Origin of the sequence: Barnesiella sp. ET7 (genome assembly GCF_024733785.1) — a bacterium.
Taxonomy (GTDB): Bacteria; Bacteroidota; Bacteroidia; order Bacteroidales; family Barnesiellaceae; genus Barnesiella; species Barnesiella merdigallinarum.
On the sequence record NZ_JANRHM010000015.1, the window covers coordinates 1 to 57,671 of the forward strand.

The following is a 57,671-nucleotide window of genomic DNA, read 5'->3' on the forward strand; positions in this document are numbered from 1 at the left end:
GTTTTTTCTATTTAACACGTCCCCTTTTACCTATACAATCTCTGGTTTTTATAATATTACTGATACTCAGACAGAACTTTCAAATAACGAGTACCTTTTTCACAAGTTTTTTTTTATAGAGATTTAAGAATTATATTGTTTGCCTTATCTACAACAGAGGTATCTAACGAAGCCAAATAAATACGAGTCGTGCTCTCTGAGTCGTGCCCCATAGCCTCACTGATAACCGATATGGAAATATTTTTACTTCGTGCAATACTGGCCCATGCGTGGCGAGCCACATAGCTGGTCAAGGGTATGGACAAACCTATCTGCCGGCCCAACTGCTTCAATTTGTTATTCACCAGATGTGCGGCATTCCTATACTGTTTTCGCTCATCTATATATACACTGCGAATGATAGGCAATAAATAAGGGGAGTCCAATGTATCATATTTTTCTATAATCTCTTGCATAGGTTTCTCCCATTTGATAAAAAGCCGCTGGTTTGTTTTTTGCCGACGATACGACAATATTCCATTCTGTATATCCTTCTTTCTCAAAAAGGCCATATCTACAAACGACATTCCTCGGGTATAAAACGAAAACATAAATATGTCGCGAGCATAATCCAACGACGGATTCATCCGTAAATCCAAATCTCGTATCTGGCGAATTATCTTCAACGGCACTGCTCGTTTCACCGTTTTGTCAATGCCTGTATATACATGCCTAAACGGATACCTCTGCATTGTAAATCCCTGCTCTACGGCTCTGTTGTATATGGCTCGGAGATTACGCATATAAAAAGAGGTGGTATTCGGGCAAAGACCGGAAGCCTTCAAATAGATTTCATACGCGACCATTACGTTTGAGTCTATCTGGTCGATACCAATCTCCTGCCCGTCTCTAAATCGTACAAAACTATTCAGAGTTGTAGCGTACGTCTCGGCCGTACGTCTCTTCCCGATTTGGTTTAATTGCTCGATAAGCCTCCTTGTAAATTCCAAAAACTCCCTATTTTCTATCGGGGTAGAAAAAGCTTGGACAATCTGGTCTGCAGTATAAACCACCCCCGATTGATCAAAGGTGTCGACAATATCCTCCAGCCGGGCTAAATCGGCACTCACCTTTTCTTTCAACGAAATCAGATAATGTTGCCGATTATTATTCCTACTGTTAGAAAAATCAAATGCCATATCTTCTTCATTCCACTCATCGGGATGCAACTTGAATCTTGTACGAATCTGTCGCGTTACTCGATTATGAATGATCTGATAATACAACACGCCCTCTTTCGAAGGGATGGAAGAGGGGCGGAATTTTACTTTTATTGTTGCCATATTACTTATATAAGTTAAACTACTCTCTATTCTCTCTCAACAAAAACAACAAATCGTCCAACGACAAAACCCGTTTGTCAAAGGTGATAAAAAGTAATACATTCTCGATTCTGACCATAACCGGCGCCCTCTTTTTATTATATTTTCACCCTACTTATGGTCTTTTCAAAAGTTCGATTTCTTTGCCATGTAAATTCTCTATAATGCTTTCATAACGGCTCAAACAAGAATTTAGAATAATTTTAAACTGTATCTGCCGGCGAATTGTTATCTTTATCACCCAATTACAAACGACGACGATATGACAACGCACGACTATCATCACTTGGTCAATTTGCAAAAAGCATTCTTCAACGAACATATTACCCGCGAAATCCCCTACCGTTTGTGTGCCCTCGACCGCCTGGCCGAAGGAATTGCCGACCGGGAAAAACAACTGGCCGAGGCTTTGCGGGCCGACTTGGGCAAGTCGCCTTTCGAAAGTTATGTAACCGAAATCGGTATCCTGCTGCACGAGATACGCATCGTCAAAAACAACCTGCAGAGTTGGGCTCGCGACCGCCGGCGCCCCACGCCTCTCTTCCTCTTCGGCTCTCACAGCCGCATTCATTACGAGCCTTACGGGTGTGTGCTCATCGTTGCCCCGTGGAACTACCCGCTGCAACTGGCGCTGTCGCCTCTGGTGGGTGCCATCGCGGCCGGCAACTGTGCCATCATCAAGCCCTCGGGCGAAGCGCCCCACACGGCTCGGGCCCTGCAAGAACTCATTGGCGAATGTTTCGAAGAGGAGTACATCGCCGTAGCCGATGACCGGCGCGAGACGACCGAGGAGCTGCTGCAGGAGCGGTTCGACTACATCTTCTACACCGGCGGCGTGGAGTATGGCCGCCACATCATGCAGGCGGCTGCCCGATACCTCACGCCGGTCACGCTCGAGCTGGGTGGCAAGAGCCCCTGTATTGTCGACGACGATGCCCACCTGCCCACGGCTGCCCGCCGTATCGTGTGGGGCAAATTCCTGAACTGCGGACAGACTTGCGTAGCGCCCGATTATCTACTGGTACACAGCCGGGTAGAGTCGCATCTCATCGAGCTGATGCGCCGGGAAATCGTGCGGCAATTTGGCCAGGACCCGCAGCACAACCCCGACTATCCGCGCATTGTCAACGCGCGGCATTTCGAGCGACTGGCGGCTCTGCTCTCGCACGGTACTCCCCTCTGCGGCGGCACCTGCGACCCTACCGACCGCTACATAGCCCCTACGCTGCTTACCGACATCGACCCGCAATCGACCCTGCTCACCGACGAAATTTTCGGACCCATACTCCCCGTAATTCCGTTCGACGACATCGACGACTGTGTCGAGCACATCAACCTGCGCGAGAAACCGCTGGCCCTCTACTACTTTACCCGCAGCCGCAAACGGGCCCGCTACATGATACAGCACACCTCGTCGGGCGGCGCCTGCATCAACGACACCATCATGCAGATTGTCAACAGCCAGCTTCCCTTCGGTGGCATCGGCAACAGCGGCATGGGGGCCTATCATGGCCGCACCAGTTTCGAGACCTTCAGCCACCAGCGCGGCGTAGTCACCTCGAACCAGCGGCTCTACTCCGAATTCCGGTTCCCGCCCTACGGCAACAAACTGAAGTGGCTTAAACGGGTTTTGAAATAAAAAATGTTACTCTTGTTATCTAAGAATTTGGATACCACATTGCAGCGCGATATGATACGCCTCGTCACCCCGCAGTCCCATGCGGAGCCCAAGGGGCCTATTTTCTCTCTAATATCTCATCCCAACATTTCATAGACAAAAGACAATCATTTTGAACTGCACCCCAAAAGTTTCGTATCTAACTTTTGGGATGCAGTTCATTTTAAGACAGTCTTTCTTGTGTATGACAAGGATAAGTAAACACTTATCTCACAACGACTTTAAACGAAGACTCTTTTGTACAAATCACATAGACGCCAGAATCGGACAACCGTACAACCCGATCACTCCCCGTATAAACGATCTGCCCTATAAGATTATACACCCGATAAATATCTTCTCTATTCTCCACATGCAGAGTATGACCAACAACATAGATGCGATGTTTTTCATTAACAATCGCTTCAATGGCACTTTCATCAGCAGACTCTACAATATATTCAAAGTTCTTCCAATACTCGGAAACCCGATAAGCATCACTGCAGTTAATTGGCACATACAGTGTTTTATTATAGTCGCTAAATGTCTCAGCATCAATTATCGGGGGTATACTAGCTTGAACATGTACTTCCTTCAATTCATTACAATATGTTGTATTTACAACCGATTATTACTCAATATTTTATAGGTAATAAGTCAGAAATATGGTCGTTGTCTTTAATTGTACATTCTAAAGGGTGAAGATTTAACGCTTTTATTGATTATTAACTCAATTAGGATAACAATATAGGCGGTATCTTCTATTTTTCTATGCAATTCGTTTCCAATATTCCACTTCAGTTTTAGCTTATTGTTTAAGACGATAACAAAGGTAATGTATTTTGCTTAATTTATTCAATATTTCTTTACAGCACCATAAAGATTGAGTATTTCGCGCATTAAGTTGAGAAGAAAGATGGAATATCTGCTATTCTTTGAATAGTAAAATTTAAGAGGGAGAATCGTGTGGTCCTCCCTCTTAAATTTTATCATGTTAAAATATTATAGCTATTCCTAGGAATACAAAAGTTATCTTAGTTCTTATTTTGCTCAAACAAAAATGAATCAAAAGCATTTTCTGCTTGAATTCCTATTTTCAAAGTTCTATTGTCATCACTACTATTCGATAGAATCGAAACAGTCATGGTGTTTCCATCATTTATTTTTATAGAGTACCACTCTCTTTCTATTTTTTCATCTTCATTATCTATTGGAAGAGACTCACCGTTTTCAGACAACGCATTAATCCAAAAACTTTTATAATTCGTACATTTAATGACATAAACGCCACCCTCATTGGGTACTTCTATCTTGTTTTTATTGATATTTGATACATTGGTTTCCCATTTCATCGCTTCCCAATCTCCATCTTTTTCCTCGCTTTCACATGCGACAAATGTCGTTGCAAAGATTATTAATAAAAGAATTTTGAATAAATTTCCTGTTTTCATACCGTTAGTGGAATTAAATTGATAAAAGATTTATGTATAAAAAGTTATGTATACTTTTAATGGGCAAATATCATACACACAAACTATATGCAATATTCGCAAAATTTCTGAACATATGCAAGCAAGTAGCTGGAAATTTTGTCAATGAATCAGGGAATGTGCCTAGAAAAGGAGTAGTCCCTGGATTCTCAGACCTTGAAATAATGGCATTGAATATGACATCAGAAACTGTTGGTATTGACAGTAAGCCATTGTTGTTTGCAAAGCTACAGGAATATAAGATTGAAATTCCCAATCTTATATCACGCAGACAATACAATGACAGACGTAAAATCACTTCCTCCCTATGCAATACAATCCGGGAAAGAATGGCAGCGGAAATTGATGGAGGAGAAGATTGTTTCTGCATTGACTCTAAACCGATAGAAGTATGTCGTTTTTCCCGTTTCAGGCGTTGTTGTATGGGAAAGAAGAATTTTGAGAAAGCACCGTCAATCGGATACTGTGCATCACAAAGAGTGTATTATTACGGATATAAACTCCATGCAGTCTGTGGATTAAGTGGAGTCATCCATTCCTTTGACCTCACAAAGGCAAGTGTACATGACATTCATTACCTGAAGGATGTAAAAGTGGACTATAGTAATTGTACTGTCATAGGGGACAGAGGATATATAAGTGCTCAGGTACAATTGGATCTGTTTGAAACTGCCAATATCAGACTGGAAGTACCATACAGAACTAACCAGAAAGAATGGAAACCTACATTTCCAGCTTTTGCCAAAGCGAGAAAAAGAATCGAGACTCTATTCTCGCAATTGTGTGACCAGTTTATGATTATAAGGAATTATGCGAAAGATACAGACGGATTGTTTGCCCGGATTGTCGGGAAGATTAGCGCACTTACAATCCTGCAATATATTAACTATAAAAATGAGAGACCCATTGGTAGAGTTAAATATGCGCTAATTTAATTCCGCCAACGGGTGAAAGCAGAATAATATTTTGGAACGATAGTTCAGCTTGTAAAAAACTGGATACCGCATCGGAGTGCGGTATGACTTCTACCAGGCACAATCTTCATTTGAAAAGTATATTTCTATCCACCGCCATGCACATCTTTATAACTTGACAAAGAGACTGCGACGACCGCTCCGTAATGATTGCGATTCGCTCCCAAATTTGTATCTTTGCATTTGCATTTATAACAAGGGACAAGTGGAAGAAGATTTTTTGAACGAACTCAACGAGCAGCAACGCGAAGCCGTACTCTATACCGAGGGACCCGAACTGGTGATTGCCGGTGCCGGGTCGGGAAAGACTCGGGTGCTTACCTACAAAATAGCTCACCTCCTGCAGATGGGGTATCCCCCCTATCGTCTGCTGGCGCTCACCTTTACCAACAAGGCGGCCAACGAGATGAAAGAGCGCATCGCTTCGGTGGTGGGTATGGGCACGGCCTCGCGGTTGTGGGCCGGCACGTTCCACTCGATCTTCTCGCGCATCCTGCGGGCCAATGCCGACCGGCTGGGCTATCGCCACGACTTCACCGTATACGATGCCGCCGATTCGCTCTCGCTCATCAAGAGCATTATCCGCGAAATGCAGCTCGACGACAAGGTCTATAAACCGTCGACCGTGCAATCGATTATCTCGAATGCCAAAAATGCCCTTATCGAGCCGCAAGTCTATGCCAAGAACCGCGAACTCATCGAGATGGATACCCGCTCGAAGCGGCCGCTCATCTGCGAGATTTACCGTATCTACCGCCACCGCTGCTTTGTATCGGGGGCGATGGACTTCGACGACCTGCTGCTCAACACCAATATTCTGTTCCGCGACCATCCCGACGTGCTGCAGCACTACCGCGACCTCTTCGCCTATATTCTGGTCGACGAGTACCAGGATACCAACTTTGCCCAGCACCTCATCGTGAGTCAGTTGAGCAAAGGGCACAACCGCATCTGCGTGGTGGGCGACGATGCCCAGAGCATCTACTCCTTCCGGGGGGCCAACATCCACAACATTCTGGGGCTGAGCAAGGAGTACCCGGGCCTGAAGATATTCAAGCTCGAACGCAACTACCGCTCTACCCAGAACATCGTGAACACGGCCAACAGCCTCATTGCCAAGAACAAGGAGCAGATACCCAAGCAGGTATTCTCGCAAAAGGAGGTGGGCAACAAGGTGAAGGTAATCAGTGCCTACTCCGATTTCGAGGAGGGGTTCATCGTCTCGAACCGCATCGCCGAACTGCGCCTCACCACCCACTGCCACTACAACGACTTTGCCATACTCTACCGCACCAATGCCCAGTCGCGTACGCTGGAGGAGGCGCTGCGCAAGCGCAACATCCCCTACCGTATCTACGGGGGCACCTCGTTCTACCAGCGCAAGGAGATCAAGGATGCCATCGCCTACTTCCGCCTCACCATCAACCCCGACGACGAGGAGGCCCTCAAGCGGGTCATCAACTACCCCGCCCGAGGCATCGGCAACACTACGTTGGCCAAGCTCATAGACCGGGCACACGAGAGCGGCGACAGCCTGTGGAGCGTGATTTCCGACCCGCTGAACCACCACCTCGAGGTCAACAACGGAACGCTGAACAAACTGAAGGGCTTCAAAGATCTCATCGAGAGCTTCCGCCAGGCGGCCACCCGCCAGAACACGGCCGAGCTGGCCGAGACCATCGTCCAGCAATCGGGCATTCTGCGCGACATCACCGCCGAACGTACCCCCGAAAACATCAGCCGGCAGGAGAATATCGAAGAGCTGCTGAACGGTGTCATGGAATTCTGCACCCTGCGGCAGGAGGCGGGCGAAACGGAGACCACCCTCTCGGACTTCCTGGCCGAAATATCGCTGGCTTCCGACCAGGACAACGGCGACGAAGCCGAGCAGGACAAGGTGACGCTGATGACCGTACACGCCTCGAAGGGACTGGAGTTCAAGCAGGTATTCATCGTAGGGGTCGAAGAGAACCTCTTCCCCTCGTCCATGTGTCAGGGTAGCGAGCGCGAAATCGAGGAGGAGCGCCGGTTGCTCTACGTGGCCATCACCCGGGCCGAAGAGAACTGCACCCTCACCTACGCCCTCACCCGCTACCGCAACGGCCAGACGGTATCGTCGCCCCCCAGCCGATTCATCAAGGAGCTCGACCCCCGATATGTCGACCTGCCTGCCCAGGAGCGGCTCGAAGAGCCTCGCGAGGAGAAAGCCCCGTGGCGCAGCTCGTTCGATGGCGAATGGGGACGCAAACCCTTCCGCCGCGACGACAACGAAGACAACCGCACCCCGGCACCCCGCCCCTTCACGGCTCCGGCCCCGGCCAAGCGGCTCACCCGCATCGAGTCACGACCCTCGGGAACAACCCCGTCGGCATCGCAAGCCTCTACCACGACGGCAGCCGGCACCGTTGCTGTAGGCAGCCGCATCTGCCACGCCCGGTTCGGCAACGGCACCGTGTCGGCCATCGAAGGCACGGGCGACAACAGCAAGATTACCGTCGAGTTTGACAACGTAGGCCGCAAACAACTGCTGCTCAAATTTGCCAAATTCACCATTTTATAAAACCATAAACCACTCAAACCGATACCCGCCATGCACAACGACATGCTATCGCAAATACCATCGCCCTGCTACGTGCTCGAGGAGGCACGCCTGCGCCGCAACCTGCAACTCATCCGCTCGGTCAAGGAGGCCGCCGGGGTCAACATCATACTGGCATTCAAGGCCTACGCCCTGTGGAAGTCGTTCCCCATCATCCGGGAATACATCCCCTGCTCCACCGCCAGCTCCATACACGAGGCCCGGCTCGCCTTCGAAGAGATGGGCAGCCCCGCCCACACCTATTCGCCAGCCTACACCGAGCGCGATTTCCCCGCCATCCTGCGGTACAGCAGCCACATCACCTTCAACTCGCTGAGCCAATTCGAGCACTTCTACCCCCAGGTCGTGGCCGACGGCAACCGCGTGTCGTGCGGACTGCGCATCAACCCCGAATACTCCGAGGTCGAGACCGACCTCTACAACCCCTGTGCCCCCGGTTCGCGGCTGGGCATCACGGCCGACAAGCTGGCGCACCTGCCGCAAGGCGTCGAGGGGCTGCACTTCCACACGCTGTGCGAGTCGACCTCCTACGACCTCGAGAAGACCCTCGTGCGGGTCGAAGAGCGATTCGGCCACCTGCTGCCGCAAGTCAAATGGCTCAACATGGGCGGCGGCCACCTGATGACCCGCCAGGGCTACGACACCGACCACCTGGTACGACTCCTGCGCGACTTCAAGCAACGCCACCCCAACCTCGAGATCATACTCGAGCCCGGCAGCGCATTCGGCTGGCAGACGGGCCCGCTGGTATCGACCGTGGTCGACATCGTCGAGAACCACGGCATACGCACCGCCATACTCGACGTATCCTTTGCCTGCCACATGCCCGACTGTCTCGAGATGCCCTACCAACCCGCCATCCGCGGCGCCGTCACCACTCCGGCCCCCGGCCTGCACGCCTACCGCATGGGCGGCAACTCGTGCCTGAGCGGCGACTACATGGGCGACTGGTACTTCGACCACGAGCTCACCGTGGGCGAGCGCATCATCTTCGAAGACATGATACACTACACCACCGTCAAAACCACCATGTTCAACGGCATACCCCACCCCTCTATCGCCTGCCTCAGGAGCGACGGCACCGTAGAGATGTGGCGCGAATACGACTACAACGACTACAAGAGCCGCATGGATTGACCCCACAAGGGTCAACCCATGCACCCCTCGATTTGTTACACCTTAAAAACCAACTTTTACAATGGGAACATTCTTAGGCATCATAGCCCTGCTCATCACTCTGGTCGCCTTCATCCCCCTGCTGGGGATACTCAACTGGATCACCATACCCGTGTCCATCATCTTCCTCATTATCTGTGCCATCCTCAAGTCCGACACCGGCAAGACCCTCTGCATCGTCTCCATCATCGTAGGCCTGCTGCGGCTCATCTTCGGTGGCGGCATCCTCTAACCCTCGAGGTCTCCTATGACAACCATCTATCGCTCAGGCATCAGCCGGGGGCTGGTCACCGTTATCGCCCTCGTCCTGCTACCCGTCTATGCCCTCATGATATACCTGTCGGTGTGGATAGGGCTCGCCCTGCTGGTCATCCTCACCGCCCTTATCGTCGATACCCTGGTCAATACCCGGTACACCATCGACCACAAAACTCTGCGGGTACAAAGCGGACTCTTCGATAAACGACAATTCGACATCGACCGCATCACCGAAATCGCCCGCACCACCAGTTTGGAGAGCGCCCCGGCCACCTCGTTGAACCGCATCTGCCTGCGTCTGGACAAACGCCAAACACTCATCCTCTCGCCCCGGCAACAACAGGCCTTCATCGACCACCTGCTGCGCATCAATCCCCGCATCATCGTCAAGCCACCGCTATCGACATCGGTCAAACAAGTATAGAGGCTAAGGTTACCCCACTCCCAACACACCAAAGTGCAAAGGGAAAGGATAAGAATGCGGCTCAGCAAAAAACAGAGATAAACTTGTTTGTTTTGCGCTCTCCTTGCTCTATCTTTGACTTATTAAATACAGCCGTACAATCTTGTAGGCAGTGACATGAATGTGTTGTGATTCGCTTTCAAATTTGTATCTTTGACTTATTAAATACAGCAACAACGAACCAATCACCGACGGGGCACCGTTGTGATTCGCTTTCAAATTTGTATCTTTCAAGAAGATAGGCTGCGGCTCGGCAAAAAACACAAGTAAACTTGTTTGTTTTGCGCTCTCCTTGCTCTATCTTTGACTTATTAAATACAGCATGCAAACAAAATGGAATTGTTGACGCCAAGTTGTGATTCGCTTTCAAATTTGTATCTTTGACTTATTAAATACAGCCTTAGCATGTTTAGTTTCACAGCTTCTTTAGTTGTGATTCGCTTTCAAATTTGTATCTTTGACTTATTAAATACAGCTTAATGACTTTCGACCCAACAGACGGCCAAGTTGTGATTCGCTTTCAAATTTGTATCTTTGACTTATTAAATACAGCCAAAGCTTTTGACTGATGCAGAACTGTGGGGTTGTGATTCGCTTTCAAATTTGTATCTTTGACTTATTAAATACAGCTTCAACGTCTTTATTTGTTGGTATGTTTTTGTTGTGATTCGCTTTCAAATTTGTATCTTTGACTTATTAAATACAGCACAATCTGCATAGTACCTTATAAGTCAAACAATTAAAACAACAATCAGAATTAAAAAACTGAAGCTGTATTTTGTTAAAAAGCCGGCTTAGCTACCGGCTTTTTGCTTTCTAAAAAAGTTCGAGTTGTTGAGGAGGCACTTGCGACTTTGTCTCCTTGGCCTGGTAAAATATCTCCATCATCCCGAATTGTTTATCGGTGATGCACAAAATTCCCACTTTCCCTAACGGAGGCAACGAAAGTTTTACCCGACGAATATGCACCTCGGCATTCTCTCGACTGGGACAATGGCGCACATAAATAGAAAATTGGAACATTGTGAAGCCATCTTGTAAAAGTTTTTTACGAAATTCGGCATAAAACTTGCGCTCACGCTTCGTCTCTGTCGGCAAATCGAAAAACACCAAGACCCACATAATGCGATATTCGCTAAAACGGTCGAGATTCATCACATCTCAGGATAAACAATTTTACGCAGTTCTCCACTAAAACATTTATAGAGCGATGCCGTAGTTTGGGCTACGGCCACCATCAAAGGGCTACGACGCCCTTGTACACTTACCTCTACGGTAGGTAGAGACAAGAGTTTGGCCTTCAACTCGGTTGTCAGTATGGCATAATCAAGGCCACTCGTCAGGATGTTGCATACCTCACGGTCGACATAAGGACGATAGGGTTCCATTATATCATCGGCCAGGCAATAGGCATTGTAACGATTGTGATGATGGATACCCCATGTTGGCAACAAGCCACTAACAACCAATGCACGCGCCACCACCGCTCGCACTATGGCATAGCCATAGTTAAGCAGATTGTTGGGTGGGTCACCTTCGCGATCACGACGGAAATACCCAAGTTCGGGAAAGAGAACCGACCAATAGTAGGCTGCTGCGCGAGCCTCCATATTGTCGGCATCGCCACTGCGTACCTCGCCTACCCAGGCTCGCATATTTTTTGCTACAATGCCTCTCGACTCCAGAACGGCCGCCTGATTGGCAATTTTCTGCTGTACTGTCTGCTGCCACAGTTGCTTTTTCAGAGGTTGCGATGCCGCGAGTTGATAACGAAATCGTTCGTTCTGCGTTGTATTTCCACACAAAGGGAGCATCAGCCCTACGGGCATCCGGCTCGGTAATCAACTCGCTGCGGATCGACTCGATGGCTGCCCGACACTCGCCCACGTTCAAATTCGACCACCACACAAAATCCTCGAGAGTGGCCGGGGCGTGACTCAGGAAATACTTCCGGGCCAACAAAGCGAGAGCCTCTTCCCGCAACATGTCCGGGGCTTGAGGTATTCGGTCATCGACCAGCGCATAGGTATTCTGCCTATCGTCCAACAAGCCGTTGCAAATAATACCGTCGGCCTCGGCTCTACGCAGATAGATTGACATCACGTGGGCATTATCGACCAGGCCCTGCTCCTCGAGGCTTTGCAAGAGTGCATCCTTCGGCACCGACCCCTTCCCCTCGAGCGACCGGCGAATAAGGTCATTGGCACGTTCATACTCCCACTCTTCAATCCTTCGTCCGCAATACAACAAATATCCCCGAATAGTAGCCCGGTTCTTATCGGTACACAACGAGAGCATCCACCGATAGTCCTTGGCCGCTACCAGTTGCCAGGTACACCGAAACAGATGCTACCGTACAATGCTGCCCGCATCATACGCTTCCCGGAAGGCCTTCATCGAAGGCTTCTTCAGCCGCATACCTACTGCCCAGCGCATCATCCTACACTCTTGAGCCTGCACCATACCCATCCACGAAACCAAATCGGGGACGGAGGAAAACTGCGAACTCGCCAATTGTTGATTAAGAAGTCGTATATGCGAAATATCCATAGCACTTATTGTTCTGTAAAGATAGATGAAATATAGGCGACTCGACTGATCTTTGTTGAAAAAAACTCGGCCTATAACTAAAAGCGAAGAGAAAGAGGTACCGGATGTGTAAAAAGAGATTTGACCGAGTATCGGTAGATAACCGTAAAGCGGCCTGACCGATAAAGCCACAGAGGGGCGGCAAGCCCGGCGAACTGCCTTTACCCGAATCTCGCAAGCGATTCCCGGCCAATCGACCCGGCCGGACCTGAAGGGTAAGAGGCATAAAAAAGAGGTTCAAGTTTCTTGAACCTCTTTGCTGAGCCACGACCGGGACTCGAACCCGGGACCTTTTCGTTACGAATGAAATGCTCTACCGACTGAGCTATTGTGGCGATTGCGGTGCAAAGGTAATACTTTTGAGAATACCGACAAACTCTTTGGCCTATTTTTTTCGCTGCAACCACATATTTTTTTCGCCCGACTCGCCCGACGGTTTCCGAATCGGCTGGTCCACCCTCTCATCGAAGAGAGCTAATCGGCTTACTCTACGCTACTTACACAGCCAATACCCCTTGCTGAAAACAAAGAGGCGGAACGAACTGCATCGCCCCGCCTCCTGTTGTGCGTATATCATCGACCGGCTATTTGGTTTTCTGCCGGCTGTAAGTCAACTGCAATCGGATATGGTCCATGTCGATTTCGGCCAGAGCCGGAGCCGAGATGTAGGGAACTATGTCGGTCACCACCTCTTGCTCGTTGTACGAGTAGTAGTAATAGCTGCTACCCGACGATACGGTCTCGCTGTATACCGATACGGGTACGAGCACAATCTCCTCGTCGGCATCGGTAATTTCGGTACCCTGGCGCTTCTTCTCGATAACATCGTTCAGGAAGGTACGCAGCCCGGTAAAGCTATACTTGCGGGTATCGCTGTTGTATTCGGCATAGAACGAGCGTACATTGTCGGCCAGCTCTTTCTTCTCGAAGAAGCTCTGAAGCTCGCTCTTCCGCACGAAGAGCAGGAATTGCGGCGGCTCGAGTTTGTAATTGCTCTTGGGCAACTCTTTCAACGGGACTTCCAAGATGAGCGAGTTGATGAGGCCCTGTATGGTAGAACCGCCAGCCCCTACCGACTCTTCGAACGAGCGGACAATCTCGCGTGTGGGGAAATGCAACAGTACGTTCAAGCCCGCCGGAGCCTGCAAATAGACCCGACCGGCATCTATATTGCTCTGCAATGTAGGGTCTATCTCTAACCGGATATGGTTGCCTGTGCTAATTTCGGGCGTTACAGCCATAAGGGTCTGGGTCGAAGCGTAGGTAGAGTCTTTATCGTTAATGACCGTGGTTTTGGTGTAGTGCAGGTTCATCACCGAGTTTTGCACATTCACTACGCAACCGCTGCCGTACGAGGTCTTCACATAGAAACCGGGGAAATATTGGGTAAACCGGCTGGGCGAAGAGAATACGAGCGGATCGGTTTTGTACTTCTCGAAGAGCTGCTCGGCCATGGCATCGGGCAACTTCACCCGTATGGTCTTGTAACCCAACTCGACCAGCGAATCGGGCAAGCCCAGGAACGAAGCGTTGTAACTCTTCAAAGCGATGGGAGCGCTCTGTGCATTGTAATATTCGGCCGGATCGACACTGCTGTATACCGGCGATTTGAGCTGTTTCTCGAGCGGATAGACACTCAACTGCATGGGCGCCAGCGAATCGCCTGTAAACGACTCGGTGTTGTAGCTCAAGTAAAGAACCAGCGAGTCGAGACGATCGACACCTACCGTATCGAAAGTAGAGGCCGACATAAACTGCGTGAGGAAATCGGTCTCCAACTTTCCGTATCCGGGTATCGAAATGCGCCCGATCAACTGGGTTATCGTGCGCCCCACCACACTATCGTTGGGAATAGACTCGGCTGTTACCATCTTTTGGAAAGAGGAATCCACCACGATTTCGAGATCCGTATCGACTATCGACGAGCCTATCATGCTGTTTTCGTCGCCACAGGAAGAGATGCCGATGCCTAAAGCAAAGACAAGAGCAACCGGCAAAAATTTAAAAACTTTCATTTCTATTTAGTAACTGACGTTATTCGTTCCCTACAATTTTACTGTAAAAGTCGTTATAGGCATCAATATAATTTTCGGGGTCCTGATATCCCAAGAAGGGGATATTCAGTTGCTGAACGTAATCGGTAACTTGAGAGTCGATGTGCTGGCTGGCCTGAATGACACCATCGCAATACTGCACGGCCAGCTTGTTGAGCATAACCGGGTCTACCGAATCGCCTACGGCGAAGGGGAGATCGCTATCCTGAATACCCTCGAGTTTCAATTTTTCGGCAAATCGAGGATCGAACGGAACTTTAAAATCATTGTCGTACAACGAGTAAATCACCTTGGCATCACGGAACGAGGGATCCTCGGCATAACTCTTCTTGATGTACAACGGAGCCAAGGCCGTAATCCAACCGTGACAGTGGATAATGTCGGGGGTCCACCGCAACTTCTTCACCGTCTCCATCACACCACGCACAAAGAAGATGCTGCGCTCGTCGTTATCGGGGCGCATGGCCTCTTCGGCCACCCCGTCGGCACTACGCTGAAAATAGTCGTCGTTGTCGATAAAATAGACCTGCATACGAGCCGATTGAATAGAAGCTACCTTGATGATAAGGGGGTGATCGGTGTCGTCGATGATCAAGTTCATACCCGACAACCGAATGACCTCGTGCAACTGATTACGACGCTCGTTAATAGACCCGTACTTAGGCATAAACGTACGAATCTCGTGCCCTCTATCCTGAATACCTTGCGGCAAATGGCGACATACATGGGCAATCTCCGATTCCGGCAAATAAGGAGTGATCTCCTGGGCAATAAATAGAACTTTGGCTTCTTTCATTCTACCTCTTTAAACTCGATTAGTTTTGCAAAGATAATAAAAAAAACGGCGGGAACCACGAAATATTAGAAGTATTAACAACAAAAAATCGTCAGACTTCTCATATTTTCCCCTCAACCCAAAATATTTAAGGCCACAATCCATAAAAAAGCTCTCTTTGATTTCGTCAATTGGGTTTTATTTGCTTCTTTTGCACGATTTTTTAACCAAAGTTCAATTATGAAAGTATTCACAACAATCGCCGAATTGCGCCAACAGCTCGATTCGGACAGGAATGCCGGTAAAACGATAGGACTTGTACCGACAATGGGCGCCTTGCACAACGGACATTTGCAACTGGTAAAGACCAGCGTCGCCAACAACGACGTGACGGTGGTGAGTATATTTGTCAACCCTACCCAATTCAACGATAAAAACGATTTGCGGCTCTACCCCCGCACGCTCGACAAGGATTGTCAGCTGCTCGAGTCGGTAGGCTGCACCTATGCCTTCGCCCCCTCGGTCGAGGAGATGTACCCGACCGAAGATACCCGTGTATTCAACCTGGGCCCCGTGGCCGAGGTGATGGAGGGTAAATATCGTCCGGGACACTTCAACGGCGTGGCCCAAATCGTGAGCAAACTTTTTGACATCGTGCGCCCCGACAATGCCTATTTCGGAGAAAAAGACTTCCAGCAGATTGCCGTCATCCGAGCCATGGCTGCCCAGTTGGGATACACCTTCAACATCGTGGCCGTGCCCATCGTGCGCGAGGCCGACGGCCTGGCTCTGAGCAGCCGCAACACCCGGCTCACCGAGTCGCAGCGAAGAAATGCCCCCAAAATAGCCGAGACTTTATTTAAAAGTCGTACCTTTGCAGCCGATCATTCGGTGAAAGAGACTATCGATGAAGTGGTCGCCACCCTCAACGCTATCCCCGAGATGCGCGTAGAATACTACGAAATCGTCGACGGAAACACGTTGCAACCCGTTGCCGACTGGAACGACTCGGACTATATCGTGGGTTGCATTACCGTATACAACGGAGAGGTGAGACTGATCGACAACATCGCTTATCGACGTCCCGAAAAATAACACATCAGAACCATGCTTATAGAGGTTGTAAAATCAAAAATTCACAGAGTAACCGTTACTCAAGCCGATTTGAATTACATCGGTAGCATCACGATCGACGAGGATTTGATGGACGCGGCAAACATCATTGCCAACGAAAAGGTCTCTATCGTCAACAACAACAACGGCGAACGATTCGAGACCTACGTCATCAAGGGCGAACGGGGTTCGGGCGTCGTATGCCTCAACGGAGCCGCCGCCCGCAAGGTACAACCCGGCGACATCGTCATCATCATGGCCTATGCCCTGATGACTCCCGAAGAGGCTCGCGAGTTTACACCGGCCGTCGTATTCCCCGACACCGCTACCAACAAACTGATATAACCGAATAACCTGCTTGCGAATGCCTGCCCGATTCGTCGAGTGGGCATTTTCGCTATATAACCCGACCAATACCCAACCTAACGACCTGCCTTATCGTATGTACAGCCGCAAAGATATCTGGAGCATCGCACTCCCCATCTTAGTCAGTCTATTTGTTCAAAACCTCATCAACATCACCGACACCGCCTTCATGGGCCGCGTGGGCCAAGTCGAACTGGGGGCCTCGGCTCTGGCCGGAGTCTTCTATCTGGCCTTCTACATGGTCACCTTCGGCTTCAGCACCGGGGCCCAGATACTCATGGCCCGACGCAACGGCGAGGGGAAATATCAGGCACTGGGCCCCATCATGGGACAGGGCACCCTCTTTCTGGTCTTCTTCTCGATACTGCTCGTGGGGGCCTCGCTGGTGTGGACACCGCGACTGCTCGACCTGCTCATCTCATCGCCCGCCGTATGCAAGGCCGGCGAAGATTACATGGAGTACCGAATCTTCGGGCTGATATTCACCTCGATAGGGGTCATGTTCCGCGCCTTCTTCGTGGCCATCACCCGCACCCGCGTGCTCATGGTCAACGCCATCATCATGACCGTGGCCAACGTCGTGTTCAACTACATCTTTGTGTTCGGTAACTTCGGGGCTCCCCAGATGGGCATCGCCGGTGCCGCCCTGGGTTCGGTCCTGGCCGAAGCCTCTGCAGCGCTGCATTTCTTCCTCTATACCCTCTTCTGCATCGACCGGGAGAAATACCAGCTTTCGCGCGTACGCTTCGAAAACTTCGCACTCATCCGCGAGATACTCAACGTGTCGGTATGGAGCATGATTCTCTACTTCCTCACCATCGCCACATGGTTCCTCTTCTTCGTAGCCGTAGAGCATCTGGGCGAACAGCCGCTGGCCATCTCGAACATCATACGCAGCACCTCTACCCTGCTGTTCATGCCTGTCAATGCCTTCGGCGCGACCGCCTGCACCCTCGTGAGCAACGCCATGGGCGCTCACCGTACCGACGATGTGATACCTATCGTCAAGCGCATCATCAAGATGTGCTACGCCATTGTGGTACCCCTCATCGTCTTGCTGTGCATCTTCCCCGAGTGGATTCTGCGCATCTATACCAACGACAGCATCCTCATAGAAAGCTGTACGGCCTCGATCTACGTGATGACCATCTACTACATGCTGGCCCTGCCGGGTAACCTGCTGTTTCAATCGGTATCGGGCACGGGCGACACCCGCACCGCCTTCCTCATCGAGATGGTAACCATCGTCTTCTACACCCTGGCCATCTATGTGATTATCGTACGCAACCGCGTAGACATCTCGCTCTGCTGGACCGTCGAGTATATCTACTGGGGATTCAAACTGATGCTTTCGGCTCTCTTCTTCAAAATGACCAACTGGAAAGCCAAGAAAATTTAACCGCTTTTACACCCCGCCAACAAAATACCGCCTTGCAGGAGAACTGCAAGGGTGAGAGATTACCCCCCCCGACACAAAAGAGCCCCTGCCGTCCCAGGAGGAAACGGCAGGGGCTCTTTCATACACCTTATCAACTATAAACTAAACTTAACCCTATCTCCTTTTTCACCGGGGACTGTGCCCGGGACAGACTGTCGCCACGGGTCAATAGGCCACAATCTTGAAATTGTGTACCGAACCGTTGGCAAGTGTCACCGAAACGATTTGCAAGTCGCGTTGCAAATCCACCTCGGTCTCCAACGTGGGCAACATGTGCACGGCACTATCCATGCGGCCATCTATGCCATAGATTGCCACTCTCACGATTTCCTCGCGCGTACTCTTCACGACAGCCCGGTTGTCTTTGGCCGTGACAAATACTTCGCCTTCGGTTTTCTCCTCCACGGCAAGAGCCAAATCGACCAGCGAATACCGGCCCACACTCGACTCTCCGGCTTCGAGAGCAATCTCTTCGTCCAGACTATAAACCGCCCCCGTATTGTTGTCGCGCAACACATAGCTCGACGTGTCGAATCCGTTCTCAGCCTCGAACCGCAAGGTGAGCGTATCGGATGCTGCCGCACACAAGGCGAGCGGTGTCTCGGCGCCAGAGACCGGCAAAATGTCATAAACGATATTTCCCGAGACGGCATACACTCCGAGCGAAGGTTTCACCTCGGCATCGATGAGCGCTTCCGATTCGCCGCCGGCACCATAGGTCAGCAACATGAAGGCTTTGTCGAGACCGTTGTCGGCCATAATTCTCAATGCGGGCGATTCCGACAGGGTGGTTACCGTCTCGCCGGTAAGCATGTCGTCGGTAAATTCTATGTCTCTTGCAGCGGCCTCCGAGTCAAATTCCACGAAGAAAGCCTGCAACGGCTCTATCTTGGTCAGCCCGGCAACGGTTGCCTGCAAATCGCTGTTGATGGTAGCGACGGTATTCCCGTCGTATATTCTCACCGATTTCACACCGTCGTTGCCCGCCATGAAAGCAGCAATGTCAATCCGGCTCATAAAGGGGTTACCCACGAGGAAAATCGATGTCGCATTTTCGGCCGTGAGCGACACGGTGAGCGGCAGCACATTGGTGTATACATGCCGTGTCTCGCCTTCATACTCGAACGACGACGAGGGATTCTCGGGCGTTTCCGATTCGTATATGAAGCGTCCCGACCCGGTTCTTTCGAGCGTCTCGGTCAACGACAACATGCTGCCGTCGTAGTCGCTATAATAATTATAGGTGGTATGCTCTTTGGGGAAACGGAACGTGAACGTTCTGTCGGCCGGGAGGTTGCCGTTGTCGACCCACAGCGAGAAGCCGTTGCCCATCGGATAGCCATATTTCAACGCATTGAAATTTTTCGACCATTCGGCCTTGTTGATTTCGGCATTGCCAAGGTCAAGCCCGTCGGGGTCGATACCCACCTCGGTGTCCGTGCCGTTGAAAAGCTTAGCCGGAGCCGAGCGCGACCACAGGCGCTGATAGATGCGCGGGTTGATGCGGTTTTGGGGCATATTGGTCTCTGTGAGCGACTCGAAATAACCGATCGATGTTTCTGTCGCCGGGATAAACATATCGCCGGCATACATGCTCTTCAACGGAGCCGAGAGCAGGTAGTAGCGGTTGGGTTTCAAGTCCATCTCCACCCAAGCCTTGCTGTAATTGAGGCTCGTCGTGCGATCGACCGCTGCGTTCGACTTGAAATAGATGCTGTTGCAGCAATACTTGTCGACAGCCTCGGGCTCGGCCGGGAGCAAAGGATATTTCGAGGCGTTGCTGTTGATTACCACGTCGGTACAGCAATAGGGCGATCCTGCCGTCCAGTTGGTCCATTCGTTCCAATCGGTATTTACCGGGGTCGTTTTCCACTCTGTATAGGTGGGGTGCACGGTATAGGGCGAGGTATCGACGATGTTCATGCTGCCATCGTAGAATATCATGTTGTAACGGCCCACGGTGTTCAACGTGTAGGACACCGAGAAATAGCCTTCCAAATCGACCGGAACTTTCTCGAAGATTTCCTGCTCGGGCATCGAGATGTAATAATCCATACCGGCAAGGCCTTTCCCCGAAATCTCCATGACATCGCCCTGGCATATCTGGCTCACGGTGAGGTCGCCAATCTCGGTGAAACAGCTCGACGGGTCTTCGCAGTCGGGCGTTCCGTCACCGTCCACGTCGCCGCGCAGGAACATGCCGTAGAAGCGTTGGAAACTCAACACACCGGCAACACTGGCCACCTCTATCTGCACCTCGTCATAACGGGCTTTCGGTTGTAAAATCAATATGCTCTTGTCGCCATAACCTATCACATTCACACCCAACACATTCCAGTTGGTAAACTCGTCGCCCGTGGGATTCCCCTGATAATAGGTTCTCGCCGTGAGCCACTTACCGGCATCCACACCGGCCAGATAGGTATTGTTGTCGACCACGATGCACAGTTGGTGATGGAAATCGAGGGTATAGCCCGGCTTCACCGAGAATACCGTACCGCCACCCACCGTCACCGTGTTGGCTACCATCATTGCCGTTTCGAGGTCTCCGTCGATAAAGTAGCTGAGGTTGTCGTTCACGCCGGCCACCGTTACCGCACTTCCCTGGTCGCCGGTAGAAATCGTCGCTCCCGAGCCGTCATCTTCGGCCGAGATAATCTCCACACCGCAACCAAAAGGCCCGCCGCACTCGCTGTTTTCGGGGTCGAGCACCTCTTTGAAAGGATAGAATATATTGAACTTGGAGAGGGTGATGTTCAAGACACCGGCTTTCCAAAGCATGATTTCATCGACTTTCAAGGGATTCCCGTCACCGTCGGTTTCCGAGGGGTCCACCTCCACGCAGAAGCGCATTTTCTGCTGACGGTTGGTACCCGCCAGACCCACCGACACGACATCGGTTTCGGTGATTACTTTCTCAAACACTTTCTTCCCTTTGTGGTAGCCCCGTATCAGGAAGAACTGCAACGCACTCACGTCCAAGCCTTCCGATTCCAGTTCCATCATGAATCCCAGTTTGGCGGGATACGGCTCGGTTTCCGCATCGTAGATGAGCGACCCGTCGGTCGTCTTCACGCCCGTAATCATCAGGTTCTCGGCAATCGAGGCCACGGGCACATAGGTGGCACAGTTGTTGTAATTGTTGTCGAGAATGCACTCTTCTCCTTCCATGTCGGTGAACGAGATGAGCGACCCGCTGGTGCCATAGAGGTCGTCGCTGAGGGCGTATTTACCTTCGAGTGCCGCATCCAGGTTGACCAGCGGCTCTCCGCATATATTATCGACTTCCGACCCGATGTTCTCGCCCTTGTTGATAGTCACCAGTTCGAAACAATGATTTTCGCAGGCCGATGTAGCTCTGAACGTATAGTCGCCATCGATGTCCATGTTGGCCACATAACCGCCGTCGGTCACCGTCACGGCCGAACCTTCGGGGGCGCTTTCGAGCGACCACGTCACCGACAGGCTCGGGTTCGACTCCAACTGTATCGACGTCTGCGCCGTGCACAAATTGGTATCGAACGTGGGGTTAATGTCGCAATGATGCTTCACCTCGGGGGCTTCGCGCACAAAACCGTAATAAACGCCCATCGCGCCGAGGCTCACCGAGAGCACCGTGTGGAAACGTATCTCGGCACCCGAGTAATCGACATTGGCCACAATCGACGATGTACCGTTTCCGCCCGAGGCCACGCCCAAGCCCACGACATCGCCCGAGACGGTCTCTTCCTGTACCACGTTGCCGTTACGGTCGAACAGCAGAATGCGTATCCACACTCCCACATCGAGGTCCAATGCCGCACCGTTTTTCCAACTGAAACCTATCTCCGACCCGGCTTTGAACACCTCCTCGTCGCTGTTATGGTTGCCCACGCACAATTTCACACCGCCCTGATAGCCGGCTGCGATTATCGGGGTCAGCACCGCCGAGTTATTCACCAAATCGTCGTCGATAAGGTTGTTTATATTATTTTGGTCCAGCGGGAAAGGAATACCCAGAAGCACCGGGTTCCAGCCTTTGGCCGTTTCGAGGTAATAGCCCTCGCCCATACCGGCCACACCGTTGGTCGTGAGCAGAGTCTCTTTCACGCTGCCCACAAAAGCATATTTCACCAGCACGGCACTACCCACCGCAAGGTTCACACCGCCGGCATCGACAAGGCACACCTCGTCGAAAATCTCTTCGGTGCGGGCCGTGAGGTAGATATTGGCATCGTCGGTACCCGGTATGGAAATCAGCGACAAGCCTATTCCGCTTGTCGAGAGACCCTCTTCCACCGGTTGGGTGTCGACCTCTTCGCCATCGCGCAAGAACATAATCGACATGGCTTTGATGACATCAAGCGACAGCACGCTGCTACCCGACGAGGCCACCACGCAGAAGCCCGCCGGCATATCCTTGTAATAGTTGTTCATGTCGCGCACACTCGTCACCGGGTTGGCCGTCACACCCGCGCCCACCACTTTGGGGAACGAGGCATAGTTGTTCAAATCCTCGTCGGTGAGGTTTTCGAGCTGGTCTACCCACGAGCCTACGCCCACCACATTCACCAGTTTGTTCACACTGCAACCGCGGCCCACGAGAGCTCGGCGATTTTCCAAATAGTTAGGCTGGTTCGAGTCTTGCTCTTGCCAAACGGGACGTTCCGGGTCCAACGGATACCCCGAATCCTGCGCCGACACTTGTCCCGGCAACCAGATTGCCGCCCCTAATACTGCGTATATGAGATATTTTTTCATTGTCATGTATTGTCGCTATTAATCGAGTTGATGACTCAATATGCTGCTCGACGTTCCCCGCAACACATATTTGTGGTTGCGGCGGAAGTAAAACTCGTTGTTGTGGGCATCGGGCGAAATCACCCCGGTGGCTCCCTCTCCGTCGTTATAGGTTTTGTCGGCCACATGGATTTCGCCGTTGAACAACCCGAAATGAGTCGTAAATGCCACCTCTTTACGAGTTAAAAAACGGACGCCCAGTTTCATTTTGGCCGGCAAGACAAATGCCGTAAACGTCACCTTGCCATTCTCGGCATCCCGATAGTCGATTACCGTGTATGAACCTGTATAACCGAGAAGCCCGTCAACGACATAATCGGGTACCGGGGACGAGGGGGTCAAAAAATCGTCGTACGACGAAAGCCCCGTCACCGTATTAACATTGGTCGCCAGCAAGGCGGCATGATATATATCCCTACTTATCGCATGATATTCATAGGATTCAAGTTCCAGCTCCACCTGCACTTTGGCCACACCCCGGTAGAGAATGCCGGTCAACGCCACCGCCTTGTCGTAGCTGCCGTCGGCCTTTTGCTCGGCAAACTTGATAATCTCGTTGCCCGAAGCCGTGGTGCAATAGCCGTAGAAAAATTCGGGAACAAAAGCCATTTTCCGGGTCAAGCATTCATCGAAATTTGTGGTCGTTACATCTTCGATGATATTCACATCCATATCGTAAATATACGACCAGATGTCGCCGGTTTTGACCGTAGCCTTGAAATCGTCGAAAGTCGTGCCGTCCTCGACATTGAGCGTGAAAAGATTTTGCTCGCCATCGACAAACGTGTTGCCGCTCCGAACGGCGTTTGCCCGCTTGCTGTCGTAGGCGATACCCACCACCCGGTATTCATAACCGTAGATTTTGCAGATAGAACCCTGCGCGGTAATGGTTTTCGTATCTTCGTCGCGGGTACAGTCCAGCGTATAGTCGTTGGTGGGGTCGTAGGTAAACGGGGCATCGTTCACACCACCCTGCAACTGGTCGTCCATATCCTTGCGGCGGAACACCACCAGCCGCACCTTGTCGGCCGACGTCTCGTCCCAGCCGTCCACCTCGACCGTCGTCTCTTGCCCGGGCGGCGGCACACGGGTCACATCGTCCTGCTGCCAGGTCGTGCCGAAAGAAATCACCACCGGCACTTCCGACACATCGCTCCGCTCAGGCTCGAATGCCGGGACATCTTCTTCCCCGGCACAACCGGCAAGTGCCAATACGCAACCGACAAAAGCGGCCACAACCGATTTCGGCCCATATCGCCTATCTTTCATTGCTGTCATATCGTACTATCGTTGTTCTATATTATATCAAAATTATGCTCGTCTTCAAAATTGGGATTCACCACGATTTCAATGTTCGGCTCGCTGGTATCGACCGCGATGTTGTCGAACCGCCCGCTCAGGTTCACCCGCACATTGGAGTAGGAATAGAAACAGAATTTACCGGCATTGCCGTTGTAGACATAGAGGTCGCTACCGTGTTTCAAATCGCTGCCCACGTTGTAAACGGCGGCATCGTCGCCCGTGAGGTAGTGGCTCGTTTGCGGGCGCAAGTCGAATACCCGGTCTCTGCTGCTTTCGCCGGTATAGGAAATTTTCACCCAAAAGCGCATACCCACTTCGCTGGGCAGCAGGAACGACGAGAGTTCGGCGCTCTCGGCTGTCGGCGAGATGTCGGTCCGGGCCAGCAACACGCTGTCGTTCTGTGTCGTGTTGGCGGGATCGGTCACGGCGTGTACCGGATAATAGGAGCCGTGCGTACCGTTGAGCGTAATCTGTGTGGGGAAATGGTCGGCATACAACTCGATACTCGATACCTCCCCGGCCGGTATGTCGGTAATGGTGAGGTTCACCTGGCTCACAATGCGGAAAATGCGACCGGTGAGATCTCCCGTATGATTACTCTCACCCCAACCACTCTGATAATACACGTTCTCGGCTTTGTCAAAATTCGACTTCCAGTCATCTTCATTCTTGAATCGCAATATACCATAGTAAAGTTCGGGAGTGACATATGACGTTCCCGCCCCGTTGAGACTGAGGGTCGACGACGTGCGGTTCGCTATATTCGTGGTAAAATTCGACTTATCGGCCTCGGTATAGGCCAGTGCCGTATTGTATATATAAAAATAATAATTATCCTTGTGCGCATTGAGTTGCGCTTCGGTATAACCGTCGCGACCCATAATCTTCAAATCAAAAACAGGGTCGATCGTCACGCTCGAATTTACATTAGGATTGTTATAGACATACCTATTCTCATCGGGCCAACTGGAATCCCCAATTCCTACCCCTTGAAAAAACGGATAGATTTCGAGGCGGTCGGCGCGGCAAGTACCTTCGACACCCGGCCCCGACGTGTCGTCGGCTCCGGTAAACCGGGTTTGCGCCACCAAATCGCCATTGCCGCCGCAGACCACAATGCCTTCGCCGGGAGTATTCATACCTGTTGTCCCTCCTGCGGGAGAAGAGGCAGGCTCGTCGCTGTCGCATCCGCCGAGGAGCATGGCCACCGGACAGACAGCCGCAAGCATCAGCTTGCCTATCGCATATTTCATATTCGCTATTTTCATCATCTTCATATTCGATTACAAGGGTATATCCACATCGACCTGCCAATTACCGTCGATTACAATGTCGGTCATCTTGCCGCCGAGGTCTTCGGGTTCGTCGATATCGGCCGATTTATGACCTATCGAGTACAGCCAGTTGGCGCGAAGGGGGAAATCATAGGTGTATGCGCCCTCGCCGGTGTCGAGTTTCACGTTTTTAACCTCCGTTCCCGAAGCATTGGTGAGACGCAAGGTGAGCATAGCCTGCTGCTGCGGTATGGGCAAGAGGAAAGCTGCGGCATAGACACTGCCCCGTTGCTTGGCGATGGTCGAGCCATCGGCAAGTGTCACGCTCTCGGCGGCGAGCACTTCGTCGTTCACCGGCATCGACAACAGTACTTCGGTCTCCTCGCCTAATTGTTCGGTACCAAAGTCGGCCTCTTCGGCTTGCTTGCACAACGGCACATTGCTATATTGCGGAGTCGCACATATCAATTCTATTTTTGTCACTCCCTCGGGCACGTTGGTCAAATAGCACTGCACCCCGGCTACCCGGCGCCGCAGCTCCAACGCAACCGTAATGTCGTCGACACGGTTCCACTCGGCTTGGGCGAATCCCGCCATCAATTCGGCCGAAGCGATGTCGTCTGCCGATTTCCCGGCCGCAAGGCGAGCGTAGGCATCGGCCAGCCGTGTGCCCGTTGTCACGCCGTCGCCGGCCTCGATGGCATCGGGCAGGCCATAGGCGGTGGCGGCACCTCGCAGCGAGGTGTCGGGCAGGCGGTCACCCGTCAACGGGTTGTCTATACCCACGGCAAGGAAAGTGTACTCCCCCGCATCGAGACGGGTGCGCAACTTATAGTATTGCGCGGCGATTTGGCCCTCCTGCCGGTGCCACATAGCGTTTTCGCTCACTACACAGCGAGCGTCGTCGCCGGTACCCTTGAAAGCATATACCTGCACATAGGTCACGTGCTGCAAAGGATCGCTCCCGGCCAGCGAGACACGCGAGGCCGGAGTGCCCGACGATTGCAAGGCGATAACGATTTCGCCATCGCCGCCGCCCACGGGCAACATTTCGTCGCTGCCGCACGCGGCCAACAGGCAGGCCGCCAAAGAAAATGATAAGATACGTGCAAATTTCATCTCTCTGTTCTTTCGTATTTCTTGTATTTGGTGACGGCAGGGGGAACATTCAACCCCCGGCCGCCGATATCGGTGAGCCGCCGTAGCGACCGGTTACACCTGCCGGGCTGTGGGACGACAGTCCCGGCAAGACACGCTCGGTAACCTTTTTGTCATTATGCAGCAAACATCAATCGAGTTCCATACCGGGAATGTTCTCCCAGGCGCCATCGACTACGATAATGAGCTCTTGGCCTTTGCTCAAATCTTCCGGAGTGTCGTCACCTTCTTCGGGATCGGGGTTCTCACCGCCATCATCGCCAGCAGCACGAACACCGATGGTGTAAAGTTGGTTACGGAGGATACTGTAAACCGATGTAGACTCTGCAACCTCGTTATTGTCGGCACCTTCAACCACATTAACGGTTTGTGCGGTTTTGAGGTTTACATTCCAATATTTCAAGATGTTATCACTCTCATCGAGCAGTTGCAACTGCAAGGTGTTGGTTCCATTGACAGCCTTGAAAGGCACCAGGAATTTACCGCCGAATACCGAACCCGTTTCGAACGAAACATTCGGCTCGGTGATAGCAGGGTCTTTTCGCCAACCAGTATCGCCGGCATCGAACATGTCATTGGCATTTGTATCGCCACTGGGGAACCATTGGTTCAGGTCGATGCGATATACCTCATAACCTTTGTGAGAGCCATCGAAATAGTCCTCCGAAGCGGAGTTGAAAGAGTTCTTTCCGTTCACGGCGTTCTTCTGGTCGAAGCCATCGAAGATTACCTCTTTCATCTTGTTGGAAGCAATCAGACGCAAGTACTTAGCATCTTCACCTTTGGGCCCTTTGGCGGGGATATTGGTGAAATAACCGTAAGTACCGGCCACCTGACGTTTCAACACGATAGATTGAGAGAAGCCTTTGCCTGCAACCACCTCAAATTCACCGTTTTCAAATCCACCGGCAAAGATTTCTTCGGCGTCACCGTCGGTAACCACGCTAATCGGATTAAACTGTTCGCCTACGGCAAGACCGGCGAGGTCTGTGGTCAAATCGGTATAAGAGCTACCGTCGGAATAGCCCACGGCATATGCCTTGTAAGTACCGGGGACGAGTTTGTTTTCACCTTTGAGTTCGATGGTCGTTTGACGGCCGTGGCCATCGGCAGTAGCGATAACGTTGGAATTCGTCATCCAGGTATTGATTACATCGGCATACACGATTTGATTTTGGTTTCCACCGTCATTGTCGGTGCGAACAATCGTAAATTTCACGAAATCGATGTCCTGCTCGTAAGCCTGGCTGTACAAAGGACGGCCGGCACGGGTGGGAACGGCGTCTTTGTTGGCCACAGAAATGGTGAACACTTGACTCTCGCTGTTGAATACAGGAGCGTCGGTTTCTTCGTTACATGCTACCAATGCCAGCAACGACAAGGCAGCCAAACCTGAGATTACATGTTTTTTCATCTTAACTTAAAAATCAAATTTAACCAAATTATACAATGTGTTTTCTTATTTATTTTCTCTTAATCGATCACGAGGTCGTGAATATTTTCCCAACGGGAATCGACCCAGATGTAAATCTCGAACGCCCCCGTCACGACATCATAGTCGTAGCGCACCACCTCAATGTGGTTGCGGGCGAGCGATAATTGCAAGGGTGCAGGCTCACAAACCGGATTCTCGCGCGAAGCATCGTTGTAAAAATTGACATCGAGCGTAGAGCGCTGGCCTCCGACCGAGGGAGCCACATAGATATCGGTGAGTATACTCGGCTCGCCGCCCCACTCGTGCGTGGTCTTGACCGCGGTAGCCTCGCCATACTCGAAACGGCTGTTAATCGACCCGGCCACGTTGTCGATGGTCTTGTCGCTCCATCTCACGGAAGCCGGCAGGTTTATCGTCTCGATGAGCAGCTTTCCTTTCACCCGACGCAAATCGAGCTGATGCGTGCCCCGGTCGTAGTCATAGTCGATGGTGTCGCACGCCATATAGAGGTCGAATCCCTCGACATGGCCGGGGTGCAGCACCGAGGTCCTCACACCGCCCGCCTCGTCGAGAACCTCCTCGTCGGGGAGGTTGCCCCACGCGGTAACGATGTATTTGCCGAAAGGCAGCTCTTCGGGTATCCCCTCGCAAGCTACCTGCAAGCCGTTGCCGTCGACCTGTTGCAAAAATCGCTCGACAATCACCTCGCCGGTCGCATAGTCCTCGATGACATAATAGAGGGTCGAGGCGAAAGCCTTGAAAGGCTCGTCGTCGCTCCGCTTCGTATCCAATCCCGAGGCAGCCACTTCGTCGATGTTGTCGTAGTTTCTGTCGCCAATGCCTATCGTCACCTGCAAGGGGGGACAAGGTTGTATATCCTCACGCACGCACGCGCCGAGCGCGGCTGCCAGCATGAACAATATGAGAGGTTTTCGAATCATGTCTAACTCTTTACCTTATTATTTATATATAGCCGTGCGAAAATCCAGGTTATCGCGGTAGGGCTTGAAATCGTATTCGGTTTTTGCACGTTCGCGCAAGACAGCATCTTCGGCTGCCCGGGCAATATGCTCCAAGGCTTCGGTATCGCGTCCGAGACGGGCTGCCGTGATAGCCCTCACATACTCGCACTGCGGCGTGCGGGAGTCGATGGCCCGCAGCATGCGGTCGGCCTCGTCGTTCTTGTCGACGCTCAATGCCACCACGGCGCTGTTGATGTCGCCAAAGGGAGCGAGCAACTCGTAGGCTTCGTCGAACTGGCGCAACTGCGCTTTCACAAGTCCGAGGTTGTAGCGAGCCTCGGGGTCGTCGACCTCGGTTTCGAGCAGCTCGACGGCTTTTTCATATTCGTTGCGATAGACATAGAGGGCAGCCCGGGTTTTCAACGTCTCTTCGCTGTATCCCTCCACACTGTCGAACACCTCGCGGGCCTCGTCTTCCTTGCCCTCGCGGAGCAACAGCACCGCCAGGTTGTTGGCAGCCACGCGCGATTGCGGGAAATAGTGGAGAATGGTGCGATAGACCTCTTTCTTCTCCTCGGGAGTCTGTTTCAAGGTAGAAACCCGCAACAGTTCATCTTCGCTGAATGCGTCGGGCCGCCTGTCATACATCTCGAGCAATTCCTCATCGGTGGTAAAGCTCCTTATCTGATAGGAATAGAGATATTCTACATTACGGTCTTTCTGCAAATAGTTGTCTCTTATTCTCTTCCAACAATCCAACCGGCGGATATAGTACTCCTGCACGTCGTCGTTGTAGTCGGCATATTTATCGAGAATCGCAGCCACAGCCGTGGTGTCGGGGTCGCCGGCGGCACGCATGGCTTCCAGCACAGGGCCCCAACCCTCGGGACGCGAGCTGATTGAGAAGCGTTTTTGCAATTCGGCGGGAATGTTCAGCTGCTGTACCAGCCATTTCATAGCCGAGTTGGCACGGTTGCGCGACAAGGGAATATTGATGCGCAACGAACCGTCGGCCGAAGCCACACCGGTAATCTTGACATATTCGAGGGTAGCCAGGGTATCGGCCAGAATGGGTCCCAGCTTGGCCAGCATCGTGTCGAGCTCGGCTTTGTTGCGCCCGAGGTCGGTGCGAATATCATATCGGTTGATAATGAATTGCAAGCGCGCCACACCTTGCCCGCTGCGAATCTTGGGTTTTATCTTAAATTCGGGTTCGATCCAATCGAGCTTCAACGATTCTTTTACATCGATGAGCGAAACGGGATTGGTGAGCCCGGCCAAATGGAGCGTGTCGATACCCGAGCAAACACCGCAACCATCGGTCGAGACCTTGGCAATTACCTCGCCACTCTCGACACCCTCGGGCAACACGACGGTTTGCCGATAGGGAATGGTCTGGGCTTCGCCGTTGTCGACCTTCCGGGAATACGAGGCAACGGTGTCGACTTTGTTTTCGAGCTTGGCGGCACGCTCGGTCTTCTTGGTAAATATGGGAGCGTCGAGCACCACTTGGGGATACTCTTCGATAAGGCTGTCGCCGCTATACAAGGCGGGCGATATGAAGAGCCGGCTCCGCTTGGAAAAATAGTGTTCGGGAACATGGAAAGTCACGTCCAACCCCGCGCTGCGCGTCGAGTCGAGCGTCAACACTTTCTCGCCGGGCTCGACCGTAATGCGTTTCCCGGCCCGATGCGAGGCACAGCCGGTCGCTACCATCGTCGCCGTTGCCAACACCGCAAATGATAATGTTTTATATTTCTTGATTTCCATAATCGACTAAAACAAATAAATGATTGACAGAGCCGCTTTGGTGGGACCCAGGTAATTTTTGTGCCGCGGCTCGACACACTTCTTGCACGGTATGCGAGGGCTCTCGTCGTACCACAGCCGCGCATAGCCTGCCCCGATGGCAAGCTCGAGATTCCAGTGCGGAGAAAGCATCCAGTCATAGCCATAGGTGATACCGCCACCGGCCAGGTAACCATCGTAACGCCGCTCTTTGAATCCGCCGAAGAACTGCGCGCCGTGCAAATGCAGCCCGATGAAATGACCCTCGAATTTCTCGCAGAACCAATAGCGGGCCTCGGGTTGCACCAACCAGAACTTCATCTTTTTGTCATCCTTGAATGTCCACGGATTGTATGCGCCGGCAATCTCGACTGTAACCTTGTTGCTTAGTGCAAACTCCACGCCGGCATTGGGTGTAGTAGTGAGCCAATAAAGGGCATTGGTTTTCAATGCTGCCTTTTGCGCATTTGCCGACAGACAAATGCCCAGCAATGCAGCAACTCCCCAACAACCTATCTTAAACCTTAATAAATTCATGAAATTGTTCATCTCTGATTTTCAGCTGCAAAATTATGGCAAAGCCTATAACCGGCTATTATGAAAAAATGCTAAAAATTTATGATTTTATGCCATTATTCACATTCTCACAAGGCTCTATCCTCCCGAAAAAGCGCACTCACATAGAGCGTTTGCAGCAACCATAAAGCGAATAAATACCTATAAATCAATAATATAGCAACGCATAGGGGGGGGGTAAAAATCGCACTTGAACAAGCAGCGGAGAGCAACCCAACAAGGCAAGGTAGCCCAATCGAGCGCCTACCTATAACTATATGTTATAACATGAAATCCCGATAAAATATCCGTAAGAAGCCTGTATATGTGGCAAAAAAGTTTCTCCCACCGGCATCGACGGGGCAATAGAACCGGACTCCCGTATGACTACTCTATATCCCGGCGGGAAAGTGTATCGGGACAAGAAAGAGAGGCGTTGACTTTCACATGTTTTTACGGAGGCTCCCCCTCTGAAATTTCAGAAAAGAGCCCCAACGATTGGCTAAAACTGGTCGAAGCGTAACTCGGTGGGATTTTTCCCAAACTGCCGCTTGCAGAAATTGGAGAAATATTGTACCGACGAAAAGCCAAACTCGTCGGCTATTTCGTTGATTGCCTTCGTCGAAGTCTTTAACTCCCGAATAATCAACTCGCTCTTCCGTTCCAGCAGCCACTCGTTGAACGGCTTTCTGAAAGCCTGCTTGAACTTGCGTTGGAATGTGGAGGGCGACATGTTGGCAAGCTCGGAGAACTGCTTGATGTCGGCAAATTTTCTGTAATGTTGCAGCACAAAACTCCTGAACTTGTTGTCGACACCCAATACCGGCATGAACATTTTTACCAAATCTTCTTTGGAATAATAGGCCCGCAACAGCAAGAAAAGCTCCTGCAATTTAAGCTGATGGTAGTGCATGCACAATATGCCATCTTGCATGCACTCGGTCAACAGGCAAAAGAACTCGTGCAGCCGGTCGCAAATGGGCAAGGTGAACAACCGGTTTTCCTTCGACACGCTCTCCTGCATCTCATGGGTCAGGTTGTCGAACGTGTAGATGTTGCAAAACTTGGGTATCCCGGTAAACGCACACGTCAACAACTGTGCAGACGTCAACTGCCAGCCATAAAAGTTAACACACGGAGGCACAAAGAAAAAACGGCGCTCCCCTATCTCGACGGTGTTATGCCGACCGAATTTTATCACAATCGTACCCTTGCCCACGAAACACAGCATGGAGCGGTTCATCTCGGAAAACACCGGCGGGGAATCTTTCTCCAACTCGAAATACTTGAATACCGACTCCTCCGGTACATTGTAATTATAGCATGTTTTATGCTCTTCTTCATAAAAAATAGACATATCGACCAATTTTGAGTCTAATATGAAGTAAAAGTATAGAATATGCAATAACCACCCTGTTTTTTAATACTTATTAAGAGTATAAGCGCCAGCCATCACCCTGCAACCTCCCCCCTCTACCTATAATAATATTTTATACTACCTGTATACCCCAAATCCGTGTTATCGCAGCAAGGCTTCTTGTATCTATCTGTATTCCATGACAATCCACACTCATGTCTTATCGGGACGGTATGATGTCGCAATAGGTTCAAGCAAAGACTGCGCCAAGCCCCTACCCCCCCCAGACAAAAAAAGAGACCTGCCGGCCTCTCCCTTTGTATTACAAATCTTCTATGGCTGCATTGCGCACGACCTGTCCGTTCTCCTTATCCTTATAGACCAGTTGCACATAACACGTCGAGGAACCCCGATACTCTATACTGAGAATGATGTCACCCTCGTCACTCGCAAACCGGGTAACATACTGACATTCGTCATTGCGAACAGCGATCATGCGGAAATCATCGCCGAGATTCCCCAAAGAACCCGTGAAACGCTCGACACACGACACGGGCCGGCCATACTTCTCGACCAGCATCTCCTTCAAAGTCTTGTAGTCGCCATACAGATTTTTCCACTGGTCCTGAATGGGGAAACAGACGGTTATCCGGGAGACCAGGTCTTGGTTGTCGAGCGTGGAGACATAGACCTCGCACTGCTTGAACCCGGCAAAGTCTCCCTCGAGACGATGAATCTCGTCTTGTCGCTCCGAAGTCACTTCGAAGCCTTTGCTCTGCATGCGCGAGAGGAACTGCGCCAGAGACCCGTCGATAGGTACGCCTTTGAATTTCAAGTGTGTGCTTTGTTCCATAGCCACCGAGTCGGCCGTAGCATCGACCTCGACCGGTTCCAAATCCTTATTCTCATCGTCGGGTTCGCTCTTCCATACACCGGCAATTCGAAGACACAACAATACCAACACGACAACCAGAAGAAATGTGAAGAATTTTTTCATACTGCAATCAATTAAAATCAAAGTTCTGTCGGCCTTTCCCACCCCAACTACCGGCAAGTGTTCCATGCAGAAGGATCGGAAGAGCTGTAAATCATTGACAATAATAGCAAATTTTTTCTAATTTTCGAGCCTGTCATACAAAATAATTGCATGCCTCGCGCGACTTTCGCAACGGGTCGAAGAGAAACGTATGTTATTCTTCGGTTTTTATTCGCATATTCCGTCGATTTTGAGTAATTTTGCACCGATTTATCCATCAGTGTAAAAATTTTTGTTTGAAAAACTATGTTCGAAAACCTGAGTGAAAGACTGGAACGGTCTTTTAAAATATTGAAAGGTGAAGGCAAAATCACCGAAATCAACGTGGCCGAGACGCTGAAAGATGTGCGCCGTGCGCTGCTCGATGCCGATGTCAACTACAAAGTGGCCAAGCAATTCACCGATACCGTAAAGGCGAAGGCGCTGGGACAGGATGTACTCACCGCCGTAAAGCCGGGGCAGTTGATGGTGAAGATCGTACACGACGAACTGGCTGCCCTGATGGGAGGCGAAACGGCCGACCTCAACCTGTCGCAAAATCCGTCGATTATCCTCATGTCGGGTTTGCAGGGTTCGGGTAAGACCACATTCTCGGGCAAGCTGGCCAAGATGCTGAAATCGAAAAAGGCCAAACGCCCCTTGCTTGTGGCTTGCGACGTGTACCGTCCCGCCGCTATCGAGCAGTTGAAGGTGCTGGGCGAGCAGATTGACGTACCGGTCTATACCGAGCCCGACAGCAAGGATGCCGTGAGCATCGCCGCCAATGCCGTGAAATATGCCAAAGAAAACCACTTCGACCTGGTCATCGTCGATACCGCCGGCCGGTTGGCCATCGACGAGCAAATGATGAACGAAATCGAGGCCATCAAGAAGAAGATAAACCCCACCGAAATTCTGTTCGTGGTCGATGCCATGACCGGTCAGGATGCCGTCAACACCGCCAAGGAGTTCAACGACCGCCTCGACTTCAACGGCGTGGTTCTGACCAAACTCGACGGCGATACCCGCGGTGGTGCCGCCCTCTCCATCCGCACGGTGGTCGACAAGCCCATCAAGTTTATCGGTACCGGCGAGAAGCTCGAAGCCATCGACTACTTCCACCCCGCCCGTATGGCCGACCGTATCCTGGGCATGGGCGATATCGTTTCGCTGGTTGAGCGGGCTCAGGAGCAATACGACGAAGAGGAGGCCAAACGGCTGCAAAAGAAGATTGCCAAGAACCAGTTCGACTTCAACGACTTCCTCAGCCAGATACAGCAAATCAAAAAGATGGGTAACCTCAAAGACCTGGCCTCGATGATTCCGGGTGTGGGCAAAGCCATCAAGGATATGGACATCGACGACAACGCCTTCAAGAGCATCGAAGCCATCATCTACTCGATGACCCCCAAAGAGCGCAGCAACCCCGAGCTGCTCAACGGCAGCCGCCGCCAGCGCATCGCCGCCGGTAGCGGCACCTCCATCCAGGAGGTGAACCGACTCATCAAGCAGTTTGACCAGACGCGCAAGATGATGCGAATGGTTACCCAGAACAAGGGCGCCATGATGAAAGGATTCAGACGGAAATAAGAAAACATACATTATCAACCATGAAACTGCCGGATATACTCTCACCCCAACGACCGATTGCCCCGAGGCAAATAGAGAGTGTGTCCGGCAGTTTTTTCATATAATCTCTAATGCTTATGCAACTAATCGACGGAAAAGCGGTGGCCGACCGCATCAAACAAGAAATCGCCCAGGAGGTTGCCGACATTTGCAATGCCGGCGGCAAACGCCCCCACCTGGCAGCCGTCCTGGTAGGACACGACGGCGGTAGTGAAACCTATGTAGCCCACAAGGTAAAAGCCTGCGAACAGTGCGGATTCAAATCGACACTCGTCCGTTACGAAAGCGACGTGACCGAAGAGGAGCTGCTGCGCAAGGTCGACGAACTGAACAACGACCCCGACATCGACGGTTTCATCGTGCAACTGCCTCTGCCCAAACACATCTCGGAACAGAAGGTAATCGAGGCCATCGACTACCGCAAGGATGTAGACGGCTTCCACCCCGTAAACGTGGGCCGCATGTCTATCGGCCTGCCCTGCTTCGTATCGGCTACCCCGGCCGGAATCATGGAGCTGCTGGCCCGCTACAACATCGAGACCAAGGGCAAACACTGCGTGGTGCTGGGCCGCAGCAACATCGTGGGTAAACCCGTGGCTACCCTGATGATGCAGAAGACCTACCCGGGCAACGCCACCGTAACCGTATGCCACAGCGCCACCCCCAATATCAAGGAGATATGCCGCACGGCCGACATCATCATCGCCGCCCTCGGTTCGCCCGAGTTTGTCACGGCCGATATGGTGAAAGAGGGTGCCGTCATCATCGACGTAGGTACCACCCGTGTTCCCGACGCCACGAAGAAGTCGGGCTTCAAGCTCACCGGCGACGTGAAGTTCAGCGAGGTTGCTCCCCTCTGCTCCTACATCACCCCCGTACCCGGCGGCGTAGGGCCCATGACCATCGTATCGCTCATGCGCAACACCCTGCTGGCCGGCAAGAAAGCCATTTACCAATAAGACCTTCGGGCCATGACAGGGCTTGTCACCTTTTTAGCACCGCTTTTATTAGGGCAAACTCCGGTAGTTCCCGCTACCGCAGTTTCCCTGCTTTTTGCGGGCGATGCCATGCAGCACCAGGCCCAGATTACCTCGGCTCGCACCGGCGAAGGTTATGACTACTCGGGCTGTTTCGAACTGATAGCCCCCGAGGTTTCGGCGGCCGACTATGCCGTGGTCAACCTCGAAGCCCCCACGGGAGGAGCTCCCTACACGGGCTATCCCTGCTTCTCGGCCCCCGACGAGTTTCCCGCCGCCCTGCAACAGGCGGGTTTCGACCTCTTCCTCACCGCCAACAACCACTGTCTCGACCGCCAGTCGCGTGGAGCCCGGCGCACGCTGCAACGGCTCGACTCCCTCGGCGTCGACCACATAGGCACCTACGAGTCCGACCGTTCGCTCGAGCGTTTCCACCCCTTTGTCACCAACATCAAGGGCATACGCATCGCCTTTCTCAACTACACCTACGGCACCAACGGCTTCACCCCCACCCCGCCCCTCATCGTCAACTACATAGACCGGGCACGCATCAAGCACGACATTCGCCGGGCCCGGGAGCTCCAGGCCGAACTGATTGTGGCCTGCCTGCACTGGGGCAACGAATACCAACTGCTGCCCAACGCCACACAAAAGGAGCTGGCCGACCTGCTGGTCGACGAGGGGGTGCAACTGGTCATCGGGGCCCACCCGCATGTGATTCAACCCATGGAGCTGCGCTGCGACAAGCAGGGCAATCCACAGGCGCTGGTCGTCTATTCGCTGGGCAACTTCATCTCCAACATGAAGACGCGCGACACCGTGGGCGGAGCCCTGGTAAAAGTGACCGTGGCCCGCGACCCGATAAACCGGGTGGTACTGAAGTCGGCCCAATATACGCTGGTCTACACCCGCCGACCCGTCACAGCCGCCGACCCCTTCGTGGTCGTTCCGGCCGAACAGGAGGTGCAGGCTCACCCGCAACGCCCCCACCTGAAGGGGTTCCTGCAAAAGGCTCGCGAAATCTTCTCGCTCTACAATCGGGGTGTAAAGGAATATTTTATAAAGACACGCGACTAATTAAATACCAGGGCGGGAAGTGCACATTCGATGCCCATAGACCCCGCATCAAGTGCGGGGTGACAAACCGGTCATTCCGCGCTGTGACGCGGAATCCAGAAGCGTCCCGGACGGGATATATACACATAAGGAAAGGTAAACAATCCCCCAAAAAATCTTATCTACTTACACCCGTCGATATACTCGATAATCGCCTCCTTGTCGTCGGGCGAGAACCAGTGCATGTCGGGGTCCTTCTTGTACCAGGTCACCTGCTTTTTGGAGTAGACCCGGGTATTGCGTTTAATCTTCTCGATGGCCTGGTCGAGGGTCATCGTCCCGTCGAAACAGGCAAACAGCTCCTTATACCCCACGGTATTGAGCGAATTGAGGTGACGGAGGGGATAGACCCGACGGGCCTCGTCGAGCAGGCCGTCGGCCATCATCTGTTCGGTGCGGCGGGCAATGCGGTCGAACAGCTCTTCGCGCGGGCGGATAAGTCCGATTTTCACGATACGGAAGGGGCGCTGCTTCACCTGCCGGGTGCGCAGGTCGCTATATCGGCCGCCCGTCTGGCGGCAAATCTCAATAGCATGAATCACCCGCTTGTGGTTCTTCAAGTCAACCTCGCCGTAGTAGACCGGGTCGCGCTCGCGCAACTCCTCGCACAGAGCCTCGAGCCCCACGCGGTGGTAGTGCTCCAGCACCTCGCGGCGCACCTCGTCGGTTATGGTAGGAATCTCGTCTATTCCCTTGCACACGGCATCGATATACATCATGGAGCCCCCGGTGAGCAGCACATAAGCGTGCTCTTGAAACAGCGTGTCGAGCAGACGCAGCACCTCCTCCTCGTAGCACGAGGCGCTGTAATAGTCGGTCAAGGCCAGCTGCCCCACGAAATAGTGCTTGACCCGGGCCAGCTGTTCGGCCGTAGGGGCCGCCGTACCGATGGGAATGTCGCGGTAGAACTGCCGGCTGTCGGCCGAGATGATAGGCGCACCGTAGTGCTCGGCCAGCTGCAGGCTGAGTTCGGTCTTTCCCACCCCCGTGGGACCGGTAAGTACAAGGAGGGTTCCTGCCATAAGATGAAGGATTGATATAAAAAGACCGACGAAACAGCCGGGCCTACCACTGGTACCTCATGCTGCTTCGTCGGGATAAAACGGTTTGTTACTTCTCGGCTGCCATGCGGGCGATTTGTACAATCACCTCAGTGGCTTTCTCCATCGACTGGATGGGCACGAACTCGTAGCGTCCGTGGAAGTTGAGGCCGCCGGCGAAGATGTTGGGGCAAGGCAGGCCCTTGAACGACAACTGGGCGCCGTCGGTACCGCCGCGCACCGGTTTCACCATGGGCACCACATCGACGGCACGCATAGCATCGGAGACGAGGTCGACAATGTGCATCACCGGCTCTACCTTCTCGCGCATGTTGTAGTATTGGTCAGAGATTTCGATGCTGGCACAACCGGGGAACTCGTTGTTGATTTTGCGGGTGAGGTGCTCGAGCTCCTTCTTGCGGCGCTCGAAGCGGTCGCGGTCGTGGTCGCGAATGATATAGGTGAGCACCGTTTTCTCGACATTGCCCTCGAACGAAATGAGGTGATAGAAACCCTCGTAGCCTTCGGTATGCTCGGGCGTCTCCCAGCGGGGCAGCATGATGGCATACTGGTTGGCGATACGTATCGAGTTGATCATCTTGTGCTTGGCATAGCCCGGATGTACGTTGCGGCCCTTGAAGGTAACGCGGGCTACGGCGGCGTTGAAATTCTCATACTCCAGCTCGCCAATCTCGCCACCGTCCATCGTGTAGGCCCATTCGGCACCGAAAGCCTTCACGTCGAACTTGTGAGCCCCCTTGCCAATCTCCTCGTCGGGGTTGAAGGCCACCCGTATCTTGCCGTGCTTGATTTCGGGGTGGGCCAACAGGTACTCCATGGCCGTTACAATCTCGGCCACACCGGCCTTGTCGTCGGCACCGAGCAGTGTCTTGCCATCGGTCACAATCAGGTCTTGCCCTACGTAGTGCAGCAGTTCGGGAAACTCCGACGGCTTCAGCACCACATCCTCCTCGGCACACAGCACAATATCGGCACCGCCGTAGTTCTTGACAATGCGGGGCGACACGTGGCGGCCCGACATATCGGGGCTCGTATCGAGGTGGGCGATAAAGCCGATTACCGGCACCTTCTTGTCGGTGTTGGCAGGCAACGTGGCCATCAGATAGCCGTTATCGTCGAGGGTCACCTCGGTAAGGCCTATCTGCTTCAGCTCTTCGGCCAAAGCCTGGGCAAAGACCATCTGCCCCGGCGTACTGGGAGTCATATTGGTAAGCTCGTCCGACTGGGTATCGAAACTTACATAGTGGAGAAAACGATCTACTAAATTCATCGTATATGTTTTTATTGGTTTTTCTTTCCGGTTCATGGTCCGATGGATTCATCCAACAGACGAACAAAGGTAAAAATTTTTTTTCGTACATTTGCACTACCGCATTCAAAAGTAGAGCGTATGGCCAAAAAGAAAAAAAAGAGGAAAAAATCGTCGTCGAGCCAGGGGAGCAGCCTCAAGTCGCTGCTACTGCTGCTACTCATTGCCGGCGGTCTGTGGTACCTCATCCAGCACGCCGACTCGTCGTCGGTCATCTCGGAGGTCACCCGCTCAGACCGGGCCCACATCGAGAAGGCCGAACTGGCCCGCACCCCGGCCGGCCGCCCCTCGCAGATACTCTACCGCACGGGATATGCCACCTCGTACAACCGGCAATGGAAGCTGCCCAACTGGGTGAGCTACGAACTGTTACGCAACGAAACGCAGGGCGAGGTATCGCGCAGCGACCGATTTGTGAGCGACCCCGACGTGAAGGGTACCCCGGCCGACACCCGCGACTACACCCGCAGCGGATATGACCGGGGCCACATGGTGCCCGCCGGCGACATGAAGTGGAGCGAACAGGCCATGGACGAGTCGTTTCTGCTCTCGAACATCTGCCCCCAGGCCCCGGGCTTGAACCGCGGCCGCTGGAAAGAGCTGGAAGAGCTCGTGCGCGAATGGGCCCAGCGCGACAGTGCCCTGCTCGTGGCCTGCGGACCCATCGTGAGCGACTCGCCACGCACCATCGGGCACAACCGCATAGCCGTGCCCGACCGCTACTACAAGGTAGTGGCCGCCCCCTATGTCGACCCGCCGCGAGGCATCGCCTTCCTCTTCGACAACAGCGACGAGCAGCCCCGCATGCGCGCCCTGGCGGTGACCATCGACAGCGTGGAAAAATTAACCGGGATAGATTTCTTCTACAATCTGCCCGACAGCATAGAAACCCCGATAGAAAGCAAGTTATGGATCGAAACATGGAACCTGAACTGAATACCTCCCTGCCCCAAGATACCATTTGTGCCGTCTCTACCGCTCCCGGCCGAGGCGGCATCGCCGTCGTTCGCGTGAGCGGCCCCGAGGCCGTCGCCATCACCGACCGCATATTCCGCGCCCCCACCGGCAAACCGCTGGCCGAGGCCCGCCCCAATACCGCCCACTACGGCACCATCGCCGACGAGGCGGGCCACACCCTCGACGACGTCATCGCCACCCTCTTCGTCGCCCCCCACTCCTTCACCGGCGAAGATACCGTCGAAATCTCGTGCCACGGCTCCATCTACATACAACAGCAAATCGTGGCCCTGCTGCTGCGCCAGGGCTGCCGGCTGGCCACCCCCGGCGAGTTCACCCGCCGCGCCTTCACCAACGGCAAGCTCGACCTGTCGCAAGCCGAAGCCGTGGCCGACCTCATCGCCTCCACCTCGGCCGCCTCGCACCGCCTGGCCATCCAGCAGATGCGTGGCGGATTCAGCCGCGAGCTCGCCCGCTTGCGCGAGCAACTGCTCACCTTCGTATCGCTCGTCGAACTCGAACTCGACTTCAGCGAAGAGGAGGTAGAGTTTGCCGACCGCCAGAAACTCACCGACCTGGCCCGCGAAATCGAGCGCGTCATCAAGCGCCTCTCCGACTCGTTCAGCCTCGGCAACGCCATCAAAAACGGCGTCCCCACCGCCATCATCGGCGAGACCAACGCCGGCAAATCGACCCTGCTCAACCGCCTCGTCAAGGAAGACCGCGCCCTCGTCTCCGACATCCACGGCACCACCCGCGACGTCATCGAAGACACCGTCGTGCTGCAAGGCATCACCTTCCGCTTCATCGACACCGCCGGCATCCGCGAGACCCACGACACCATCGAGAGCATGGGCATCGAGCGCACCTTCCAGAAACTCGACCAGGCCACCATAGTCATCTGGCTCATCGACGCCACCCACGCCCCGCAAGAGGTCGAGGAGCTCTCCCGGAAGATACTCCCCCGCTGCCGCGGCAAGCACCTCATCATCGCCTTCAACAAAGTCGACAAAATCGACGACACCACCCGGCAGCAACTCACCCGACTGTACGAGCGCCTCACCCACGAGATGACCGACACCGCAATGATATTCCTCTCGGCGTCGCACAACCAGAACATCGACGCCCTCGAGTCGATGCTGGTCGATACCGTCAACCTGCCCCAGGCCGGCGAAAACGACGTAATCGTCACCAACGCCCGCCACTACGAAGCCCTCATGCACGCCCACGATGCCATACTGCGCACCCTTGACGGCTTGCAAACCGGCCTCTCGGGCGACTTCCTTGCCCAAGACATCCGCGAATGCATGCACTACCTGGGCGAAATCACCGGCCAAATCTCGACCGACGAAATCCTCGGTACCATCTTCTCCAAATTCTGCATCGGCAAGTAACTATCTGATTATCAAATAGTTAAATTGATTATAATCGATTAATATGGCGCTCTTTACGGGCGCCTTTTTTGTTGCTCAAGTATCGTTGATAATCGTTGCTAAGCCTTTTTACGCCATTTTTTGTACCTCTTGTGTACCTCACAAGCCAAAAGCGGGTTTACTGTCTGCCAGATGGTGGACAACCTGGAACGCCTTGGAACGCTGTGGTACGCAATGAAACAGATTTGGCGAACTAAAAAGATAATTAAAATGGCTAATAACATTGAAATTCAAAAGAAATGCGAGTGGTGTGGCACTATTTTTACCGCCCACAAAATCACTACCGCATACTGTTCACACAGGTGCGCAAACCTCGCATACAAAAATCGAGTTAGAAAAAAACGAATTCAAGAATTCCACTTGAAACATGATGCAGAATTAAAACCTAATTCTGAAAAAGAGTTCTTAACCCCTACTGAAGTTGCCGCATTTTTAGGTGTAGGCCGTACCTCAATTTATCGGTATATCAAAAACGCGAAAATCAAAGCAGTCAGATTTGATGGGAAAACTCTTGTACGGCGTTCGGATATTGATAAGATGTTCGACTACATTATTGCTTCCAATAATGAGAATAAGCCCAAAGAGAAAACTCCAATATCAGATTTCTACACCACAGCTGAAGTCAAAGAAAAGTATGGCATAAAGGATTCCTGGATATTTCACATCGCTAAGGAACATAATATTCCACGAACCTTTCAACGTGGGAAAACCTATTGGAGCAAAAAGCATGTTGATGACTACTTTTCAAAGAAAGCTCCCGATCCTGAAATCAAGGAATGGTACAGCACGCAAGACATGCAGGAGAAGTTCGGCATGACGCTGACGGCCATCTATTCTTTTGTATCAAAGAATGCCATTCCCAAAAAGAAAATCGGAATCATGGTGTACTACTCCAAAAAGCATGTGGACATTGCCAAAGGTCTCATAGCACCCGAAGAGCCCAAATACTACACTATTGCCGAAGCGATGGAGCGATTCAATCTGACACGAGATCAACTCTACCATTATGTGAAATACCACAATATTCCCCGTATCAAGGTCGGTAAATATACCAAGATCCTGCGGGCAGAGCTGGACAAGTTCTTTGAGCCGCCAAAGATAGAATGAAGCAAAAGTTATTTTCCGGTGATAAATACCACCATTAGAACACCTATTTTATTTGCAACAAAAACAAGTATTAATCAAAAAACAATATAGCTATGACACTTACATGCACCAACGTAACTTTGAGACAAAAGCCATTGCGTAACGACCGCATATCTCTTTATCTGGATTATTATCCGGCCATCCGCAATCCTTACACGATGAAGATGAGCCGCCGGGAATTCCTCGGCATCTATATCTATGCCAAGCCCAAGAACGAGCAGCAAAGAATGTTCAATCAGGATATGCTGAACAAGGCAGAGGCAATCCGCTGTATCCGTGTCCAGTCGCTTATCAATGAAGAATTCGGGTTCCTGGATAAGAACAAACAAAAGGTAGATTTTCTCGCCTACTTCCGGACTAAAGCACGGGAAAAGTATGAGAAATGGGATTGTGTTTATAATCACTTTGAGAAATTTGTCGGCGGCAAATGTACCTTTGGCGATGTCACCGTGGAACTGTGCGAGAAGTTCAGGGATTACCTGCTCAAATGCAAACAAATCAATCATCCCAATGCTTATATCTCACGCAATTCGGCAGCCGGCTATTATTCAACTTTTCGAGCCCTGTTGAAGATAGCCTATAAAGAAAAGATGCTGCGTGAGAACTTGAACGACTTTTTGGAAAAAATCGAATGGAAAGAGGTCAAGAAAGAGTATCTGACACTTGATGAAGTCAAGAAATTGGCAGCTACGCCATGCAAGATTCCAGTCTTGAAACAGGCCTCCTTGTTTGCCTGCATGACCGGCCTCCGTATCAGTGATATTCTGAAACTGGACTGGCGTGATTTTGAAGTCGGTCCAGATCAAGGCTATTACATCCGTATCTGCACCGAAAAGACAGAAACCGAGGCCACCCTCCCTATCAGTCAGGAAGCACTGGAGTTGTGTGGCGAATGGGGCACCGGAAAAGTCTTCAAAGGCTTAACCCGATCCATGACTCATCATCCCTTGAAACAATGGATAGCCGAAGCCGGAATCAGGAAACACATAACCTTCCACTCCTATAGGCACTCGTATGCGGTCATCCAAATCTCTTTAGGCACAGACATTTACACTGTATCGAAGATGTTGACACATAAGAATGTCACCACTACACAAATCTATGCTGATTTGGTTAACTCCAAGAAGCGAGAGACGGCTAATAAGATTTCGTTGAAATAATAAGAGTCATCTCTTTATCAACAATAGGTCATATCTGATAAATCTATCGGATATGGCCTGTTTTATCATAATAAAGAAGCTTTATCTGACAGAGTCCCTTATCTTTGATGATAATTGAATATCTAAATAATTACTACAGCTATGATAAAAATATATGAAATGGGAACTTATCCGGATTGCACATATGTAAAAGAGCAAGTAAAAGGCAACGACCTATATAAAGTTATTGATATTAGTCGGCATGTCAAAGATTTGAAAGCATTCCTAAAACTGCGGGATCACAATCCGGTCTTTAATGTGGTTAAAAGTGTTGGAGCTGTTGGAATTATTTAATCTTACCCTTTTCACTGTAACGTATCAAAGGTCTTTGTAATACGCCTAAGAGTTCTACAAAGCTCATATTATTAATTAGTTTCCCTTTGTCATACATTCTTTCGAACGGGCTCATATAGTCCAGTTTCTTTTCAACACAGGCAAATTCTTCTACCATAATTCCTACCAATCTTTCAAGTATCACATTATTATGTATGACATAATTTCAATATTATTATGTGAATAAATTGATACCCCTTCATGTTCACTCAAAAAATATATACTCATAGTAGTAAAGATAATGTACCAAACAGATACAGAAGACAATATTATTTCGTATATAATTATCTTCCAAGCACATAGTATCGACTCGATTTGTGGCTGTAAACCAAAAGTATAAACTACTTAAAGTTTGGATATTATCTTACATTTCTACAACAACTACTATCATACTTTAGAATTAACCTTTAAGAGAAGTTTACTAATAGCATTATTATAATATTTATTCATTCCTCCTATTTCCTTTAGCTTCAATATACCTTACCAAAACAGACTTATATTAACACTTTGATTCATGAAATATAAAGCCGGATTCTTGGGGGAAATAGATTACTAATCCACTATTTCAACATATTAACCAGGATCATATATTATTATTCTGTTTGTTATTTCGCTGAAAAACGCTCATCACTTTTTATAAGTTCGTAATATGGTAAAGTGCGAATAGCCTTTACTTCATTACCAATCTTACAAATACCATAGAACTTCTCAGCTTTACTCACAATATCAACATAAACCTGACAGTTTGGGTCGTTCGAACCAAAGATGTTTGCGACCTCTGCCTTTGTTATGTTATTCATATGAAGTATTATCCAACTGAGAATAAACTGTGAATATTCCTGCTTTGCAGATTTGAAATCTGATAGATTTTGTGTAGAAAGTACCATGCCCACACCAAACATCCGACCCTCACTGATGATATTACGGAAAGAGTTGAAGTCCTTGTTTAGGAATTGATGAGCTTCATCCACAAGAATCATGGCACGCAATTCTCTGTATGGGTCATCCAGTTTGCTTGCCCCCAACTGCCTCATCTCTTCATAAAACAAATCGAGAATCAAAGATACGATTACTTTCTTCGTATCTCCGGGGTATGGGGTCAAATCAATGACCTTTACGCCATCGAGCCATTCAAACATGGATACACACTTGCTATTATCTGAAGTGAAAATCATGTAATCTCTGAGCTTGTCGAACAAAGCGTAAGTCTTATCCTTGGCATCGTATTGTTCGAAATACTTGTCCACCACATTACTCATCGTTGGCTGTGGTTTGTCCCATGTAGAAGGATTGCCAGTAATTCCGAAATCATTGTATGTTTCAAGAATTACCTGCTTGATAGTACTCTGCTGCACCTGTCCCAATCCATATGCTTTTGCAAACGAATCGCTTATTCTATCTGCAGTTACTGCGGGCAGATTCATGAACTTGGTTTTATCTGTTACAACCAGTTTAAGAGGATTAAATGGGAAATTGAAGCTATAGCACTGGCCATTAACCTTGCTGAGAAATGCCTCTGTAGAATAATCATCTCCTTTATAGTCGAATATCAGCATCCCAATAGGATGGCCATCTACATTATGCTCGCTCTCTTTGGCAAACTGAGCAATGAGCGAAAGGGCAACCTGCGTCTTACCAAAACCCATACCACCAACAATACCCATATTAGGATGAGAAACCTTTGTTGTGTTATTGGCTTCAAAAATTATCGGAGTGCCCTTTCTATCCTTACCAATCTTAATCTTAACCCCCTGATGACATCCGTCAGTATCTCCTATAGAATTATCATCACGACATGGATTCACAAGTATTACTGAAGACTCTTCTCCCAGATCCTTATCTTCTGTATCGCCTTCTAATTCAAAAATATCAAGTGTATGAGGTGGTTTGGCATAATCTGAAGAACAACTTAAAGACATTGATGATGACAAATCTATTTCAGGCCTTGCTGTTACTACAATATCCGACTCTTCAACAAACTGTAGAAGAGCGCTGTCTGGATTAGCCACAATGCGATAGCAATCAGATTCCATCATACGAATGTGACATACAGGGACATCATCTATCCACTCTACACTTAATGACTTTGGTGTAGCATCTGAATAAACTACAAGTGCAGCCTTACCTATTTTTTGTGGAAGTTCTTCAATGATATTGAACTTTACATTGAGCAACTCATAACGCGAACTATTAACTTTATCATAATCAATATCAGAGATAAGATCGTTGGCACGCATCTTCTCCATATTTGATAAAAATTGTGATGCAAACAATGCTCTGTAAACCTTTCTGGTAAACGTATCTCCTTTGAAAAGAACATTCTTAAACGCCTTATTATAGAGATTTGCAATCTGAATCTCACCCTTACTGACAGAATCATTGGCCAGAACTTTAACCTCTACTGGATAGAAAAACACCTCAAGCACGTCATTGTCATTACGACGAATACCCATCATCAGTATATCATCAGAAATAGGGCCATCAAGCCCAAGATCTTTCTTCGAAAACAATCCATCCTGTGTCATACCTATGGACCCAGTAGCACGTACAATTTCATCAAGTGCAATAGGTGCCCAGACGATACTATCAGTACGGTTAAGGAAGTGCTTCATAACAAAACAAGTTGCTACAAGACTCATCTTTTCGCGCATAATAAGCTCTGGCTTCCCTGCTATATCCAATAGCCATTTGCCATTTAGGCAATTGAAATAGCTAATCATCTTACGACTAAAATTCTCACTCGTACCAATAATCGACTTGAATGTTTGGAGAGAGTTAAAGAGCATTTTATTGTACTGGATAACATGCTGCGTCACTGTTATACTCTCCAAACGTGCAGAGATAGAATACTGTTCAACGTAGTGCACAACATAAATATTCTTCTGTTTATAGAAGAAATCAATATCAACCTCTGGATAAACAAAAGTTACCCAAGTAGAATTGTCATAAACCGATTGCAAGAAATCTGCATCTTTGAAACTGTACCTTTTGGCAGTACATTGGTCAGGACAGTATGAAGCCAACCCTTCATTCTGTAAATTGGCATAAAGACTATTCATATCTCTCGCCATCTGATATATCGGACTATCGTTTTGCTTCAATCCACGTGTACCGAACCCCATCAAATAATTACTTCCATTAAGATTTGTGGATGGAATTGAAATAAGACCATCAAGAGAAGTTTCAGTCCTAAGTTGATTAGCCGGGAATGGAGTATAGTTTGCTCCTGAGTCAATCTTATAGAATGTCACATGACTGTACTCACTCATCTTACGAGTATCCTTAAAAGTGTGCTTATAATAGCTCACTCTGCTAAAAAGCAAACGAATAATTTCATTCAGTTCCTTATCTTCTATGTTAAAGTTATATGCTTCAAATAATTGAGAGATATTATCACGTGATGACTGACGATTAAGTTTCTCAAAAAAAGTATCTGACAACATGTCTTCAACATATTCGTGAATTTCTATTCGTTGTACACTACCTTTCTTTCGACTAACATCTATAAAGCCAACAATACCACGGACTAGATCAACAGATTGTGACAATCCTATGGCACTAATACGAATAGGACAATCTATATCAGGGAAATAATATTTGAAATTGTCGATAAAGTTCTTGATCTTATCCGTTATCAATTTTGATATTGATTTAGAGCCATAAACATGCTGTGTATTATCTGCTTTGTCATATTTCACCCATGTGAGAATATCTTCTGTTTCAGTGCTGCTGATAGCTTTCAACACACTATTCCCATAGTAAATGTATGGCATCAAGTATAGAGGTGATAGTTCATTGATTACCTTCTTGTTATACTCTTTCGAATCAACAGATTTAACCATTTGCAAAGCATATGACACCATAAGCGGATGGAAAGGAGACAGCATTATTGTACCATCTTCCTTCTCAACAACACCCAGTTTGGCTATATTAAAAGAATCAGTATTGCTGAAGCTTTCTATTGTTGAGATGTTTTGCATATTATCATGTACGGCTTCAATGTAACGCTCATAAAGTCTACATAATTCCTCATCAGGTCGTATGAATGAAGGGACAGTATTCTTGGTTTTGAAATACCTGAAGATTTCCAAGAGTGTAGAATCAATAGCGTAAGCAATTGAGAGGTTTTGTGTCTTTATATCATCTTCACCACTAAATTCATTCTTCTCAATATATAGATAAGGGACTTCCATATCTATCATACGTTTCTCCAAACTTGCCAACTTACGGAAACGGTCATGAATGTAAATAGGGCCTTGTGGCCCATTGACTGTACCAGTAATATCACCATCTTCACCATTATGTGTATAGCCACCGCCTTCTTCTCCCCAAATAGTATCAATAACAGAACCTGGAGTTAAAATTGGGGTCTTCTCTCCTTTATATTTGAAACGTATATTGATAATTTTATCACCAAACTTAAATGGAATGATAGGTTCCTCTGTCGCATTATGATCAATATCGATATGAATAGCAGAATCGTCATCTAACTCAACTGGTGACATTCCGTCATATGCTATTAGATCTGTACCCAAGCCAATAGTGAAACCATCTTCTGAGTCAGGTACGTTAACTACAATATTTCCCTTCGCATCAATGGTAAAATAATGAGCAATACTTTGGAAAACATTCTTTGTCTGCAATAGAACAACTGACACCTCATGATAGTTTTTCTCGTCTCCGACTTTGTCTTTCTGTACCTTCTGAGTTAAAGTAAATACAAGATTGCATCCAGATACTTTTGCTATCTTACCATGTACATAATCCTTTAGTTCCTTATTAAAACAAGCCTTAAGAGTTCTGGAAGAAAGAATAGGATCGCATACTATAACAAAACTCTTTGAGGTCTTCTCACTCTTCGGACCTATAATGTTAACCAAAAGTTCTGCATTTCCATCGACTTTGAATTGAGGTCGTGTTATAGTCGGATTACCCACGACAATATCATGGCTCTTACGAATTTCCTTGTAATCAAGCATTTTCCAATCAATCTTACCACTTGAAATCTTGCTTGCTAGTTTTGCGTCTAGATAGGTACATAGACGTTTGTACTGATCTTGCTCATACGCTTCACTCATCATTTCACTAATGATGGCAAAAGCACTAGCATTGTCTTTTACACGCTCCTTGATATTGATGTCTGTTGCAGCAAACATATTATCATAAATCTCAGAATCTTCGAAGGTATCAAGCTGGGCAAAGCTACCTTTCAAATTTGATTTTTGAAGGATGGAAAGCACAGGTGCAAAGTCAAACAGTGAAGTATAATTATCCTCAAAACGAAGACGGTTAACATGATTACGAAGATACTCCTTTTCTATAATATTGATCTTGCTGTCTATTTTATTGTAGATCGCTTGGGTAATAGAATCCAGGCACAGAGGATAAGGCTTTTCTTGTAAGTTTCTACCTGCACTCAACAAGGTCTCGATGGCATTATTGCCAGGAAGGATGAAAAGAGCTGCCATCTCGCTAATAGGATTATCTACTACTCCAATATTGTTGCGTATCATCGTTTGAAATCCATCACCAGCATCATCACAACCGCTCACAATAATCTGCGTTCCGTTATTTGTACAAGTAAATGCCACAGTATCATATTCAGATGCCCCAATACCATATTTCTCATAACCAGGAAAACATATCTTATAGTTATGAGTAAAAGCTGAGTTATGAAGTGCCTTATAGAAGTCACGACGGAGTGTAACATCTTCTATTACTATGTAAAATTTATCCCCTGGTTCTACATTAATTTTCTTGAAATAACGAACCAGCAACTCTTCGATAAGAAAATTAAAAAACAATTCGTACATATTGTGCCCCTCCGGAATCACTCTTACGCTCTAAAAGGTTTAACTTAAGTAAATAATCACTAATGGCATTCTTTGTCTGGAAGGAAAAATCAATACCATACTCATGGAATCTTTTATAGAGTTCCTCCATACGTATTCTATCTTCCTTTGCCATCATGGCAACAAGAAATAGCAGCATTTCCTCGTCAAGGACAAGCACACTGTAGTCTCGTCTCTTTTCAAACATTTTGATACTGACAAGAGAATAAAGTGCCACTTTCATACGTGGATAGTCAATCGACTGATAAGTTAGACAACGATCCAAAAGAAGGTCCACAAACTCTTCAAAGCTATTGATATTTATCTCTTTCTTATCAGCAATTGGATGTGGTTCTGTGTCACGGTCATCTAGCAGTTCGTATTTGTAATCCTGATACGTATTAAGAACCTTTTCGCATATGGATTTCGCTTCCTCAGTAAATTCCATTTTGCTGAAATGTTCCAAAATGGAATGAAATGTCATGAGTTCCTCCTCATCCTCAAACATAGAGTTAAGAATATCTAGTGCCTGCGCATAGGCAGATAACTTATTGAGGAAAGTTTCAGGGAAATGATCTTGAGCCGACCAACCTTTCTTTACTGCAGCCTGTCCTTCTGATACGCGCTCAGATGACAACATGAAAGTTATCGGACGTGGCTTGTCTGTTGAGTATTGCCAATTAGCTTTATTCATGAACATCAGTGTCTGCATAAGTGAGTATGATGCATAGAAATAAAGCATTAACGGCAAATACTTTACAACGATGTTGTTGTTTTGCTTCATCAACCATTTGATATCCTTAGAAAATTGAGCTTTTACGAAAGGTAAAATGAAGTATTTGTCACGTTCTGCTCGGGTAACGAAAGAATCCTTTTGCAAGCATTCATTCACCACTTCAGAAAATAGGTCTTTCTCTTTCGTATCAAACTCCACATCTATATTTTCAGCAATAGACACGTAATAGTCAGCAATCTTAGACTGACCACTCTTGTATTTATTCACTCTCTTATCCTTCTCATAGGCTTTACCAAAATACTTCATAGGTACGAAAGAAAAAAACGAGAGATCAATAACGTTGATAGTTCCATTTTCAAACATCACATCATTGAACACTTTGATAAAGCGCTCAATATCATCGGTAGGCATCTTAAACTTATCAGTCAGTTCTTTACGCAAAGTTTCTTCGGTGTCCTGTGGAGAGTAGATTGGTTCAACCGTTGAGTTCACCTTAATACGATAAAACTCTCCTGCAACACCATTCAAGCCACAGTTACCATCATATACACTTCCGCTTATAGGGTTAAGAGTAAAGGGGAGTAATTTCTGTTTCCCTGTTTGGAAGTTATCTTCTAACTTATCCTTAATCATGCCCGTCTTTTTATCTTTCTTAGGTTTAATGTATTCCCTGAGAAAGTTTGTTTCTGAGAATCCTATCATTTCAATGTGACTTTTTTACCAAATGTTCGTGATAATGTTAACTGTTGATTATCAGAAGTAAGGATAATCACCTTTTCTTTAAAATCCGTCTGTTGTACTAGATTGCTAATAAAGCCATAAAATAAAAGGTTGTGATTGCGGTCATCAGTTTGTGCCAGCTTTCCATTTTGGATCTTACATAAATATTCATACAATTGATATTCTACCTTAACTGGCGGTACAGGAGTGTTTATCTTCCAATAAGTATCTATTTCAACGACAAACTTGTTACGATTGTTTACATCAAAAGGTACTGCTCCCTGAGGGGCGGGCTTCAAGTTGTCACAACTAACAAACATCTTGTATTCTTTACCCTGTATATCAAGAGGAATTAAGTTTTGTTTATCCGTGTACGAACCATATAAATGAGGAATACTACGTTGTATTGTTTCGTAAAGAGGGAATAAACGATCTTCATCATTATCATAGTAACCGCATAGTATACTGAGAAACGATCTATATTCAACAGATTCTGAGTGATACTTCATCAGATGCTTCATCCGAAACAGAAGTTTCGAAATATCCCCAATGTTATATCTGTTATTCTTGTAATATTCGTCAAGGATCTCAAAAAAACGTGGATGTAGCTCACTTTTGAGAATGCTAAAACATTCTTCTTCAGGAATCGCCACTGATGTAAATAACTCTGCTAAGTAGTCATTATGTTCAATATTACCATACTTAAGCGGGTCAAGCATTGCCAGACACTTCATTATCTTATTTTCTCCACCTTCGAACAAAAGGTTTGGTAACAGCGATTTAAAGAAGTCCTTGGTTAGATTGAATGTTGCATATGTATCTGGAATAACGATTCGATAGATGAAATCAAACAACTCACGAGGAGTCAACATCAATTTGAAACGAATAACTGACTCAATAATAATTCTTACAATGGTTTCTTGTATAGCAGGAATACTGAGCAATTGGTAATTAATATAACAAGGGTCAAAATCTACCCCAATTGGTTTAGAATTATTAAATGCTATTCGAAAAAGATTGTCACATGAATCGTCTGTAATTTTACAAAGTACCTTTTTAATAAAAAAAGAATCGACTGGATATATGGAATCTTTACACTCAGGGAAAAGTTCAAAAATCTGATGATTGGCAAAAGATACAATCCTTACACGATTTGTTTCTTTATGGCGTAGATTGTCCTCGTCGAAGAGCGTCTTTGCACAATTAGCAATTTCTGAGAACTCTGTTTGTACTTCGTCATCATCGATAAAAGCGCTCAATTTTCCCATGTTAATAGCTACAAGCATCTTTGTAGTTGTTGTATGGAGAGTTGTATCCTTGTAGTTATTAAGGAAGATTTTCAAAGCATCAATAGATTCAACGTTTGGCCAAGGACTTTCAGAAGCATCATTCCTAAACTCAAAATCAGTATACTCCTTCTTTAAGGTTGAAATCATATGCGATTTACCATCACCGGCACTACCTACTAGAAATAAAATACCACCTCCTTCAATGCGGATCTCATCCATTGCATCTCTGACGGCCTTGTCAATAGGTCGTTCAACGTGCATATAATTATCAAACTCATCAAGTTCCAAACCACTTTGAACAGATTCTTTAGATCCTTGACATAGTCTTCTAAATATTTTTACAAGAGCTGTATCGTCCATATTTTCTTATTCTTTCCAGTTAGATGGATTTATTGTCGATTCATATTTCATCTTAAATAAGGGTTCAATCAGTTTCCACTTATCTGCAAACGTTTTTTTAAAATCTTGGTATGTCGCAAGTGTCTTACAAATTTTTGTAGACGCAGAATGCTCTTCCTGATAAGACTGGTTTCTAAACACAAATTCCTCAAAAGACATTTTCTTATAAAACTGAGGTTGATTACACCATCGCGCCACCTGTGTATAAATGTTACCAAGACGATGGTTCGTATAATCAGCGTGACGCATAACATAACTAAGACAACCAAAGCTCATCAGTATTTGAATTCTGCAGAACAGATAATAAACATCTGTAAATAACTTTTCGTCATCATCAGCAACTAGTTCGTAACCACAGAACAAATAGAACTTAGTTGTCTTTGTAGGACAGTGACGCTTCCATATTTTTAACTTACGTTTAATTAGTTCACGGTCTTTCCATTGGTCAAAAGCGAAAATGAAGTCTCCATGATAAGGAGCTCTACAGAGCATTTCAACACGTTCATCATCTAAGACACGTTCATCTAATCCTTGTCGGAATTGAAAAGGTTTGCCTTTATCAATAAGTTGTTGAAGCAATACTTTCCAATTTTTATAACATAAAAAGTTATCATCCCAAAGATAAATGAACGGACGACTGTCATCAACAAAATCGTTAAGATTGGAATATGGCAAAATACTACGTTCTCCCTTATTCACACAAAATGAACATTGACGGATGCAACCACGAGTAAGAAACCCAATACTATAATCAAGATAATCCTTGTATTTCTTACGACACTTTAACGCTATTGCATCTATCTCTTGTGCAGTTGGAGCAATACCGTTTTTCCTTTTCAACTTTGCACTTTCAATATTAACTTTTTTTTCAATCTCACGCTCAATATAGGGAATATAAATATTATAATCCGGCATTTGATGAGCCATTGAAAATCCTGGTAAAAATGGATCCATAGCAAGTTGGACCATATCTTTGCGACGCATCTCGTCAAACTTTTCTCTATCTTCCTCTGTAGCATAGAATCCCGTACCTCCCATCTGTAGCTTATTTCTCCATGTTTTCGGATGTTTCGTTTGAAAATCTGTAACGAACTTAGGTAATTTGGTAAATGCAAAAACACGAGAAAGATAAACTCGCTGATAGCATTCCAGATTTACCTCATTATCAATAATTAATTCATAAGGTATACCATGGTCTCGAAAATAACCTGCCAGTGTTAACAATACAAGATTTGGATGACGCGTTCCATTATCTAACAGGTCTGCATCAACCAATCCTATACATTTTGAAGCTCCTCTCTTTTTCATCATTTTATCCAATCTTATATCAACCCACAGCAAATCCTTCACATATACATCAGAGAAAATACTATTTTGAAGATAAAATCGACTCACGTATATCCCCACTCAATAGTGTAAAGATTTATCATAGGTTGTCCAAGAAAGCTGAATGGACATAACTGCATCATTTAATAATGGTGCAAATAGATTTTCCCAATTGTACAGCCAGCTCTTATCAGCTTTTGTGATCAATAATTAGATTTAATCTGCCTTTGTTTTCTATTTTTTTTAACTCATATGCAAAGATATTGAAATAATGATAAAAATAAGAATGGTCCGATCAGAATTTGGAGATTTTGTGCTTTTCGAAACTTTATAAAAAAGATAAGATAATTTGATGAATACGAGAGACATTCTAACAAATCAAGTCCATCAAGATCACTTTATTCTTTGACTTCTTGAATTTAATTATGCTAGAGAGATCCCTATATACCGAATTCAATATATTGTTTAGCAACCTCAGTATTCCTATGAGTCTTCCAACAACAGAGTCTTATTACTTTTTTTACCTAAAGTAGCAATCTGCTCAATACCACGCTTAGATAAGGATAACTTTACAGTAATGTCTTCAAAGAGATTATCGAAGAAGTTCACGTAATACCTTTTTTCAAAAGAATGTCGTATTCTCCTCGTTGGTTTACCAAAAGTTCCAGACATCATGAGTGAAGGAGCTATATGCTCAGAATCTATATGTTCCTCATGATCATTTACACAGTCTGGCTTCAATTCATGAACAGTTCCGATAAAACTCACCATCAATTCTGGGAAAGGTGTCAAATGCTTAGCTTCGCAAAAAGTGACAAGACTCTCTTGGGGAATATATGAAAGTATTCTCTTGGTTGTATAGTAGTCCTTAGTTTCCGCTGGGGTATTGGAGTTTGATATTACAATGTCAGGCGTTGTAAAAACTTTCTCGTCAAATGCAGACTGTACTGTAGCATTGTGATAGATATAAACAACTTTACCATCACCGTGATTATTCTTTTTTGTCGCTTTAAAATATGAGAAATTCTTTAACAATCCTGTTGGGCTACACTTAAACTTGAATTTTCCACCTTGCAGGTTCTGTACTTTCAACTCATAGCCTTTCTTCTCATAATAGCGAATGACAAAATCATAGCAAGTCATCTCAAAATAATCACTTATTCTTTTTGCATGCTCTGCAAGCAATATCCTATACTTGTTTGAAAAGTCAACTAATTCCTTTTCAAAGTCTAACGGAGCTTTAAATGGAGTCGTTCTCTTCATATTCCTTTTGATAGAGCAAATCTTTGCAATTTCTCAGAAACTGAATAGTCTCAGAGTACTCAAAAAACACAGGTTCCAGCTGATACTTATTTTGGAACTGTCTAAAATTGATTACTGCGGAAAGAAGATGTCTTTGTTGATCTCTGTCAAGTACCTTTTTACCAGCTTTGATTGCACATTCTTTCTCCATTCCGAGTTTCTGGTTAACAGACTTATAAAAAGATACAGCACCATACATGTGTCCAATTACATATCTGTAAAATATACTAATTGCCAATAAAGTCTCTACTGTGGATACATAGCCTTGGAGCATCTGATAATGATTCTCAGAATTAGCCCATATCCGGTCAATTTCCCTTCTTCTACTATTATATTCAAGATAGATAATGCGAGTAATATCGCCCGGTAATCCGTAAGTCAATATGTTTATAATAGGTGACTGTTCCATAGATTACGACTTTTGAACCTTCTCAATTATCCAATCAAGCTCTCTATTCTTTCCTCCGGCGTTTTCTTTCCTCTCATGTTCATCAACATCTTGGCTGTATTCTGAAAAGACAGTCAACAAAAATCCAATACTCAGTACATTCTCCAATATCATCTGATACAGATACTCCCGGCTCTGATTATCCTCTAATTTTTCTACAACCTCAATGGCCACCCTGAACGGGGAACCATGTACACCAAGGTCAAGACCTCTTTGCATAAGTGTTACTATGGTTCTACGATATTTAGCCATAACTAGATTCTCTATCTTGAATTCTTAGACACAAAATATATAATATTCCCAATATTTGACAAACAAAGTTATCAATTAAAAACGAAAATCTCACTCTTTTGGAGAAATTTATTCCATAATAGACTCTTCCCCAAGTTATATCTTTTCTATCTCATAAATCGGACGGTTATTCCGCCCAGAATCCATGTACTCGTACAAACGATGAATCAAGGTTGAATTCCAAGTTCCTTTTTTATTTTCGCGGGCAGAACTTTCCCTTTCCGGTTAAGG

Annotated in this window: 44 protein-coding genes, 1 tRNA gene, 2 pseudogenes and 1 CRISPR repeat array (1 of these 48 running past the window's edge); of the genes and pseudogenes, 17 read left to right on the forward strand and 30 right to left on the reverse strand. The window is 48.5% G+C overall.

The features are described 5' to 3' along the window. Positions 1-113 precede the first annotated feature (113 nt). Positions 114-1,322 (reverse strand): site-specific integrase, encoded by a 1,209-nt coding sequence (locus NW211_RS10060; RefSeq protein WP_258327745.1) that lies wholly within the window; start codon positions 1,320-1,322, stop codon positions 114-116. 301 nt (positions 1,323-1,623) lie between these two features. Here NW211_RS10060 and NW211_RS10065 point away from each other — a divergent pair, with 301 nt between their 5' ends. After that, the gene (locus tag NW211_RS10065) at positions 1,624-3,000 is read left to right on the forward strand and encodes an aldehyde dehydrogenase (RefSeq protein ID WP_258327746.1); all 1,377 of its coding nucleotides are present in this window, start codon (positions 1,624-1,626) and stop codon (positions 2,998-3,000) included. A gap of 244 nt (positions 3,001-3,244) precedes the next feature. Here the strand turns inward: NW211_RS10065 and NW211_RS10070 are convergent, their stop codons facing one another. Both NW211_RS10070 and NW211_RS10075 read right to left on the reverse strand, forming a co-directional pair. Continuing rightward, a complete protein-coding gene (locus NW211_RS10070) occupies positions 3,245-3,616 on the reverse strand; it encodes a hypothetical protein (protein WP_143240980.1) in 372 nt (123 codons plus the stop codon). Between the two features lie 436 nt (positions 3,617-4,052). Then, entirely contained in the window at positions 4,053-4,469 is a 417-nt protein-coding gene (locus NW211_RS10075; protein ID WP_087423062.1) for a hypothetical protein, read from the reverse strand. A gap of 32 nt (positions 4,470-4,501) precedes the next feature. Here NW211_RS10075 and NW211_RS10080 point away from each other — a divergent pair, with 32 nt between their 5' ends. The 5 genes from NW211_RS10080 (at position 4,502) to NW211_RS10100 (ending at position 9,939) form a co-directional block, all read left to right on the forward strand. Next, on the forward strand, positions 4,502-5,443 hold the full coding sequence (locus NW211_RS10080) for an IS982 family transposase (RefSeq protein ID WP_258327747.1): 942 nt from the start codon (positions 4,502-4,504) through the stop codon (positions 5,441-5,443). Positions 5,444-5,687: 244 nt separating this feature from the next. Beyond that, positions 5,688-8,042: an ATP-dependent helicase gene (locus NW211_RS10085; protein ID WP_258327748.1), complete on the forward strand. Its 2,355-nt coding sequence runs from the start codon at positions 5,688-5,690 to the stop codon at positions 8,040-8,042. Positions 8,043-8,072: 30 nt separating this feature from the next. Continuing rightward, positions 8,073-9,218 carry a carboxynorspermidine decarboxylase gene (gene nspC / locus NW211_RS10090; RefSeq protein ID WP_375379585.1) on the forward strand — a complete coding sequence of 382 codons (1,146 nt, stop codon included), beginning with the start codon at positions 8,073-8,075 and terminating at the stop codon, positions 9,216-9,218. Positions 9,219-9,279: 61 nt separating this feature from the next. Continuing rightward, positions 9,280-9,489: a hypothetical protein gene (locus NW211_RS10095; protein WP_087409709.1), complete on the forward strand. Its 210-nt coding sequence runs from the start codon at positions 9,280-9,282 to the stop codon at positions 9,487-9,489. A 15-nt stretch (positions 9,490-9,504) separates the two neighbouring features. Then, positions 9,505-9,939, forward strand: a complete 435-nt coding sequence (locus NW211_RS10100; protein ID WP_258327749.1) for a PH domain-containing protein — start codon at positions 9,505-9,507, stop codon at positions 9,937-9,939. 391 nt (positions 9,940-10,330) lie between these two features. Then, a CRISPR array of direct repeats spans positions 10,331-10,685; the repeat unit is 47 nt; unit sequence GTTGTGATTCGCTTTCAAATTTGTATCTTTGACTTATTAAATACAGC. Between the two features lie 109 nt (positions 10,686-10,794). On the opposite strand, the gene cas2 is transcribed toward NW211_RS10100, so the two are convergent. The 6 genes and pseudogenes from cas2 to NW211_RS10130 form a co-directional block, all read right to left on the reverse strand. After that, the gene (cas2, locus tag NW211_RS10105) at positions 10,795-11,133 is read right to left on the reverse strand and encodes a CRISPR-associated endonuclease Cas2 (protein ID WP_258327798.1); all 339 of its coding nucleotides are present in this window, start codon (positions 11,131-11,133) and stop codon (positions 10,795-10,797) included. Continuing rightward, positions 11,133-11,807 (reverse strand): annotated as a pseudogene (cas1, locus tag NW211_RS10110) (type II CRISPR-associated endonuclease Cas1); the annotation flags it as partial. The gene cas2 and the pseudogene cas1, both read right to left, overlap by 1 nt. 55 nt (positions 11,808-11,862) lie before the next feature. Beyond that, a pseudogene (locus NW211_RS10115) lies at positions 11,863-12,276 on the reverse strand (DNA glycosylase AlkZ-like family protein); the annotation flags it as partial. A gap of 553 nt (positions 12,277-12,829) precedes the next feature. Beyond that, positions 12,830-12,902 (reverse strand) — tRNA-Thr (locus tag NW211_RS10120). A 249-nt stretch (positions 12,903-13,151) separates the two neighbouring features. Beyond that, on the reverse strand, positions 13,152-14,582 hold the full coding sequence (locus NW211_RS10125; RefSeq protein WP_258327750.1) for a DUF4270 domain-containing protein: 1,431 nt from the start codon (positions 14,580-14,582) through the stop codon (positions 13,152-13,154). 19 nt (positions 14,583-14,601) lie between these two features. Further along, a complete protein-coding gene (locus NW211_RS10130) occupies positions 14,602-15,417 on the reverse strand; it encodes a glycogen/starch synthase (protein WP_087409614.1) in 816 nt (271 codons plus the stop codon). Positions 15,418-15,636: 219 nt separating this feature from the next. On the opposite strand from NW211_RS10130, the gene panC reads away from it, so the two are divergent. Genes panC through NW211_RS10145 form a run of 3 tightly spaced genes read left to right on the forward strand, consistent with a single transcriptional unit; the run spans position 15,637 to position 18,274 of the window. Beyond that, the gene (panC, locus tag NW211_RS10135; RefSeq protein WP_087409615.1) at positions 15,637-16,491 is read left to right on the forward strand and encodes a pantoate--beta-alanine ligase; all 855 of its coding nucleotides are present in this window, start codon (positions 15,637-15,639) and stop codon (positions 16,489-16,491) included. A 12-nt stretch (positions 16,492-16,503) separates the two neighbouring features. Next, positions 16,504-16,854, forward strand: coding sequence for an aspartate 1-decarboxylase (gene panD, locus NW211_RS10140; protein ID WP_025279494.1), 351 nt, complete (start codon positions 16,504-16,506; stop codon positions 16,852-16,854). A gap of 19 nt (positions 16,855-16,873) precedes the next feature. Then, positions 16,874-18,274 (forward strand): MATE family efflux transporter, encoded by a 1,401-nt coding sequence (locus NW211_RS10145; protein WP_258327751.1) that lies wholly within the window; start codon positions 16,874-16,876, stop codon positions 18,272-18,274. A gap of 204 nt (positions 18,275-18,478) precedes the next feature. Here the strand turns inward: NW211_RS10145 and NW211_RS10150 are convergent, their stop codons facing one another. The 10 genes from NW211_RS10150 to NW211_RS10195 all read right to left on the reverse strand — a co-directional run bounded on the left by NW211_RS10150 (position 18,479) and on the right by NW211_RS10195 (position 33,920). After that, positions 18,479-22,915, reverse strand: coding sequence for a hypothetical protein (locus NW211_RS10150; protein ID WP_258327752.1), 4,437 nt, complete (start codon positions 22,913-22,915; stop codon positions 18,479-18,481). Positions 22,916-23,071: 156 nt separating this feature from the next. Continuing rightward, positions 23,072-24,370 carry a hypothetical protein gene (locus tag NW211_RS10155; protein WP_258327753.1) on the reverse strand — a complete coding sequence of 433 codons (1,299 nt, stop codon included), beginning with the start codon at positions 24,368-24,370 and terminating at the stop codon, positions 23,072-23,074. A 17-nt stretch (positions 24,371-24,387) separates the two neighbouring features. Next, positions 24,388-25,665 (reverse strand): hypothetical protein, encoded by a 1,278-nt coding sequence (locus NW211_RS10160; protein WP_258327754.1) that lies wholly within the window; start codon positions 25,663-25,665, stop codon positions 24,388-24,390. 12 nt (positions 25,666-25,677) lie between these two features. Then, positions 25,678-26,787, reverse strand: a complete 1,110-nt coding sequence (locus tag NW211_RS10165) for a FimB/Mfa2 family fimbrial subunit (RefSeq protein WP_258327755.1) — start codon at positions 26,785-26,787, stop codon at positions 25,678-25,680. A gap of 169 nt (positions 26,788-26,956) precedes the next feature. Continuing rightward, a complete protein-coding gene (locus NW211_RS10170; RefSeq protein ID WP_258327756.1) occupies positions 26,957-28,240 on the reverse strand; it encodes a hypothetical protein in 1,284 nt (427 codons plus the stop codon). Between the two features lie 59 nt (positions 28,241-28,299). Next, a complete protein-coding gene (locus NW211_RS10175; RefSeq protein ID WP_258327757.1) occupies positions 28,300-29,202 on the reverse strand; it encodes a hypothetical protein in 903 nt (300 codons plus the stop codon). Positions 29,203-29,220: 18 nt separating this feature from the next. After that, a complete protein-coding gene (locus tag NW211_RS10180) occupies positions 29,221-30,993 on the reverse strand; it encodes a hypothetical protein (RefSeq protein ID WP_258327758.1) in 1,773 nt (590 codons plus the stop codon). A 6-nt stretch (positions 30,994-30,999) separates the two neighbouring features. Beyond that, positions 31,000-31,560: a DUF3575 domain-containing protein gene (locus NW211_RS10185; protein WP_309249706.1), complete on the reverse strand. Its 561-nt coding sequence runs from the start codon at positions 31,558-31,560 to the stop codon at positions 31,000-31,002. Positions 31,561-32,068: 508 nt separating this feature from the next. Beyond that, positions 32,069-32,923, reverse strand: a complete 855-nt coding sequence (locus NW211_RS10190; protein WP_258327760.1) for a helix-turn-helix transcriptional regulator — start codon at positions 32,921-32,923, stop codon at positions 32,069-32,071. Between the two features lie 322 nt (positions 32,924-33,245). Continuing rightward, the gene (locus NW211_RS10195) at positions 33,246-33,920 is read right to left on the reverse strand and encodes a hypothetical protein (protein WP_258327761.1); all 675 of its coding nucleotides are present in this window, start codon (positions 33,918-33,920) and stop codon (positions 33,246-33,248) included. A 285-nt stretch (positions 33,921-34,205) separates the two neighbouring features. Here NW211_RS10195 and ffh point away from each other — a divergent pair, with 285 nt between their 5' ends. The 3 genes from ffh (at position 34,206) to NW211_RS10210 (ending at position 37,621) form a co-directional block, all read left to right on the forward strand. Next, positions 34,206-35,528: a signal recognition particle protein gene (ffh, locus tag NW211_RS10200; RefSeq protein ID WP_087409618.1), complete on the forward strand. Its 1,323-nt coding sequence runs from the start codon at positions 34,206-34,208 to the stop codon at positions 35,526-35,528. 116 nt (positions 35,529-35,644) lie between these two features. Then, a complete protein-coding gene (folD, locus tag NW211_RS10205; RefSeq protein ID WP_258327762.1) occupies positions 35,645-36,526 on the forward strand; it encodes a bifunctional methylenetetrahydrofolate dehydrogenase/methenyltetrahydrofolate cyclohydrolase FolD in 882 nt (293 codons plus the stop codon). Positions 36,527-36,538: 12 nt separating this feature from the next. Further along, complete coding sequence (locus tag NW211_RS10210) at positions 36,539-37,621, forward strand: CapA family protein (protein ID WP_258327763.1); 1,083 nt, start codon at positions 36,539-36,541, stop codon at positions 37,619-37,621. 161 nt (positions 37,622-37,782) lie between these two features. Here the strand turns inward: NW211_RS10210 and miaA are convergent, their stop codons facing one another. Then, complete coding sequence (miaA, locus tag NW211_RS10215; RefSeq protein WP_087409620.1) at positions 37,783-38,682, reverse strand: tRNA (adenosine(37)-N6)-dimethylallyltransferase MiaA; 900 nt, start codon at positions 38,680-38,682, stop codon at positions 37,783-37,785. Between the two features lie 88 nt (positions 38,683-38,770). Continuing rightward, positions 38,771-39,991, reverse strand: coding sequence for a peptidase T (gene pepT, locus NW211_RS10220; protein WP_087409621.1), 1,221 nt, complete (start codon positions 39,989-39,991; stop codon positions 38,771-38,773). Positions 39,992-40,111: 120 nt separating this feature from the next. Between pepT and NW211_RS10225 the strand changes: the two genes are divergently transcribed. The 5 genes from NW211_RS10225 to NW211_RS10245 all read left to right on the forward strand — a co-directional run bounded on the left by NW211_RS10225 (position 40,112) and on the right by NW211_RS10245 (position 45,059). Further along, positions 40,112-40,966: a DNA/RNA non-specific endonuclease gene (locus NW211_RS10225; protein WP_258327764.1), complete on the forward strand. Its 855-nt coding sequence runs from the start codon at positions 40,112-40,114 to the stop codon at positions 40,964-40,966. An 8-nt stretch (positions 40,967-40,974) separates the two neighbouring features. Next, the gene (gene mnmE, locus NW211_RS10230) at positions 40,975-42,381 is read left to right on the forward strand and encodes a tRNA uridine-5-carboxymethylaminomethyl(34) synthesis GTPase MnmE (RefSeq protein WP_258327799.1); all 1,407 of its coding nucleotides are present in this window, start codon (positions 40,975-40,977) and stop codon (positions 42,379-42,381) included. A 249-nt stretch (positions 42,382-42,630) separates the two neighbouring features. Beyond that, on the forward strand, positions 42,631-43,527 hold the full coding sequence (locus tag NW211_RS10235; protein WP_258327765.1) for a helix-turn-helix domain-containing protein: 897 nt from the start codon (positions 42,631-42,633) through the stop codon (positions 43,525-43,527). Between the two features lie 92 nt (positions 43,528-43,619). Then, positions 43,620-44,726, forward strand: a complete 1,107-nt coding sequence (locus NW211_RS10240) for a site-specific integrase (RefSeq protein ID WP_258327766.1) — start codon at positions 43,620-43,622, stop codon at positions 44,724-44,726. Positions 44,727-44,885: 159 nt separating this feature from the next. After that, positions 44,886-45,059: a hypothetical protein gene (locus tag NW211_RS10245; protein ID WP_375379586.1), complete on the forward strand. Its 174-nt coding sequence runs from the start codon at positions 44,886-44,888 to the stop codon at positions 45,057-45,059. On the opposite strand, the gene NW211_RS10250 is transcribed toward NW211_RS10245, so the two are convergent. The 9 genes from NW211_RS10250 to NW211_RS10290 form a co-directional block, all read right to left on the reverse strand. Beyond that, the gene (locus NW211_RS10250; protein WP_258327767.1) at positions 45,052-45,216 is read right to left on the reverse strand and encodes a hypothetical protein; all 165 of its coding nucleotides are present in this window, start codon (positions 45,214-45,216) and stop codon (positions 45,052-45,054) included. The genes NW211_RS10245 and NW211_RS10250 overlap by 8 nt on opposite strands. Positions 45,217-45,703: 487 nt before the next feature. Beyond that, positions 45,704-50,911, reverse strand: a complete 5,208-nt coding sequence (locus NW211_RS10255; protein ID WP_258327768.1) for a DNA-binding protein — start codon at positions 50,909-50,911, stop codon at positions 45,704-45,706. After that, positions 50,892-52,367 carry a DNA phosphorothioation-dependent restriction protein DptG gene (dptG, locus tag NW211_RS10260; protein WP_258327769.1) on the reverse strand — a complete coding sequence of 492 codons (1,476 nt, stop codon included), beginning with the start codon at positions 52,365-52,367 and terminating at the stop codon, positions 50,892-50,894. The genes NW211_RS10255 and dptG overlap by 20 nt, the downstream gene beginning before the upstream one ends. Continuing rightward, the gene (gene dptF / locus NW211_RS10265) at positions 52,364-54,034 is read right to left on the reverse strand and encodes a DNA phosphorothioation-dependent restriction protein DptF (protein WP_258327770.1); all 1,671 of its coding nucleotides are present in this window, start codon (positions 54,032-54,034) and stop codon (positions 52,364-52,366) included. Before dptF ends, dptG begins: the two co-directional genes overlap by 4 nt. 6 nt (positions 54,035-54,040) lie before the next feature. Continuing rightward, positions 54,041-55,384 (reverse strand): hypothetical protein, encoded by a 1,344-nt coding sequence (locus tag NW211_RS10270; RefSeq protein WP_258327771.1) that lies wholly within the window; start codon positions 55,382-55,384, stop codon positions 54,041-54,043. Between the two features lie 498 nt (positions 55,385-55,882). Further along, positions 55,883-56,662 carry a hypothetical protein gene (locus NW211_RS10275; protein ID WP_258327772.1) on the reverse strand — a complete coding sequence of 260 codons (780 nt, stop codon included), beginning with the start codon at positions 56,660-56,662 and terminating at the stop codon, positions 55,883-55,885. Further along, entirely contained in the window at positions 56,640-57,110 is a 471-nt protein-coding gene (locus NW211_RS10280) for a hypothetical protein (RefSeq protein ID WP_258327773.1), read from the reverse strand. Before NW211_RS10280 ends, NW211_RS10275 begins: the two co-directional genes overlap by 23 nt. 3 nt (positions 57,111-57,113) lie before the next feature. Further along, on the reverse strand, positions 57,114-57,401 hold the full coding sequence (locus NW211_RS10285; RefSeq protein WP_258327774.1) for a hypothetical protein: 288 nt from the start codon (positions 57,399-57,401) through the stop codon (positions 57,114-57,116). 206 nt (positions 57,402-57,607) lie between these two features. Beyond that, positions 57,608-57,671 carry the end of a helix-turn-helix domain-containing protein gene (locus NW211_RS10290; RefSeq protein WP_258327775.1) on the reverse strand. It continues 260 nt past the right edge of the window, so 64 of the gene's 324 nt are visible here — the last part of the coding sequence; its start codon lies beyond the right edge, outside the window; its stop codon occupies positions 57,608-57,610.

Excerpts from the sequence above, each read along its gene's own strand:
- NW211_RS10060 (WP_258327745.1), bottom strand. The coding sequence starts at position 1,322 with ATGGCAACAATAAAAGTAAAATTCCGCCCCTCTTCCATCCCTTCGAAA.
- NW211_RS10065 (WP_258327746.1), top strand. The coding sequence starts at position 1,624 with ATGACAACGCACGACTATCATCACTTGGTCAATTTGCAAAAAGCATTC.
- NW211_RS10075 (WP_087423062.1), bottom strand. The coding sequence starts at position 4,469 with ATGAAAACAGGAAATTTATTCAAAATTCTTTTATTAATAATCTTTGCA.
- NW211_RS10080 (WP_258327747.1), top strand. The coding sequence starts at position 4,502 with ATGTATAAAAAGTTATGTATACTTTTAATGGGCAAATATCATACACAC.
- nspC (WP_375379585.1), top strand. The coding sequence starts at position 8,073 with ATGCACAACGACATGCTATCGCAAATACCATCGCCCTGCTACGTGCTC.
- NW211_RS10095 (WP_087409709.1), top strand. The coding sequence starts at position 9,280 with ATGGGAACATTCTTAGGCATCATAGCCCTGCTCATCACTCTGGTCGCC.
- NW211_RS10100 (WP_258327749.1), top strand. The coding sequence starts at position 9,505 with ATGACAACCATCTATCGCTCAGGCATCAGCCGGGGGCTGGTCACCGTT.
- cas2 (WP_258327798.1), bottom strand. The coding sequence starts at position 11,133 with ATGAATCTCGACCGTTTTAGCGAATATCGCATTATGTGGGTCTTGGTG.
- NW211_RS10125 (WP_258327750.1), bottom strand. The coding sequence starts at position 14,582 with ATGAAAGTTTTTAAATTTTTGCCGGTTGCTCTTGTCTTTGCTTTAGGC.
- NW211_RS10130 (WP_087409614.1), bottom strand. The coding sequence starts at position 15,417 with ATGAAAGAAGCCAAAGTTCTATTTATTGCCCAGGAGATCACTCCTTAT.
- panC (WP_087409615.1), top strand. The coding sequence starts at position 15,637 with ATGAAAGTATTCACAACAATCGCCGAATTGCGCCAACAGCTCGATTCG.
- panD (WP_025279494.1), top strand. The coding sequence starts at position 16,504 with ATGCTTATAGAGGTTGTAAAATCAAAAATTCACAGAGTAACCGTTACT.
- NW211_RS10145 (WP_258327751.1), top strand. The coding sequence starts at position 16,874 with ATGCCTGCCCGATTCGTCGAGTGGGCATTTTCGCTATATAACCCGACC.
- NW211_RS10155 (WP_258327753.1), bottom strand. The coding sequence starts at position 24,370 with ATGACAGCAATGAAAGATAGGCGATATGGGCCGAAATCGGTTGTGGCC.
- NW211_RS10160 (WP_258327754.1), bottom strand. The coding sequence starts at position 25,665 with ATGATGAAAATAGCGAATATGAAATATGCGATAGGCAAGCTGATGCTT.
- NW211_RS10165 (WP_258327755.1), bottom strand. The coding sequence starts at position 26,787 with ATGAAATTTGCACGTATCTTATCATTTTCTTTGGCGGCCTGCCTGTTG.
- NW211_RS10170 (WP_258327756.1), bottom strand. The coding sequence starts at position 28,240 with ATGAAAAAACATGTAATCTCAGGTTTGGCTGCCTTGTCGTTGCTGGCA.
- NW211_RS10175 (WP_258327757.1), bottom strand. The coding sequence starts at position 29,202 with ATGATTCGAAAACCTCTCATATTGTTCATGCTGGCAGCCGCGCTCGGC.
- NW211_RS10180 (WP_258327758.1), bottom strand. The coding sequence starts at position 30,993 with ATGGAAATCAAGAAATATAAAACATTATCATTTGCGGTGTTGGCAACG.
- NW211_RS10185 (WP_309249706.1), bottom strand. The coding sequence starts at position 31,560 with ATGAACAATTTCATGAATTTATTAAGGTTTAAGATAGGTTGTTGGGGA.
- NW211_RS10190 (WP_258327760.1), bottom strand. The coding sequence starts at position 32,923 with ATGTCTATTTTTTATGAAGAAGAGCATAAAACATGCTATAATTACAAT.
- NW211_RS10195 (WP_258327761.1), bottom strand. The coding sequence starts at position 33,920 with ATGAAAAAATTCTTCACATTTCTTCTGGTTGTCGTGTTGGTATTGTTG.
- ffh (WP_087409618.1), top strand. The coding sequence starts at position 34,206 with ATGTTCGAAAACCTGAGTGAAAGACTGGAACGGTCTTTTAAAATATTG.
- folD (WP_258327762.1), top strand. The coding sequence starts at position 35,645 with ATGCAACTAATCGACGGAAAAGCGGTGGCCGACCGCATCAAACAAGAA.
- NW211_RS10210 (WP_258327763.1), top strand. The coding sequence starts at position 36,539 with ATGACAGGGCTTGTCACCTTTTTAGCACCGCTTTTATTAGGGCAAACT.
- miaA (WP_087409620.1), bottom strand. The coding sequence starts at position 38,682 with ATGGCAGGAACCCTCCTTGTACTTACCGGTCCCACGGGGGTGGGAAAG.
- pepT (WP_087409621.1), bottom strand. The coding sequence starts at position 39,991 with ATGAATTTAGTAGATCGTTTTCTCCACTATGTAAGTTTCGATACCCAG.
- NW211_RS10225 (WP_258327764.1), top strand. The coding sequence starts at position 40,112 with ATGGCCAAAAAGAAAAAAAAGAGGAAAAAATCGTCGTCGAGCCAGGGG.
- NW211_RS10235 (WP_258327765.1), top strand. The coding sequence starts at position 42,631 with ATGGCTAATAACATTGAAATTCAAAAGAAATGCGAGTGGTGTGGCACT.
- NW211_RS10240 (WP_258327766.1), top strand. The coding sequence starts at position 43,620 with ATGACACTTACATGCACCAACGTAACTTTGAGACAAAAGCCATTGCGT.
- NW211_RS10245 (WP_375379586.1), top strand. The coding sequence starts at position 44,886 with ATGGGAACTTATCCGGATTGCACATATGTAAAAGAGCAAGTAAAAGGC.
- NW211_RS10250 (WP_258327767.1), bottom strand. The coding sequence starts at position 45,216 with ATGGTAGAAGAATTTGCCTGTGTTGAAAAGAAACTGGACTATATGAGC.
- NW211_RS10255 (WP_258327768.1), bottom strand. The coding sequence starts at position 50,911 with ATGTACGAATTGTTTTTTAATTTTCTTATCGAAGAGTTGCTGGTTCGT.
- dptG (WP_258327769.1), bottom strand. The coding sequence starts at position 52,367 with ATGATAGGATTCTCAGAAACAAACTTTCTCAGGGAATACATTAAACCT.
- dptF (WP_258327770.1), bottom strand. The coding sequence starts at position 54,034 with ATGGACGATACAGCTCTTGTAAAAATATTTAGAAGACTATGTCAAGGA.
- NW211_RS10270 (WP_258327771.1), bottom strand. The coding sequence starts at position 55,384 with ATGATGAAAAAGAGAGGAGCTTCAAAATGTATAGGATTGGTTGATGCA.
- NW211_RS10275 (WP_258327772.1), bottom strand. The coding sequence starts at position 56,662 with ATGAAGAGAACGACTCCATTTAAAGCTCCGTTAGACTTTGAAAAGGAA.
- NW211_RS10280 (WP_258327773.1), bottom strand. The coding sequence starts at position 57,110 with ATGGAACAGTCACCTATTATAAACATATTGACTTACGGATTACCGGGC.
- NW211_RS10285 (WP_258327774.1), bottom strand. The coding sequence starts at position 57,401 with ATGGCTAAATATCGTAGAACCATAGTAACACTTATGCAAAGAGGTCTT.